This window comes from Paenibacillus sp. J53TS2, from assembly GCF_018403305.1.
GTDB classification, from domain to species: Bacteria; Bacillota; Bacilli; order Paenibacillales; family Paenibacillaceae; genus Fontibacillus; species Fontibacillus rhizolycopersici.
Genome location: NZ_BOSK01000011.1, coordinates 1 through 57,671, shown reverse-complemented (window position 1 = coordinate 57,671; position 57,671 = coordinate 1). Strand labels below are relative to the sequence as shown.

The following is a 57,671-nucleotide window of genomic DNA, read 5'->3' as shown; positions in this document are numbered from 1 at the left end:
TCGCTGCCGATGATCACGCCGATCTTCCCGGTACCGCCGGTCGTCTCCACGACAAGACGGCCCAGACGTTCGCCGGCGGCCAAATTGTCGGTGCCGACATAAGCCAGCCGCTTGCTATCCGGTGCGTCGGTGTCGATCGTCACGACGGGAATCCCGCGTCGGACCGCCTTGTCGATCACCGGAGTGAACCGCTCTTCGTTCAGTCCCTGCACGATAATCGCGTCGACGCGGGCGGCGATCGCTTTTTCCAATAGGTTCAGTTGCTCTTCCATGTTGTTGCGCACCGGCCCCGTAAACTCGATGTCGATGCCGTATTTCTCCGCCGCCTCCGCCGCGCCTTTCTCCACCATTTCCCAATAAGGATGGTAACGCTCCTGCTCGATCAATACGATATGATAACGCGACTCGCCGCTCGCGGGCTGCCCTTGCAGCTCCTTGACGATGCTGCCGATTTTCCCGGAATAGCGGGCAAAGCCGATAAACAAATAGACCAAAACGACGATGCAGATCATCATGCCGGCCAGCCATTTCTTGTCCTTGATCATCCTGTTCACCTCTTCGATTATCCTATCTCAAGGGTGTAAACGGTTGCAATGAGAAATTTAGGCAGGTTCCAGGATATGGCAAAATTTATGATATGCTCTTGGGGCCGCTTTGCACGATTATCCCTTTCGTTCAGGGGCGTCCATCGTTCAGGTGCGTGCATGGCATGGCGCGAAGTTTGATGGTACGAAGATGGCAGAGTGCGAAGTATGCATGGCGCGAAAATTGCATGGTACGAAGATGGCTGGTTGCGAAGTTTGCATAGTGTGGTGATGGGATGGTGCAGGATGTCAAGGAATCAGGCCCCCCCAAGCTAGCCTGCTTCGTTCCAACCTGAGCGAAGGGGATAATGGTGCAAAGCGCCGCAAAAGGACCATCACCAGCCCCCTCGCTTTGCCTCAGGCCGAACGATCAAAAGCAAAAACCCAACCCGGAATCATCCGGCTTGGGTCCTCGGGAATCGGGTCGCTGCTTGATCTTGATCGGACGAAGCACCGACACCTTAAGCTTCATCCGCCGCGTACCGCAGCCCGAACTGGCGTCTGGCTTCCTCCATCAGTTCGGCGACAGCCAGCGAACGCGTATGCGTATTGATCTGGCTCTCCCGCTGTCCGTTTTTAACCAGGTCGATAAACTCCATAGCCTCGTAATACATCGACTCCTGCGGCTGGGAGCGCGTCAACTCCTCCGTCGTCCCGTCGCGGTACAGGATTTTTGCCTCATAAGGCTGGTTGATCCGATCGATCACGATCGTCCCGTTCTCCCCCTGGATTTCCGTCGGCAAATAGGAATCGGTAATTTTCGAATACATGATCACGCCGTCCATATCCGGGTACCGCACGATCAGGCTGCCCTCTCCATCAACGCCCGAGGACAACATCACGGCGGAGGCTTGCACGGATTCCGGTTTACCGAAGAGCGTCACCATCGGGTAGATGCAGTAGATGCCGAGATCCATCAAGGCACCGTTAGAAAACGCGGGGTTAAAAGCGTTCAATACCTTGCCTTGCTTAAACGCGTCAAACCGCGAAGAATACTGGCAGTAACTTGAAAAATAACGCCGTACCCGGCCGATTTTGTACAAATTGTCATGGACCGCCCGGAAATTCGGCATCAGCGTGGATTTGAGCGCCTCCATCAGCAGCACGTCGTTGCGGCGCGCCGCTTCGATCATCCGCCGGATTTCCGCTGCGTTCGAGGCCATCGGCTTCTCGCATAACACATGCTTGCCGTGATCCATCAGCAGGATCGCCTGCTCGGCGTGTAATGAATTCGGGCTGGCGATGTAGGCGGCATCAATGTCGGAGCTGGATGCCAGGGCCTCCAAGTCGGTATATACCTGAGGATCGCCGAACTTGGCGGCAAATTCCTTGCCCTTCTGCTCGGTCCGGGAGTAAACCGCCGTTAAGGCAAATTGCTCCGTTTCCAAAGCCGCCTGAATAAAACGCTCCGTAATCCAGTTCGTTCCAATCGTGGCGAAACGTATCAAAGTGATTTCCTCCCTTTGTTATGGTCGCTTTACCCGTATTCTCTCATTCCCTGTCACCCTTGTCCACTTTCGAACGCTAAAACAAATTCGTTCCGATTAGGAACAACTTACTTGCACTAGGCGCGAAAACTAATCTACAATAGATGTAACGAAATGAAACGTCATGAATTCCATTCATTATACCTGGAAACCTTAAGTTTCGAGGCCTGAGAGAGGTGAGACTGTGATCTACGACAGCAAGTTTTTTTCCAAAAATGAAATCAAGTACATGGTCAGCGGGGACTCCATCTCCAAAGGCGTCATTTATGACGAACAACGCCATAAATACGTCATACTGGAGAACAATTACGTTTCGCTCTTACAGCAGAAACTGAAGGGCGCGGTACACAATACCGCCCGTTTCGGCAACACGTTAATGAAGGGGCTCACGAACCTCAAGAAGGACGTAGAGAAGGATAAGCCCCACATCGTGCTGATCGAATACGGCGGCAACGACTGCGATTTCAACTGGAACGAGATTGCTGAACGTCCAGACGGAGAACACAGCCCGAAAACCGACTTTAATCTGTTCGAAAAAATGCTGACGGAAGCGATCCAATTCGTTAAGAGCCAGCAGATCGTCCCGGTCCTGATGAGCTTGCCGCCGCTGAACGCCGACAAGTATTTTCAATGGGTCAGCCGTAACGACCCGGAGGCGGAGAAGAACATCCTGAAATGGCTTGGAAGTGTCACGAAGATTTATTGGTGGCAGGAACGCTACAATTCGACGATCCTGAAGGTCTCGGAGATGACCAAAACCAAATTCATCGACGTGCGCGGCGCGTTTCTGGAGCATCCCGATTATACGAAATTTCTTTGCTCGGACGGCATTCACCCGAACGAAGACGGCCACCGGATCATCTGCGACAAGGTACTTGAGTTCATTCGCAATAACTACCGCTTCCTGCTGCGCGACGGCAACGGCGGATTGGCGCTGGAATAGACGATACCCTGCATGAAACGAAGAGACCTGAGGACTTCAGGTCTCTTTTTTGCTGCGCTGCAAATCGCTCCACACCTTCTTGTTGCTGTATCGCTTGTCGGTGCTGATGTCCGGCCCGAACCAGTCCGGGGCCACAAAAGCCCGTGCTTCCTCTTCCGATCCGAATTCGACTTCCAGCACGATAAAATCGATCTGGTCGTAGACGTCGATTTCCACCGTAAGCTTGTCCCATTCGGCCGTCACCCGCCGTTTGGTCAGAGGAACCGCCTGATGAACCCCGGTGATCTGGGCGTACATTCCCTCCGAAATGGATACCTCCACTTCTTCCCGGGACAAGCCGAACCCTCGTTTGAACGTATGCGTATATTGAATCTCTCCGGTACGCAAATCCTCGATTCTGCGAACCCGCAGCTCCTGATCCTCATGAAGGGCCAAATAAGTCTGGTCGATCGCATGTTCCGACCGGACAATAAGCTCTCCCTTCCGAATCAAATGCTCCGGATACGCCGGCAGCAGAAACTTGCGTTCAATTTCCAGCGCCAACGGAACAACCCCCTCGCTTTTCTTTTCAGTAAAACTTTCAGTTGTCATTCATACTGGATTCAGTCGTCCCAGCTACAATGAGCTACATCATCCATTATACGAGTACATACCTAGGGGGACAATCACGTGAAAATCGATCACACCGCGGACCAGTTGTCGCGGATGGCGCAAAAGCTGCAGGACATGACCTCCGGCTTCACGGTGTAGTCCTTACTTTATCACGAAAGCGGAAAGCCGCCCAAGGAGTCGCAGACTCCTGGACGGCTTTTTCTTACAAACCAAGCATAAACTGGACGATCTTATCGGGCATGCCCGGCAATCCTTCGTGACCGAAGTCCGGGAAGATCTCCAGCTTCTTCGGCGAGGAAATCGCGTTGTAGGCTGCAAATTGGGTGGATGGCGGACAAATCTCATCCATCAATCCAACCCCCATCAGCACTTCGGCTTGAATGCGGCTCGCCAGATGATGCACGTCGATATATCCCAGCTTGGCGAACAGCTCTTCCTCCCGCTCATGCTGCGGATCAAAGCGGCGGAAATACAGCCGCAGCTCCTCGTAAGCGTTCCGGGCTAAGTCCATCTCCCACACCCGACGGTAGTCGGACAGGAATGGATAGACTGGGGCCGCCCGGCGAACACGCGGCTCGAGCGCGGCGCAGGCCAACGTGATCCCGCCGCCTTGCGACCAACCGGTCACGCCAACGCGGTTCTCGTCCACCTCCGACAGGTCCATGACGATGCCCGTCAGTTGCACGGCATCCAGGAAAATATGGCGGAACAGCATGTTTTGCGGATCGCCGTCCACCCCGCGGATGATATGCCCTTGCAGCGTATTTCCGATCGTCCCGCCGACGTCTTCCGACTTACCTCCCTGTCCGCGGCAATCCATGGCGAACACGTGGAAGCCCAGCGAAGCATATCCCAGCTTCTCGCTCCAGTCGCCGGAATTCGCGGAATAGCCGTGAAACAGGACTACGGCCGGGGCGGGGCCTTCGAATTTCGCCGGACGCACATATTGGGCGTGAATGCGCGCTCCCTTGACTCCGGTAAAATAAAGATGATAACATTCCACGCCCGGCAGCTGATAATCGGCCTTTTCGATACGTACCTGCGGATCAACGGCACGCATCTCGCGCAGCGCGACTTCCCAGTAAGCATCGAAATCCGGAAGCTTCGGATTGATTCCCCTGTACTTGCGTAATTCGTCCAAAGGCATGTCGATAACCGGCATTGATCTCTTCCTCTCCACAATAGGGTTTGATTTCACCGTCCGGCTTGACTGCAACCGCAGTCGCCGGGCCATCGCTCACAGTATAGCTTGACAACGCTTTCTGTACAAGAGGAACGGAGGATTATGACCGGCTTGCGCCCGCATGTTAGACTATTTTTATAGATAAATAAAATTACGAACGGATAGGAGCTTTTCAAATGAACAACAACTACAAAATCGCCTTTTTCGATATCGACGGCACCCTGGTGAACGAGGACAAGCAGGTGCCTGAGGATACGATCAAGGCCATCGCCGAATTGAAAGCGAACGGCATCGAGCCGGTCATTGCGACCGGGCGGGCGCCGTACTTTTTTGAACCGATCGCGAAGCTGCTGCACATCGAATCCTTCGTCAGTCTGAACGGCGCTTACGTCGTATACCGGGGGGAGCCGCTGTACCAGCGCACTCTGCCCCCGCAAAGTCTCCGTAAGCTGGTTGAACTAGCTGGACGCCATCAGCATCCGCTCGTGTTTCAGGGACATGAACGTTACTACGCCAATACCGATGCTCACCCGTTTATCGTCGAGTCCATCGATTCCTTAAAGGTAGAGCATCCGGGATTCGATCCCGAATTCTGGAGCAAGGCCCCGGTGTTTCAAGCGTTCTTGCACTGTGAAGAGCAGGATGAGTCTCTGTATGAGGGGCAGTTCGACGATCTGCGCCTGATCCGCTGGCACCCGAAAGCCATGGACGTGACGATCCGCGGCGGGTCTAAAGCCGTTGGTATCGCGGCTATGCTGGAGCGCCTTGGCATCCCCCTTTCCGAGGCCGTAGCTTTCGGCGACGGTTTGAACGACAAGGAAATGCTGCAGGAGGTTGGACTTGGCATCGCCATGGGCAATTCCCATCCGGACTTGCTGCCTTTCGCCAATTACGTCACCGCCTCCGTGGATGAAGGCGGGATTCGCCAAGGGCTGCGCCACGCAGGGTTGATTTCCTAAGGATCTCGCAAAAAATTGAAGATCAAGTGAAACATCTCTAACACTTCCTGCGTCAAAGGGTTAAATCAAACCGTATCCGGGAGGAGGGAATTGACACTTAAGCCTCGCCTCGTCGGGCGCTGCTGAACAGTGAAGCAACCCGGCGGATATGTTGCGTTTAACTAACTATGGTTCCAGGAGGGAATTGCGAATGAAAACGAAAAAAACGTTATCCAAATTTCCGAAGCTGACGCTGCTGATGGTGATTGTATTCACCCTGATGTTCGGCGGCACCGCCTCGGCCTTTAATGATATTAAGGGCGACAAGGAGCAGAAAGCGATCGAACGCCTCGAGAAACGGGGGATCATTAAAGGAGATTTCCACGGCCGCTACTATCCGGCCCAGAAACTGACCGGCGCTTCCGCCGTCTCCCTGATCGTTCAAACGCTGGACTTGAACTTCGATACCATCCGGTTCATCAAAATGCCAAAAGCCAGCGATTATTACACCAAGGTTAACGATAACGCCTGGTATGCCGAAGCTTTCGTCATCGCGAACTACTATGGGCTGGACATTCCCAAGGACATCAATCCGGCCGCTAAAGTGACGAAGGAGCAGTTCAGCCACTGGCTGTTCAAAGGACTGAGCACCAAGGGCGATTACATGTGGACGATGCAATATTTGAACATCAATGATGAGAAACAAATCAACAAAGATTATATGAACAGCATCCAGTCTCTTCTTCAGGCCAAAATCGTCACGTTGGATAAAAAGGGGAATTTCGGACCGAAGCAACCGGTCTCCCGCAGCGAAGCCGCCGGCATGCTTGACCGGACCTTGCAGTTTATTGAGGACCGTCAACCCGTTGAAAACCCGGTTCCCGGAAGCCTATACGACTTCGGGATGAATACAGACAAAATCTCGAACGACATCACGAAAGTGTCGATTACCGCGATGGCGCCGCACCCAGGGTACGGCCTGGAAGTTTCGAGTATCACATTCAAAGACGGGAAAGCCATTATCGACTATCGCGTTGTGGCACCTCAACCCGGACAATTTTACCCGCAGGTTATTTCTGAAGTGACGGCCGTTACGTATATCCCGGCGGGCTACCAACCGGTGCTCGGCGCACAATCGAAATAATTCGCTTTAAACGAGAAAAGAATGGACCCAAGGACCGGCAACTGCCGGACTCTCGCGGTCCATTCTTTTTTTGTGTTCATCCTTGGGGTTCTGGTGTTCCAAACGTCCGAATCCAGCGATATCGGTTCACCTTTACAACGGCTACGAAGCATTTCAGAATTTGGTCGGATTTGAGGCAAATAAACGTCAATAACGGCGAAAGCCCAAACACGGCGGCGCACAGGAAAGCCGAGGGCAGCACGATCAACCACATGAAAATGAAGTCGTTGTACAACACAAATCTCGTATCTCCCCCGCTTCGCACGATTCCCGTCAGCGCCGGCATTTGGTAGGCTGTGCCTACCGCCGTGATCGAAAGTACCGTCATAAATTGGAGAGCCAGTGCCTTGGATTCAGGGGATATGGCATAGAAGTCCAGCACCACATCCTTGATCAAAAAGAGAACCACGCCCGTCCCCAAACCAATGATCAAGTAAAGCACCTGCAGCGTCTGGGCGTAAGGCTTGATTTTCTCCGGATGTCCGGCACCAATCGTTTTTCCGATAATGACGGCCGTCGCACTGGCGGAAGCATACGTCACGACCGAGACGATTTGAAAGACCGTCGTTGCGATGCTGTTTGCGGCAATCGCCGCTTCCCCCATATGTCCCAAAATTCCGGACTGCACCGCCATAGCCAGTCCCCAGAGCGCATTGGACATCAGGATCGGCGAGCCGACGCTGACGTATTGTTTAAACGTTACCCGATCAAAGTGGAAGAAATCCCGCAGCGCAAAATTGATTTTCCGATCCACTCGTTTCAGATACACCAATACGATCGCTAGCTCGATGATTCGGGCCGTTAACGTCGCCGCCGCGGAGCCGCGGACGCCCCATGCGGGGAAGCCGAAATGCCCGTAAATCAGCAAATAGTTCAGGCAGACGTTGATGATTAACGTCGACAGAGAGAGAATAAATCCGACTCTGACCGTTTCTACGCTGCGTAAAGAAGCCAACAGTAGATTGGTCGCCGCAAAAAAGAGATATGAGAAGCCGATGATTCGTAAATACTTGGCCCCTTCGGCGATGACGCTGTCCTCGTTCGTGAACAAGGACAGACACCCATGAGGGAACAAGAACACGGCCAGCCAAAGTACCAAGGCAAGAGCTAGTGCGAGGCGCATTCCGATGCTGGCAACCCTCTTGATGGTTGTCATGTCCCGTGCCCCCCAGGCTCGCGACGACAGAATTACCACGCCCTCGCCTACGCCCATGACGACCATCTGCAACAGGAATTGGAGCTGATTCGCAAGGGCTACCCCGGATAAAGCCGATTCGCTGTATCCGCCAAGCATGATATTATCCGATAAGTTCACGCCAAAGGAAATGACATTTTGCAGCGCAATGATCCAGGTGAGTCTGAAAAAACTGCGGTAAAATGCTTGATCCTGCACCATAAACTTCATTCAGGTTACCAGCCCAATGATTTGAAACGGATCTCTCGTTCCCAAAGGTCCTGTAATTGTCTCAGCGCCGCTTCAGGCAGCTCCGCATCACTGGCAGCCACATTCTCACGAAGCTGAGCGCTATTCCGAACGCCGGGAATGACCGTCGCGACTTCCGGGTATGCCAAAATAAAACGCAGCGCTGCCATCGTCATCGACGTTTGCTCATCCTCCAAAAAGCGAATCTGCTCCACCAATTTCGCGCGGGTCTGAATGACCTCCGGGGACCAGCGGCTGCGAACACCCGAGAACGAGCTGGTACCCTGATATTTACCCGACAACCAGCCGGAATCAAGCGGTACCTTGATGATCAATGCAACCTCCTTCTCCTTCGCCAACTGGAACGCCTGCGCCGTTTCCTGATAAAAGATGTTAAACATCACTTCCATAACACCCGGACGGGCGTGCTCCAGCACTTCAAGCATCTCACGGCTAGAATCGACCGACACGCCGTACGCCAGGATTTTGCCTTCTGCCTTAAGATCCTCCAGCACCTGATAGTGGCCATATTTGCCGTCCAGGTGGTCGAACGGGGGGTTGTGGATCAATACGGAGTCGACATAATCGGTCTGCAGCCGCATTAAGCTGCGTTCGATCGAATTTCGAATTTGGGCCGCCGAATAATCCGTCCCTTCCGGGGAATGGCCAAATTTCGTATTGATGACCGCTTTCTCGCGTTTTCTTTCCAGGGCTTTGCCGAGCAACACCTCGCTTTTGCCTTGACCATAATTGGGAGCGGTATCAAAAAAGTTGACTCCGAGGTCCAGCGCTTCATGCACCAGACGGACAGCCACCTCGTCCTCCATCGACGCCCAATCCTGCTTATTGCCGAGCTGCCAAGCGCCAAAGCCGATTTCCGACACCTGCTTGCCGGTCGTCCCATACCTTCTGTACTTCATCCTCTCACGCTCCTGCGATGTTTGGATTTAAATTTATCAGATCTCATGCCCAATTCTAGACCGATTGGGCAATGCGTGCAAGAGAATATCGACGTAACGGTATGGCGCATGTCGCTCGTCTCATACGCAAAAGACCGTCCGGGAATAAACGGACGGTCTCTCGCCTTACGGGGAATGAATCTGCGGATTAGTGGCAGCGTACCTGAATGTCCAGCGGATAGCGCCCGGCGTTCCGGCCGTACAGCGCCAGCCCGCCTTCCCCGGCACGCAGCTCCAGCCGGAAATGGCGGCTGCGATCCAGCTTGGCGGCGATGCGCCCAGGTACCTTGATGCGGCAGAGATACCCGTACGAACCGGCCTCGTCCAAGCGGTTGTCCACCGGCTGGTAATGCCAAGACAATATACCGCGGGCATCCGCCGGATCGTCGGGGAGGTGCACGCTTCCGACAGGCTCGCCGTCGATGCAAACCGTCACCTTGGATTCATGGCGGATTTCATCCGTCATGTAGTAGGTGTTCGGGTTGTATTCGACGTCGGCGGAAGCCCCGTGCATGTAGCCGATCCCGTGATCTTGCGTTTTGACGCCTTCGAGGTTGCGGGCGAGCACCCTTTTGGCGCCGGCTTCGAAGGCGATTTCGATGTCGCCGATCAGCGCATGCTCCTCCCGGTCCGGCAACCGAACCTCATACGTGAAGGCGCCCGCGCCCGCGCCGCTCGCCTTCGCTCCTAGAATTGACTCCCATTGCAGCGCAAACGTCTGTTGCGCAAAACCGCCCACCGGAACGCTTACTGTATGCACACCGACGGGGTCAGAAGCGGTGGCACCGCCGCGCACGTCGAACGCGACGAAGTTGCGCGACACCGTCTCGCCTCCCTCGGCGACCAGCCGCAAGGCTAGCACCGCAACAGCGTCCTGCTTAGGCATCGCGATCTCGAGCGGAGCCAGCTCCGCCGCGCCGTAATCCTCCCAGGCGATCGCACGCTCGCCGCGGTCCGCCACGACGCGGATGCCAAGGTCGTCGTACCACAGCTCCCAAACAAGTTGGAGCGTGCGGCCGTGGTACCGGTCTGAGAAGCTGGAGCCAAGTAGGGGCACGGACACCTTCGCCCCGGCGTCGACCGTTTGCGATGGAGGCGCATCGATGACAATCCAATCCGGCGAATGCAGGTCGGTAAGCGACATACCCGGCACGAAACCGCCGTAACCGAAGTCTTTTTCCGTTCCGTCCAGCCGGTAATACCCGTTGAATTCGTTTGTCACGTCCCGAAACTCCGTGAATACGAAACCGCACATTTTATCATGACGGCGGAATTCGTTCAGCATGTAATGGTAATGCCAGGCCAGGTCGCTATCCCCCGCGCTGTGCTCGATGCCCCATACATTGCCGCATTCGCTGTTCATCAGGGGCGCGTCCGTCTGCGTTCGCCCGCCGATATAGTTAAACGACGACCCCGGATACGTGTTGGCCACCACATTGCCGATATGTTCACGCACCTTCTCGTACCCGTTCACGTAAAAATGCCACGTGTTCAAGTCCGTTTCGACATGGTCCCAGTTGCAGGCGGAATTATCCTCCACGAGGCGCGTCGGATCCGTCTCTTTGGCCCAGCGGTAAATCCCTTGAACCCACTGCTGGGTCTCGGGCAAATAATTCATGTTGCCCCATTCATCCCCGGTCAAGCTGCCGGCCGCTTTCCCCGATTTTAACCCCCACGTTTCGTTGAACATGATCCAGGCAAAAATCGACGGGTGATTGTAGTCCCGCTCGATGACCTCGCGCGCTTCGCTTTCGTAGGATGTCCGAGCTTTCGCGTCCGGCGCGCCCCAGAAGCAGGGCATATCCTGCATGATGAGCAGCCCCAGCTTATCCGCCCAATACAACTTGCGGGGTTCTTCCGGTTTGATGTGAATCCGGGCAAAGTTAAGCCCGAGTCGCTTCATCAGGTAAATTTCGTCCCTCATGTCCTCGTCGGTCGGATAGGTGAAATACCCGGTCGGGTGAAACGATTGGTCCAGCGCGCCATTCAGGTAAATCGGCTTTCCGTTCAACGTGATCCAGCGGTAATCCCGCTGCCCGAATCGGGCGGTGCCGATTTCTCGAATGCCGAAATATGTGGCGATCGTGTCTTCCTCGGAGGCAACCGTCAGCCGCAGTTCCCCCTCATACAAGTGCGGCGTTTCCGGACTCCACAGCCGGGGCTCCGCCACCTTAAACGAGAGGTGGACCTTATTCTCGCCTGCGACCAGCGTCAATTCTTCCGTATGCTCTACGGTCCCGTCCTGAAACCGCAGGGCGAGCTTAGCCGCCGAAGCTTCCTTGGCTATGATGCGGGCCGTCACTTCAACCTGGCCGTCGAGACACGTGTGGAACTTCGCATTCTGCACGTAGGTTTGCGGCCGCGCTTCCAGCCAGACCGGCTGCCAAATGCCGCGAATCTCGCCGTACCCCTGCTTGCCGCGTGCCTGATCGTCTCCGTCTGCATCCTCCGCGCGAACCAGGATCGTATTCTCCCCCTCCGCGTTCCAACAGTCCGTCACTTCAAACTCGAAATTGCCATATCCGCCTCGGTGCGATCCGGCATGGAAACCGTTAACCCAAACGTCGCACTGATAATCCACGGCGCCAAAATGGAGGAAAATCCGCGACCTAGACGCTTCCGGCCGCCAGATGACGGTTCGCCGGTACCAGCCGACGCCGGCTTCGTTGTTACCAATGCCGGACAACGGGCTAGACCAGGAAAACGGCACCTCGATCCGTTCCGAAAAATCCTTTGCTTCTCCATCCTCCCGGGACGTGCCGGGCCCTACGGCGATCGGCTCGAACTGGAACGACCAGGTCCCGTTCAGATTAAGCCAATCCGCACGCTGCCAATCCGGCCGGGGATGCTCCGGGCGTGGAATTGCGGTCGCTCCGGTCGTTAACGATGGTTTCGTCATCAAGTTTGCACACCTTTCCTTTTCAACTGGAACATGATTATTCGGATCATTTCGCCCCCATGATAGCACATATATTATATAATCACAATGTATATTATAAATTTACAATATAACGTTTTTGAGGTACACTGGCTACAGGTTTGATGCCGATACGTGTTTTGACTTTTTGACTACCGTTCGAAGAAAGGAATATTTAGATGAGTGAACCGTACCGTCAGGACACCCAACGCTATCCGGCCTCCCGGATTCTCGACGTGGCCAAAGCATTGTCCGGGGACGTCCGCGTCCGCATCCTCGAAGCGTTGGGCAGGCAACCGATGAGCATCAGCCAGTTGGCTGAATCGCTTGGCGTCGCCCAGCCGACCATTTCCATCAACGTACAGATCCTGGAGCAGGCTGAACTGATTGTCTCTTCCCCCGGGGCCAACCGGGAGAAAATCTGCTCGGTTACCTGCCGCTCCATTCTCCTGGAACTCCCGACCCAGCCGGGAGAAGGGCTCCATCATGTAGAAGAAATTCATATGCCCATCGGCATGTATTCCATCTGCTCGGTAAGCCCGCCATGCGGCATGGTCGGGCGCGATGCAGGCCTGATCGGCTCTCAGGATGATCCGAGGGCGTTTTACATGCCGGAGCGGACCGAGGCCGCGCTGTTATGGTTCGCCGAGGCGGGGTACGTCGAATACTACTTTGCCAATCCGCTGCCGCCAAGCGTAGAGCTGGAGGAGCTCTGCATCCGGGCGGAGGTTTGTTCCGAGGCCCCGGGGTTCCGGGAAGATTGGCCTTCCGACATTACGGTCAGCGTGAACGGCATGCCGGTTGGCACCTGGACCAGTCCCGGCGATTTTGGCGAGCGCCAGGGCAAGCTGACATCCGAGAAGTGGAAAGGCGGCACCCAGTACGGACAGCTTACCGAATGGCGAGTGACCCCGGAAGGCAGCTTCGTCAACGGCGTTTCCGCCGGGCCTACCGCGATCTCCGGACTGGGCTTGGCGTTCAACGAGCCGATCCGCGTCCGCTTCGAGGTTCGCGAGGATGCCGCCAACCCACGCGGGCTTAACCTTTTCGGCAGCGGCTTTGGCGATTACCCGCAGGACATCGTGTTATCATTCACTCGCCGAACCTGATCATTTCCCATCGCAAAACCCCTGCACTGATTGTTAGAGCAGGGGTTTTGTGTTAGGTAATATAACATACTCGGGGTATGTCGCGAAAAACCGAGGAAATTCCTCTTTACGCAACCCAAAACTTGGATTATGATACCAAAGTCATGGTACCTATTATCACATGAATTGTGGAGCGTCGGGGTAAACGCGCGGCACTCTTGAACCGATCAAACAAACGACTTCGTAATTGATCGTCCCCATCCAGGCGGCCACTTCATCGATTGAAATCGACGCCTCCGCTCCATTTTCGCCGAAGATCACGACCTCGTCGCCCGCTCGGACGTTTTCCGCTTCGGTCACGTCCAGCATCGCCTGATCCATGCAGATCCGGCCGATGATCGGGACCCGCTGCCGGCGCACCAACGCGCAACCGCGATTGGACAGCGCCCGCGACAGGCCGTCGGCATACCCCACCGGAATGGTGGCGATGATTCGTTCCTTTGCCGCCCGGTACGTCCGGCCGTAGCCGACGGTGCGGCCCGGTTCGATCCGCTGGAGCGAGGCGATTTTCGACTTCAGCTGCATCGCCTGCCGCAGCGGATATTCCGGCAGCTGCAGCAGCGCGGAAGGATATAACCCGTACAACGCGATCCCCACCCGGATCATGTCGAGATGCATCCACGGAAAGCGCATGGCCGCGGCGCTATTGCAGCAATGCTTGATCGGGATGTGCAGGCCGACGGCTTCCAAAGCGTCGATGCAGGCTTCGAACCGTGCGAATTGTTCCATGGTAAACGCCGGATCGGGACCGTCCGCATCGGCAAAATGCGTAAACAAACCTTCCAGCACGACAAAGGGCGAGGCGGCCGCGGCTTGTGCGGCCATCCCGATCACCGCTTCGGCGGAAGGCAAGCCGATCCGGGTCATCCCGGTATCGTATTTCAAATGTATGCGGGCCTCGCACCCTTGTTTTCTCGCGCAAGCGATCGCTTCCCGCAGCACATCCTCGGTATACACCGTGAGGGTAACCCCGTGCCGGACGGCCATTTCCACCCCATGCGGTGGCGTGTAGCCGAGCACGAGAATAGGCTGTGATATACCGGCGGCCCGAAGCTGCAGCGCTTCGTCGACGAGGGCAACGCCCAGGTATTCGGCGCCTGCGCGGATCGCGGCTTGCGCCGCCTGTACGGCTCCATGCCCATACCCGTTTGCCTTGACCACGGCCATCACCCTGCAGCCCTCGGCTGCCTGTTTACGAAACAGGCCCGCGTTATGGGCAATCGCATCCAGCGATACTTCCGCCCAGGTATCGCGGTAACCGGTGGATGAGAAGATCCTCGTTTGCGTTGTCGTCATCGCGTTTAACCTCTTTTCGTTATCGATTGATAATTTTGAAAATATCCATGTATCGGAGGTGCCCCCCCATGCGAGAAGATCAGGACGACCCATTCGAACCTTACTCCGACAATCTGGAACTGCTCGCGGAAAAAATCAGCGAAGCGCTGGGCCGTCCGGTCACGATCGAAGACGCGAACCACCGCCTGGTCGCCTACAGCTCGCACGTGCCGGAAACCGACGCGGCGAGGCTGGCCACCATCGTCGGCCGCCGCGTGCCCGATCAGGTCATCGGCAGCTTGTGGCGGGACGGCGTCATTCCCCGCCTGCTGGACAGCGAAACGCCGATCCGCATCGCCGCGATTAGCGAGGTGGGGCTGAGCGAACGGGTCGCGACCGCCATCCGCTCGGGCACTCGGGTTGTCGGGTTCATATGGGTGCTGGAGACCGAAAAGCCCTTTTCGGACCGGGAAATGGCCTTGTTAATGAAAGCGGCCCGAGCCGCCCGCACGAAAATGGCGCAATGGCAGCTCCAGCGCCATAAAGAAGACGAGGCGCATCGGGATTTTTTCTGGCAGCTGCTGACCGGGCACCTAACCAATGAAGCCCTCATCCGGGATAAGGCCCACCGGATCGGAATCGCTCTCCCCCTGCAATTCCATGTGGTCATCCTGCAGTTTGCCGCCGAAGTTAAGGAACCCTGGCAGCAACAGGCGCTGGAGAAATTCGCCTCCATCTGCAGCAACAGCCGGGTCGTGCTGCGAGCCGTCGATAAAAATCAAGTGATCCTGCTGTGCGCCCCGATCGTGGCGGGCTCCATGGAGGGAATCGCAGGCCAACTCCAACTTCTCCAGCGGAACTTGCGTTCCTTTTTCAAAGCGGATTATGACGGACTGGCCAGCGGTTGTCTCTATAGCGAATATGGACGGCTGGAGGACAGCTACCGCGAGGCGTTGCTCCTGCTTCAGGTGAAACGGCGGTTCCCCTCGGAAACGGGCGACTTGGCAATGTACGGCGATCTCGGTTACTATCGCTATCTGCCGCTTATCTGGCAGGAAACGCGGAAGCGAAGCAACGTTAACGCCCCGCTGGCCAGGTTGCGTACGTACGATTCGGAGCATCACAGCGAGCTGCTGCATACGCTGGAAGTTTTTTTGACGTATGACAGCAATGCCAAGACGGCCGCCGATGCGCTGCACATTCATGCGAATACGTTGAATTACCGGCTGAAACGAATCGCCGAAATCGGCCGGATTGACCTGGCCAGCATGGAGCAAAAAGTAACGTTGTACCTGGACCTGAAAGCCGAGCGTTTCGGCGACAGCCGCGATTTGTGAAATTTCACAAACACGGCGGTTTTTTTTCTTCGATCTCCACAAACAAAACCTGCCGTTCCTGTCCTATACTGATGTCAAATCCATTGACAGGTTTAGCCGATTTCTGGACAAAATAGGCTTTATGCCGGAATCGTCGTCAGCAAAATTGACGGAGGAGGAAACATCATGATCGTTGGAGTGCCGAAAGAAATCAAAAACAATGAAAACCGGGTGGCCCTGACCCCTTCGGGCGTCTACTCGCTGGTGAACGCGGGACATCAGGTGTTGATCGAGACGAACGCCGGGGCCGGCAGCGGCTTTGAAGATACGGAATACGCGGCCGCCGGGGCCAAGGTGATCGTGGGCGCGGCGGATGCTTGGTCCGCCGACCTGGTGATGAAGGTAAAGGAACCGCAGCCGTCGGAGTATGGCTTTTTCCGACAGGGCTTGATCCTGTTTACGTATTTGCATTTGGCTCCGGAGCCGGAGCTGACCCAGGCGCTAAAGGACCATGGCGTCACGGCCATCGCTTACGAAACGGTCGAAGTGAACAAAACGCTGCCGCTGTTAACGCCGATGAGCGAAGTCGCCGGGCGGATGTCGGTGCAAATCGGGGCGCAGTTTCTGGAGAAGCCGCAGGGGGGCAAAGGCATCCTGCTGGGCGGTGTGCCTGGCGTCAAGCGCGGCAAGGTGACGATCATCGGCGGAGGCGTCGTCGGGACGAATGCGGCCCGGGTAGCCATCGGCCTGGGCGCCGACGTGACGATCATCGATCTGAACGCGGATCGTCTGCGGCAGTTGGAAGACATCTTCGGCGCAAGCGTACAGACGTTGATGTCCAATCCGCAGCACATCGCCGAGGCGGTTGGCGAATCCGACCTGGTGATCGGTGCGGTGTTGATCCCCGGCGCCAAAGCGCCGAAGCTAGTCACGGAAAGCATGGTGAAGGCAATGCGTCCCGGCTCGGTCGTGGTGGACGTAGCCATCGACCAAGGCGGCATTTTCGAGACGGTCGACCGGATCACCACCCACTCCGATCCGACTTACGTGAAGCATGGCGTCGTCCACTACGCCGTGGCGAACATGCCGGGCGCGGTGCCGCGCACCTCGACGCTGGCGCTGGCCAATGCCACGCTGCCTTACGCGCTGGAGATCGCCTCGAAGGGTCTTTACGCGGCGCTTAGCGAACGAGCCGCGCTGCGCAAAGGGGTCAACGTCGCCGGCGGCGCGATTACGTACGCCTCCGTCGCACGAGACCTGCACTTCGAGTACGTCCCCGTCGAGCAGGTGCTGGAGCTGGCCGGGAACCCCGCCAACTAGGCGACCTTCGCAGCAGTTGCTTGATCCAAGAGATCCGTTCCTTTGCGGCGGGTCTCTTTTTGTGTCGGCAGCGCGTCTATAAAGAATGAAGTGCAGGAACACCGCTGCCCCGCTCGACCAGCGACATCTCGATGATCCGGTCGAGCAGTTCGCCGTAACTCATACCGGCGGTTGCGGCGCTGCGGGGAAGCAAGCTGTTCGCCGTCATCCCCGGCAGCGTATTCACCTCAAGCACGTAAGGGATGCCGTCTTGGAGGATCATATCGACTCGGGCATACACACGGCATTGCAGCACCCGATAGCAGGCCAGCGCCGACTCCCGGACCCGCGTTTCTACGTCGGACGGCAAGGTTATCGGCCGCTCCTCCGCCCCGCCGTCGCTGTATTTGGCTTCGTAGTCGAACCACTCCGCCCCATTGGCCTGGATGCCCAACACCGGAAGCAGCTCCCCATCCAGGATTGGACAGGTGATCTCTTGGCCGTTTACCAGGGACTCGACGATCACGGACGCGTCCCAACGGAACGCCTCCGTAAGCGCGCCGGGCAACAACTCCGGCCGGTCGACGCGCTGTACGCCAATGCTGGAGCCTCCCGCATTCGGCTTGACGAAGAGGGGATACGCGAGTCCCGCCACCTCGTTTTCCCACGATCCGTCGGCCAATCTAGCCCGGTCCAGATAGGCCCAGTCCGCCGTAATCACGCCTTCGGCCCTTAGCAGCCGCTTCGTCAGGTTCTTATCCATGCACAAGCTGCTGGATAATACGCCGCTGCCGGAGTAGGGAATCCCTAGCGTCTCCAGCACGCCCTGCACCGTACCATCCTCGCCAAACGCACCATGCAGCGCAAGCAAAGCGAAGTCGATACCCCGCACCCGGTCGATTAATTCCTCCCGTCTCGTCACGTCAATCGGCACCACATCATACTTGTTTGGATTCAGCCGCCCCACGATTTCCTTCCCCGTCATCAGCGAAACCTCGCGTTCCGAGGAGACGCCGCCCATAATTACCCCTACTTTCATCCGATTCCTCTCCTTCAACCGTTGTTTAAGTCCAAGCCGCAAACAAGCGATCCGCAGCTAATTCTGATCCCCTAGCAGCTTCGCGGCCATTTCGCCGATCAAGCGAATTCCCCTCTCGATGTCCTCCTCTGACACGCGCGAGAAACCGATCCGCATCGTGTTCCTTCCCCTGCCGTCCACGTAAAACATATCTCCGGGCGTAAACAACACGCCCTGATTCGCGCAAAGCTCCAGCAACTCCCACGTATCGAACCCGTCCGGAAACTCCAGGAACAAATGCAAGCCCCCGCTGCCTGACAGCCGGGAATACGGCACCTCCCGTTCGCAGCAGGCTTTCGTCCATTCGTATTTTCGCCGGTATTCGGTCCGGGCCCGTTTCAAATATTTCTCCAGGTTGCCGTTCAGCAAATATTGATACAGCAGTGATTGGTCCAGCGTCGAAGTATGAATGCTGCGCGCCCGCTTGACGCTCTCCAGCACCTCGATCAGCTCCCGGTCCGCCAGCACCCAACCGACGCGAATGCCCGGAAACAACACCTTGGAGAAGCTCCCCAGGTACACCACCCCGTTCCCCTGCCCTGCCATCGCGATCAAAGGGGCAACATGGGAACCAGAGTACCTCAACTCCTCATTAAAGCCGTCCTCAATGATCGGTACGCGGTAGCGGCCAAGCAGCTCCAGCAGGGCCAGCCGTTTCTCGGCGGACGTCACGATGCCGGTCGGATTGTGGTAGGACGGCACCAGAAACGCGCCGTCGAACGCATGCTTGTTGAGCTCCCGTTCCAGTGCAGCCAAGTCCAGGCCGTCCGGTTCCATCGGAATCCCGGAGATCTCGAACCCGTGCCGCCGCAAATTTTTGATTGCAGTCTGGTGCGTCGGATTTTCGCATAGCATGCGCCCGCCCGATCCGTCGTCCCTTCCGATTGCCGACAGGACGATGTCCAGCCCTTCGGTAAATCCACTGGTGATCAGCATATCCTTGCCCGTTAGATCCACGCCTTTGTGTTCCATATATTTAAGCAAATATTCAATGAGCGGTTTATATCCTTTGGCGTAACCATAGTTCAACAGGACCCGGCCTTCCACGGCCATCCGATCCAAAAAAGCGCGTTTTACATTCTCCAGATCAAACAGCTGTTCGTCAGGGGCGATGCTCGTAAACAATATCTTGCCTTTACCCGCCCGCAGGCCGGGCCTGCTGCGTTTCATATGGTCGAGCTCCACGGACAGCCGGGCTTGCCGGTTCATTCGTTCATGCCAATCCATTCGCCAGGCCGGGATGGCATGTGCCCCTGGTGTGGACACCTCGGCCACGAAGCTCCCCTTTCCCGTAACCGCGTATGCGAGTCCTTCGTCGGTTAATGCCTCGTAAGCGGCAATGATGCTGCCCCGGCTAACCCCTAGCAGCTCGGCCAGCTCCCGTGTCGACGGAAGCCGTTGACCCGCCTGCAAAGCCCCTTGCATCATCAGACGTTTGATATAATTTTTCACCTGCACATACACCGGCGCCTCGGCCACGAGTTTGAAATCATTAAACACTACTTATCGCCCCCACCCTCATGATGGCACATTCCAAGCCAAAAACAAAAGAACCACCCTCTCGCCTTTTTCGCAAGAAGGTGGTTCCCATCCTCTCGGGCCCCTGCCCGCTTACAGCATCACTTTACAAATGTCGTTCGTAAACTCAACCGGGTCGCTGACCGGCAATCCTTCGATCAAGAGCGCTTGATTGTACAACAGGTTCGTGTACAAAGCCAGCTTCTCCTTATCGCTGTCGTAAGCTTTCTTCAGTGACTGGAACACGTCATGGTTCACGTTGAGCTCCAGCACCTTGTCCGCCTTAACCGACTGTCCGTCCGCGCCAGGCATCGCATTCAGCACCTTTTCCATCTCGATCGTCAGCTCGCCTTCCGTCGATAGGCAGACCGGATGCGATTTCAGGCGTTTGGATGCTTTGACTTCCTTCACCTTGCCCGCCAGCAATTCCTTCATGGCCGCGAACAATTCCTTGTTCTCGTCCGCATCGGTTTTGTCTTCGGAAGCCTCGGCTTCGATCCCCAAGTCGCCGCTCGACACCGACTTGAATTCCTTGTCCTTGTATTTCATGATCATCTTGATCGCAAATTCGTCGATATCGTCGGTGAAATACAGAATCTCGTACCCTTTATCAAGCACCAGCTCGGTTTGCGGCAGCTTCTCCAGACGTTCCACCGATTCGCCGGCGGCATAGTAAATATACTTTTGGTCCTCCGGCATGCGGGAGACGTATTCATCTAGCGTGACGAGCTTCTTCTCCTTGGACGAAGTGAACAGCAGCAGATCCTGAAGCACGTCCTTGTTCATCCCATAGTCGTTGTACACGCCAAACTTCAGTTGACGGCCAAATGAAGCGTAAAACTTCTCGTATTTGTCGCGCCCATCCTTGAGCAGCGTCTGCAATTGGCTCTTGATCTTGCTCTGAATATTTTTCGCGATCGCCTTCAACTGACGGTCATGCTGCAGCATTTCCCGCGAAATGTTAAGCGAGAGATCCTCGGAATCCACCATCCCTTTGACGAAGCTGAAATAGTCCGGCAGCAGGTCGGCGCATTTGTTCATGATCAGCACGCCGTTTGAATACAGCTCCAGCCCTTTTTCGTATTCCTTGGTGTAATAGTCAAACGGCGTCGTCTCCGGAATGTACAAAATCGCATTGTACACGACCGCGCCATCCGCCTTGATATGGATATGCGATACCGGTTTGTCGAATCCGTAACGTTTTTCCATATAAAAGTTCTCATAATCCTCGTCCGTCAGCTCGGATTTGTTCTTGCGCCAGATCGGCACCATGCTGTTCACGGTCTGCTCTTCCGTATACGACTCGTATTCGCCTTCGCTGCCTTCCTTCGGCCGGCTGCTCGTGACGTCCATTTTGATCGGGTAACGGATGAAATCGGAATATTTCTTCACGATCGACTTCAGCCGGTATTCCTCGAGGTATTCGTCGTATTGATCGTCTTCGGTGTTCTCTTTGATCTGCAAAATAATGTCTGTGCCGACCTCCGCCTTCTCGCACGACTCAATCGTATATCCGTCAGCCCCCCGGGACTCCCACTTATAGGCTTCATCCGAGCCCAGCGCCCGGCTGATGACGGTAACCACGTCCGCGACCATGAACGCGGAATAGAAGCCAACGCCAAACTGCCCGATGATGTTGTGGCCATCCTTCAGCTCATTCTCGTTCTTGAATGCAAACGAGCCGCTGTTGGCGATAATGCCGAGGTTGTTCTCCATCTCGTCCTTCGTCATCCCAATACCGGTATCGGAAATAACCAAGGTACGGGTTGCTTTGTCCGCCTGGATCTTGATAAAGTAATCGTCCTTGTTAAACACCAACTGGTCATCGGTTAACGCCCGGTAATAAATTTTATCGATGGCATCGCTGGCGTTTGAAACCAGCTCGCGCAGGAAAATCTCCCGCTGCGTATAAATCGAGTTGATCATCATTTCCAGCAATCTTTTCGATTCGGCTTTAAACTGCTTTTTCGCCATGAAACAAATCTCCTTTCGCTGCATGGGGTAACTTGTCTAACAATATATTAGCACTCTGGGGGACAGAGTGCTAATTCCTATTTTTTAGTTTATCGATCCAGAATTCGAGTGTCAATATGTTCTAGGGAAAGAGGGGGGTATACCCGGTTTGCTCCACTAAAGACTGACCTTGTGGCGACAAAATCCAATCGATCAGCTTCTCCACATTCGGATTGTCGCTGCCTGCCGTTACCGCGTAGAACTCCGCTGCTAACGGGTATTCTCCGCTGGCGATCGTCGCCCGCTCCGGCTTCACGCCGTCAATACTCAGCAGGCGGATATTCCCGTTTCGCACCATCTCGGTAGCATAAAACAGAAAGGTGTAGCCGAGCGCGTTTTTGTAATTGCGGTAATCCGCGGTCCGCGAAATGATGCCGCCCATCCCGGATTCGACATCCTCCTTGGGAGGTTTGGCCAGCTCCCGGCCGTCCATCACCCGGACCAGCATCGATTGACTTCCGCTATCCTCCGGCCGCTGAAACGCTCGGATGCTCCCCCCGCCACCCCCCACATCGCTCCAGCGGGTGATTTCTCCCGAGTAGATCCCGCGAATCTGCTCCGTCGTCAATCCGGACACCGGATTGGAGGCGTTGACAAAAAAAACGAACGCTTCACGGCCAATAGGGGTGAACTTCAATTCCTTGCCTTGCTTGCGGGCGGCAGCCTTTTGACCTTCTGACGGCGCAGCGACAAAGATGATATCCGCTTGGCCTTCGATGAGATTCTTATAAGCTACGGGCGTTGTATTCACCATGACTTCACTTTGATAAAGATCGTATTCTTGGCGCGGATACACCGCCTGCGCAAACGCGGCATACAGCGGATAAAGTGCCGTTGCCCCGTCCATCCGCGGCAGATCCTTCGTCAATGTCAAATCCGACGGTTCCGGCAGCAATGCCAGCTTGCCTGTATCCCCGAACGGGCGGTACGGCTCCATGTTCACTTCCTGGTCGCTGACGACCGGAATCCGGTGATGATACGCCTCGCGGATCTCGTAACCCGCCGTCGTCAAGCCTCCCAAGACGACGATTGCAAGCATCGATATATACAACTTGCGCCGGTGACGTGCTGGCAAGAACAAGAAGAAGGCCAGAAATAGGACCCCTACAGCTGTCGCGATCAGCACCAGTGGCGCGTAGAATATCGCGCCGCCCGAAATAGAAACGATTAATCCGGCAAAAAATCCGAGAAATACAAACACCCCGGATAATAATACGAACAACACGATTTTCACCACAAGTTCTCCGCCTTGCCTGCTCATGCTTCAACCGCCTCCCTTGCTTCTTCCACGTCTCGGGTATAAATCGGCAATTGGATCGTAAACTTCGTCCCCGCGCCGGGTTCGCTTTGTACGCTCACCGTTCCCCCGAAGGAGAGAATGGCTTGGTAGGAGAAGGTCATGCCGAGTCCCGTTCCGGAGGATTTGGTGGAAAAATAGACCGAACCCAGCCGTTTGGCCTGCTCCTCGGTCATGCCGATTCCGTTATCCTGGATGGTTAACGTGACCTTGCGAGCTGCGATCTGCAGCCGCAAAGTAACCCTGCCGCGGGCATGCGGCACTTCGGCGCACGCTTCAACGGCATTTTTGATAAAATTTACGAGCACTTGCTTCATTTTATCGGGATTGGCGAGAATCCACACCGGCTCCGGAGGATGGCTGATTTCGAGCAGCACGTTGTGCATGTTAGCATACGGGCTCATGACATCCTTCGTGATCCGCAGCAACTCCTCAAGGTTGGTAGGCTCCTGCTTATCGCCAATCGGCTTGGAAATGGCTAGATACTCGGACAGAATGTATTCCGTCCGGGCAATTTCACTCATGCAGATTTCAATGTAGCGCTCAATCCGCCCGCGGTCCGTTACGCCATCGCGAATCAGCGTAAGAAATCCCTTCACCGCCGTCAGTGGATTCCGTACTTCATGGACCAGCGAAGCCGCAACGTGGCTGATCGCCCGTACCCGCTCATTTTGCGCATAGCTAATGAACAACTCCTTATCGGTGACCGCTTTTCTGAACAGAGTAATCAGCAGCCAGCAGCCAACCAGGTTCTGCATCGGAATGACTAATAAGTGAAAGCTCAAGTTACGGATGACCGATTGCGGATTCTCCAGATAAACGAACAACAGAGGCGTTACGGAGAAGAACACACCAGCCAGTAATAAAACCAGTGATTTCCGTTCGGACTTCCGGTAAATACGGTAAAGCAGGTAAGAACCCGGGAACGTCACCAACATGATCACCATCGCAATAAACGTACCGTCGCCCCCGATATATAAACGGAACAGAACAAATTCCGCCAAGAGAGCGAACCCCGTCTGCAAGCCTCCAAAGATCAAACCAAAAAACATGATAGTATACCTAATGTCGTAAAAATAGCCGCTGACCACGCTAGCCCCGAAAGTCATGGAAATGAACAAACAAATCATGCTAGTGATCGCAATAAATTTTTGCGTGTAATTCTTGGACTGATCACGATAATACACGCTATACATGACAAACGGCATATGGGCAAAGAAGAGCTGAAGAATAATATCTTTCAGAATGGTCATGCGCGCTCCCCCTTCATCGGCTGATTGGGTTTCACCCTGTTATGTATATCCCTTTTATTCCATATTTCACCCCATAAACCCTTTTTCTCCGGCAACAAAACATGGATCGCGGATGTGTCTTTGGCATGCCTGCCTGTTTAGGCGCATAGGCTGTACAAGCAGGACTAGCCTGCCATTCCATCTTCCTGAAGGATGATTTAAGTGTCGACAAATCGCGCCCCGGTCCGGGCTTACTTTCTACGCCGTTTATGGCAAAAGAGTTCCCATATCTTTGCAGGCTCCTTAATTCAAGGCTTCGCCATGGGAGTATTCCTGTTTCCCCATTCGATCCCCTCCGGCGGTGGCGCAGGGATTGCCGTGCTGCTCAACCACTGGTTCGGGATGCCAATGAGCCTTGGCTTATGGCTGACCAATATCTCCTTTCTTCTCTTCGCCGTCCATTACTTGGGGCGGATCAGCGCAATCGGGACCATCATGGTCATCACGGTGACCTCGGTATCCGTTAATTATTTTGACGTTTACTTCCATACCCCCTTTGCCAACGTATGGATTAACTTGTTCATTGGTTCTCTCTTTCTAGGTATCGGCATTTCCATCCTGTTTCGAGAACGGGTGACGAACGGCGGAATCGGCTTCGTCGCGCTCGCCATTGCCAAGCGGAAGAGGATCAACCCTGGATCTGCGTTGTTTTGGATGAACGGCGGCATTTTTCTTCTCACGGCTATCGTTATCGATTGGAAAATCATCATTCAAGCCTTACTCTGCCAATGGTTGTCCACTCGAATCGTCAAATGGCTGCATACCCCTTCGGTCATCGGGAAGCGCCCCTTATATTTCATGGCCTGGCGCAGGAAATGAGGTCGAGGACTCTGCCACTCCTCCGCCTCCCGGTCCTCCGCTCCTACCTTTGCTCCCCCTTTGCAGGATTATCCCTATCGATCAGGGCGCCAAGGATGGCGGGGATTAGAAAAAAAGAAAAGAAGAGGGATTTCCCCCCTGATTTTTAACTTGAAATAAGAACACATGTTTGGTATAATTTAACTAATGGCGGGAACGTATGTACGCATAAATTAATGGAGGGGGACGTCAATATGGAGGTTAATACAGGAATCATTGTTCAACCATTACACCGTTATAATCGTGAGCAGGACTGTATGGAGGCGCTGATCGCGATGAAGTGGCCGAACGGCTTTGTCTGCCCGAGATGTGCCTACACGCGTTGCAGCCAATTGACCTCCCGGCGTATCCCCCTATTCGAGTGCGGAAAGTGCGCGCATCAAACTTCGGCTTTGGTTGGCACCATTTTTGAAGGAACGCGCCTTCCACTGTTGAAGTGGTTTCACGCCCTGGAATTGTTCCTGCTCCCGGATGGGATCTCTGCAATGCGGTTGCACCGGGTCATTCGGGTTACTTACAAGACCGCTTGGTTGATGCTGCACAAAATACGCCATGCCGTTGGCGAATTCGACGCCCGCGAGATATTGAGCGGGGATGTGAAGGTGAATAGCGATACATATGGTTACGATCCATCCCGGTGTAAGCTTTCCCAACCCCATGCCTCGGCTGTTATAGCTGGCTGTACGGTGACGGAGTCGGGGGAGCCGGAACAGGTCAAAATCCAGCTAATCCCTCATAAGCGTGGAAGGGAAAATAGGGCAACCCGTCATGAACTCACCGCTTTCATCAATGATCATGTGGATGCCCGTATATCCGAAGTGCATTCGTTTCCTCTGGCCTTTCAACTGTATTCACCCTTGCGGAAAGTAGTCAGAGAAGCATGGGTGTCTTTGAAGAGTACATATATAGCCTTGGGACCAAAGCATTTGCAGGCGTATTTGAACGAGTATACCTTACGCCGCCGACTGTACTTGCTCGGTGCGAGAGAGGCGATGCACGAGAAATTGCTATGCCTGTGTGTGGCAATTCCGGCAATTCCTTATTCTCAACTGATCATGCATCATCCGAGCCGCCCTCTTTCCGCTGTAGCCTGATATGTAGCAACTTGACAACAGCGGGGATGGCTAATTGCCTTTCAACTTCCTTATCAGCTACCTAATTTCTGAAGTTATCATCCAGCGGCGGCGGCTTCTTTGCTCCCTGTCAGTTAGCTCGATTACTCTGAGCCTGATCGTACGGGATAATCATGCAAAGGGGTGCACAGAGGGGATTGGGAAGGGGGCACATAGGATCTATCTTCTATTTTTCTATCACCTTCCCTTGGTCCTTCATCGCTCGCCGGATAAAAAGGAGCGGCAGCAGGCCCATTGCAATAACGACAACGAGGAACAACGATAAACTTGTCTCCAGCCCTTCTGTTCCTCGCCGATAGATTCCGAATAGCAGCGCAACGCCGGAGATTCGCCCGGCGCTTAGTGCCATTTCTCGCCAAACCATCAGCTCGATACGAAGACGACCACCCTGGTCCCATCGGCTCACCGCATTAAAGGTTAGCGTATTAAACGGCGTGTCGAAGAACGGCCGGGCGACCGCGCTGATCACGCCGTACAATACCAGCGTCCAGGCCGCCAGATGCGCGGTGATCCCGAGCAGGGACACCCCCATCAACAGAGCGCCGAGGACGAGGTAACGCCAACGGTAACGATCGTGGCCGAAGCGGCCGATCAGGTAGAAGCTGGCGACGGAGAGCAACGTCGTGGCGAAAGCAAACCGGCCGGTGGCGTTCTCGCTGCCGGTCGCGAGGAACACCCAGAGCCAAATCGCGATCGTCAGTACACCGTCGCGAAAGGCTACGCCAACAAAGGCGCAGCTCAGGTGGCGCCACTCTCGATGTCGCAGCACCCCAAACAGGCTGCGCCATTCAAAAACGCCGGCAGCGGCCTGTTTCGGCAGCAACAGCGCCGCCCCCAGCGACAGCGCAAAGCACAGCAGGCTTGCAAGGAATACGGCGGCGTAGCCAGCCATCGACGGCAGGGATTCGACCAGCGCGCCGGCGATCAGCGGCCCGGCCATGCCCGTCAGCGCGCCAGCCGCGCCGTTGATGCCGTTGAACCAGTTGCGGTTACCCGCTTCGGTCACGTCGATGGATAAGACGTTCATCGACATCCAGTAGAAGCCCTGGCCGATCCCGTACATCAGCCCGAGCGGCAACAGGAACTGCGGCGATTCGCTTCCCGACAAGAGAACGACGACGTAGAACAGCATTTGCACCACGCTGCCGATCCACAGCGGTTTCGTGCGGTCCACGCGCTTGCTGAGCCAGCCGGCTGCTACGAATGCCGGCAGCCAAACCAAATACGAAGCCAGGTTGAACAGCAGCGTTTGCGACATATCATTCGTCAATTTGTACCAGTATACATTGATAAAGATGTTGGACAAGGCGTTCCCTAACGCGTTCAGCGCGTTGACCGATAACAGCGCCTTGGCAGGACGGTCCAACATTGTCGTATTGCCGGATACGTGATGGGGATCCGTGATCGCCGGCTTCATACGGACTCGCCTACGGTTCCCTGCGCGATATAGACCGGATTGGTCAGGCAAGTCATGACCTCAAGGTCCCACTCGAGCAAGTATCGCCGCGCTTCCACACGGTAAAACAACCGATCCGCCGGCATTCGGCAAACGAGGTTTCGCTCGCCCCCCTCCACGGTCCATTCCTGCTCCAGGCCGTGGTTCGACCATAGGCTAACGCGATCTCCCTGTGCACCGCGAATCGTGATCAACAGCTCTACATCGACCCGTCCGGGCGCTGCCTCCAGTTCATCGCCTACGCCGACCCCGTCGGCCGTCAACGTGATGAAGGCATCGTCGGGCCCCATAGACAGCACCACCGCACCACGCCTTACGGCGTCAAGCACTGCCGCAACCGTCTCCTCAGCGACGTATACATGCGCCGTTGGCACTCCGTGCCGGACGAACGGATCGTCTCGGTGCGTATCGCTGCCGCCGACAGCCACGATGCGCCGGCCTTCGGCAAGGCGCTGCTGCCACCAGGCCACCGCCGTTTCGTTGAGCTCCCGCCACGGCCCGTTCCACACCTCAATCGCATCGAAAGGTACATTGAAGCCAAGCTCCCATGGGCAGTCCGGGCAGAACGGGTGATTCAGCGAGACTAGCGCGCCTTTCTCTTGTGCTTGCCGGAGCTCCTTGGCCGCTGCTTCCGGAGTCAACACGCGGAAATCTGTCAGCGCGTCCGGATGCCCGAGCAGGTTCGCATGGCCTTTATAGCTAGTCATCTCCACGCCGGGGATCAGCAGCAACGTTTCCTCCTGCGCCACTGAAAAGCGATTTTGCGAAGCGGTGTTGTGATCGGTGAGCGCGAGGAAATCGAGTCCTTTCTCCCGGCAGGAGGCCAGTGCCTCGCTGACTGTATAGCTTCCGTCACTGTGAACGGTATGGGCGTGCAAGTCGCCTTTAAGCCAATGCGGATGCTTTAAAGTAATCGTGATCTCAACCTCTACCAGTATCCCTTCGTCAGGGACCCGATAGGCACCTAGCAGCACCGCCCATTCTCCTGGATGGATGGGTCCGGCCAAATAACCGGGGGTTGCTTTTTCTAAACCTATCTGAAAACCGTTCCGCGCCCCGCCGCTCCAACCGATGATCCGGTCCGGTGAACGCAAGCCGAGGTCAACCACGGAACGATCGTTTTTTTCGTAGCGATATTGAACTTCGATGGACTCCGCCTCTTCCGGAACGGAAAAGGCGACCTCCGGATAACTCCGTTCTTGCTCTTGAACAAGCTGAATTTGAACTTGGTGCTCCAACCGATTCTTTGCCATAACCTAGCAGCATCCTTTCTATTCCTTGCTAGCTCCCAACATGATGCCCTTCATGAAAAACCGCTGCACAAACGGGTATACCGCAATCAGCGGGAGAATCGCGATCACGATGCCGGCCATCTTTACGTTGGTCGTCACCAGATAATTGCTCGACACGCTGCTCGTATCGATGATGATCGACTTCAGCGCGACCTGCAGCGTATACTTCATGCTGTCGTTAATGAAAATGAGCGGTGCCGTAAACATGTTCCAGCGTCCGACAAACTCGAACAGCGACACGGTGGCAAGTCCAGGCGCGGCCAAACGCAAATAGATTCTAGCGAAAATCCAGAAGTCTCCTGCCCCATCGATTCGGCCGGCTTCGGCAATCTCGTAAGGGATGCCCATGAAGAAGTTCCGCATCAGCAGGATCGAAAACCCAGACACCAACCCGGACAACACCAGTACCGTCAGCGTATTAATTAAATGAAAATCCTTATTTACCACGTACAGCGGAATCAGCACCGCTTCCTGCGGAATCATCATCGTTAGCAGAATAAACGTGATCATCCCCTTCTTTCCCGGCACATGCGGATGGATTAATACATACCCTGCCAGCGAAGACAGCAGTACGTGCAGGATCGTTCCGACTACGGTAACGATCGCGCTGTTCAGGAACGGCCGCCATAGGTCAAGGCTCTCCCAAATCGTCCGGTAGCCCTCCGCGCTGAACTCCGCCGGAAACAGTACGATATCCGGCTGCATCGAGGCAAGCCCCGACGAAAACGACAAAGCTAGCACGTTGAGAAAAGGAACGACCATCACAAGCATCATCAGCAGCAGAAAAAGCAGATTTATCGCGTCAAACCATTTATTTTTCCAACCCAAACGTTCGAAGCGTTCGCTCCCCATCGTTATCCCACCTCGTCAAATCGGGTTAATTTGCGCACGACCAACGTCAGCGCCAGGGTGAACAGCAGTACCAGAAAGCTGGCGGCTGCGGCTACGCCGACCTGCATGTTCATGATCCCTTTTTCAAACGTATACACCATCAATACATCGACATCCGGAGCGGTAGATGGATTGCGCAGCACAAATACCTGATCAAAGATCCGCAACACGCCCATCGTATTCAGCAGCAAAACAACCTTCATCGTTCCCAGTAACTGGGGTAGCGTTACGTAACGAACCTGCTGCCAGCGGGATGCCCCATCCATGCGCGCCGCTTCGTAGAGAGACGGATTAATCGTCACGATCCCGGCCATGAACAAGATACAGTTATAGCCCATGTCCTTCCAGGTCGCCACGAGGATCATCACCAAGCGGGCCCAAAATGACTCAGCCAGAAAATGAATCGGCGGCATGCCTGCCCAGCGCTGCAGCAATAGATTAACCAGCCCGGTATCGGGAGACAGCAGGAAAATCCAGATTCCCCCGACGATCACCCAGGACAGTAAATGAGGAATGTAGAGCACCATTTGGGCTGTTTTTTTGAAACGGGCATGCAGCACTTCGTTTAAGGACAACGCTAGCACCAGAGGAGCGACAAAACCGAAAGCCAGGATGCCTCCCCCGATCACCAGGGTGTTCGTCAGCGACTTCCAGAAGAACGGGTCATGCCAGACCTGCGAATAATTCGCAAGCCCGGCATATGGACCGTCCCCCATGAGTCGATAATCCTGAAGGCTGACCTGCAGCCCTTTAACGAGCGGATAATAACCATAGATGAGAAAATAGATGGCTACCGGGATCATCATGAGATATAAAGCTGCATGTTTTCGAAGAGCTTTCATGGTTATCGTCACATCCTATCTTTGGCCTATTCGTCGATGAGATTAGCTGCTTTCAGTTCCTTCTGCATTTTGCTCACCGCATCAGCCGCCGTCATTTCTCCGGACATGGCCTTCAGGGCGTAATTCTGCACGATTTTCTCTGCGTCGGCCCACTCCGGCAAGGACAGCTCCAAAGTGGCGTACTGCTTGACCAGATCCTGCGCTTCTTGAACCCCCGGCAGCTTGCCGAACGGCGGCTTCACGGTTTCGTTGTACCAGAACGGTACGCCGTGGTCCATGTTATGCTCTTTGCCAGTCGCAGTCAGTGTGTACTGGTCGCCGTCCTTCGTGTAATCATCGCCTTCGATCCCCAGGCTGCCTAACGTAATTCCCGCTTCGGTGTGCCAAAACTCTAAGAACTTCTTCGCCGCATCCGGGTGCTCGGCATTCACTGGCATCATCCAGTAGTCCGGATCCCCGCGGCGCATCAGCAGGCTGCCATCCGGTCCTGTTGCACTGGCCAAAGCTTTGGCCTCAAACGTGGTGTTCGGGTCGGCTTCCTTCCGCGTGCTGTTGAACATCCCGACCCAGGCATCCCAATACGTGACCATGCCGACGCGGTCGGTCAGGAACAGGTTGCGCATCTTGCCCGTATCGTTCGTGACGAAGTTCGGGTCCATGATGCCTTCCTTAGTCAGCTTGGCAAACCATTCGTACATGGGGATTGCCGCATCCGACGCATACGGAATCGTCCGTTTTCCGTCCTTCAGCACGTAACGATATTTCAACCCGGCCGCGCTCATGAAGCCTTGAATATCATACAGGCCGGAGGTGCTAAGCCCGTATGTATCGGCTTTGCCGTTACCGTCCGGGTCCTGCTCCTTGAACGCCTTCAGCACGTTATAATAGTCGTCAAGCGTTTTGGGCTCCTGCAGGTTCAGCTTGTCCAGCCAGTCCTTGCGGACGATCGGCATCGTACCGCCTTGAAACTTGGAGAATACGGCGTAGATGTTACCGTCTTGACCTTTCAGTTGATCCCATTCCGCGGATGGAACGACGCTTGGATCTGACAATTGGCTCGAACCTTGCACGAAATCCGTTAAGTTAGTCAGCGCGCCTTGTTCGACGAAGCTGTTCAGCTTGCCGAGGTCGCTGCCTTCGATGAGGTCGTATTTCTCACCGGAACCTAGCGCTGTCAGCACCTTTTGGTCATAGTCGCTGGCCGGGCGCTCAATTGTCACGTCGATACCCGTTAACCGTTTGATTTCCTGCTCAAATTTGGCGTTCTCCTCCGGCGTTTTTCCGCCTACGTTGGCGGACAAGATGCGCAGCTTCATGTCCCCTGCCGGCGTTTCCGATGGCGCTCCGGTTGAAGCGCTGTTTTGCGTTTCGTTCGTCCCGCCATTCGCCGAGGTACCGTTATTAGGTGTATTTCCGCCGCAGGCCGACAACAGCATCGAACCAATCGCCAGCAGCGCCATGAGATGAGTCGCTTTCCTTTTCACTGGATGATTTCCTCCTTGGTTTCTCTTCTAGATTCCTATCCTATCCTAGGGTTGATGCGCAGGAGCCACGTACCACGATCTCTGCCGGAATTAGCGTTCGTTTGGCGAGACGCTTGCCGGTTTCGAGCTGCTCCAGCAAAAGCAGCATGGACTCCTGTCCCAGTTGGTCGGCATGAAGCCGAACCCCGGTGAGGGGCGGTGAAAATTCCTGCGCCAAAGGGCTGTCGTAAGCGAAGGACAACACGGACAGTTGCTCCGGTATGCTTAGGCCAAGCCGCTCCGCGGCCTGGTACACGCCTAGCGCCATCGAGTCGGTGTCGGCAAGAACCGCTGTGATGCCGGGATCCGCACGCAGTTGGGCCAACACCGTATCGCAGCCAAACGTCATCGACGAGGTGATGCCGTCTGGCTTGTGTACGATCATATCCCTCGGAGGCGTTAAGCCTGCCTGCTCAAACGCATTCAGGTAGCCTTGTCCGCGGTCAACCGCCACGGTACGGTTCGCCGGAGCATTCAGAAACAGGATGCGACGGTGCCCAAGCGACATCAGGTACTGTGTCGCTTTCGCAGCGATACCGACATTATCGTTGTCGACATAACAGACACGGGACTCGTCCTCCTCCGACGGACGACCGATGACAACGATGGGAAGGTCCCGCTGTAAGCAATCCTCAATTCGGGAATCGCCGATCACCGCATCAAGGATAATCTCGCCGTCCACCGGATCGGAGGCGATGTGTTCCACCTGATTTTTGTAGGTGGAAGACACGTTGTTGATTAACAGGCGATACCCTTGCTCATAACATACGGGCAGCACCCCGTTGAGCAGCGAATACTGAAACTGGTTCAGCTTCGCCTTCTGCTCGCCTCGCATATTCAGGCCGACGATGCGCGTCGTTTTGTTCACCAGACTACGGGCCCAGTAGTTTGGCCGGTAATTCAGCTCTTTTGCCACCCGGAGAACCTCTGCCGTCACTTCCTTGCTGATCGGGCGTTTTTTGCTGAACACACTGGATACCGTGCTCTTTGATACCCCCGCCGCCTTTGCCACATCATCAATCGTTGCCAAGGTCACTCGATCCTCTCTACAATTCGTACTAGTACGAACCTAGATTAAACCGGTTTTGTTAAAACCGTTTCGTCTTCCCGTCTGAAGTTTGTAAAATTGCAGCGCTGCGGACCGCAAAACCGGTTTAACTGAAATGGATAAATTGCGCAAAAAAAAAAAAAACGGCCAATCGGCCGTTTTTCATCGATAGAATATGAATGTGTCTCGCAATCTCTAACTCTAATTATGGGTGACAACGGCGCCGGATCCGCCGTACATTTCGATGGGCTCGGCAAACTCCAGCTTCAGGACAGTGACCTGCGCATGGCAATCCTCCTGCGTCATATATATCCACGTCGTACCCGGAATGTTAAACCAAGGCACACCGCCATGGATGTCATAGTTCAGCTCCTTGCCCGTATGGAGGACGGTGATTTTGCGGATTGGATTGCATAATCCCTTTAAGCAGACGCTTTCCTTCGGATCATCGTAAACGAATAGATACAACGTCCTCCGGTCTTTGCTGAGCGTGCTTCCGCCTAACCAATACCGGGTCATGATCCCTTCGGCGGTTCCATACACCGCTTCTTCGTGCGTTCGAATCCAATCGCCCAATCCAAGCAGGATATCGACTTGTCTCGAATCGATCGTCCCGTCCTCGCGGGGACCGATATTGAGCAGCATGTTGCCGCCCATGGAAATACAGTCGCAGAACATCCGGATCATTTGGTTTAATGATTTATAGTTGTGGTCATTCGGTTGATAACCCCAAGACGTATTGATCGTCGTGCAGAACTCCCAAGGTCCTTCGGGTCTTGTGATCGGCAGCCCTTGCTCCGGCGTTTTGTAGTCTCCATGGCCGGCTAGGCGCGAATTGAAGATGAGATCCGGGTTAAAGGAGCGAAGATAAGTTTTAAACTCCGGCAATCCCCACTGCTCCGCGCTGCGTTCCCAGTCTCCGTCGAACCAGAGTAAATCAACTGCGCCGTACCTCGTTAAAATCTCCTTCAGCTGATTCCGATTGAACTCTAGGAAGCTCTGCCATCTCTCCTCGTCCTGGATGCCGTCCAGCGGCTCCGAGAAACGGTTAACCTGGTTCAAATCCTCAGGCACGACTCCGCTTGGATACACGCTAGGGTAGTCCGGATGCGACCAGTCGATCAGCGAATAGTACATGCCAAGCCGAATTCCCCGTTTCTTGATCGCTTCGGCATACTCCTTAACGATGTCGCGTTCGGCCGGCGTTCGCTTCACCACGCTCAAGCCGCTGTATTGAGTATCAAACAGCGCTACGCCATCATGATGTTTCGTCGTTAACACCGCGTATTTGGCCCCGGACCGCTCGATCAATTCGGCCCACTGGTCCGCATCGAACCGGGACGCCGTAAAACCGTCCAGCTGCTTCATGTATTCCTCATACGAGATCACGCCATTATGGAAAGACCAGGATTCCGAAACGCCATCGACCGCGTAGATTCCGTAATGAATAAAAATTCCCAGCTTGGCATCTTCAAACCATGGCCGCATCGTCATGCCCCCTAATGTTATTTTTCTCTCTAACGATAGGCTTTGGGGGTTTGAACGGTAAATATGTTGTTTTTACGATAGGTATGTCGTTTTTGGAAAGTGCTTACTGGTTTACCTTTGCAAAGAATGCCTTGAGCTCGCTTTTAACCTCCGCATCCATATGATGCCAGCGTATGCCCCGAATGGCTCCTTCCAACGCATAAAGCATGTTCAGGCATGCCGTAGGATCTTGAAGCTTAATTCTTACAAAGGCTTCTTTGCTGCCCATCGCATAAAGCTGATCCGGCGTGTTCAGTCCGGCTTGCCGCAAATTACGCGCAATTACCGTACTGATATTAGGGAGGTCCTGAAGTTGAAGTTGCCGTTTTAAAGTACCCATTCCCATCCCTACCCTTCCCGTAGTTGCTCCTGCCAAGCCGGCAGCCGCGCCATCAGGCTTCGAGCGGTGGACCTGGCCGCCTGAGCGTCCAGCCCTTGAGTACGAACCATAAAGTCGGTCATAGATTTCAACTTCTCCTCCAACGACTGCATCGTACCATCTGGTCTCGCGCAGTGTACGCAGTAATCCTTATTCGTGTCGCTTAAGGCGAACTCGGACGGCTCTTGCATGGGCATGCCGCAGGCAATACAACTTTTCATCTTAAACACTCCTTTTTAGTTCGACTAGGTACCCTTATCCCCGAGGCGCAAGCAAACTTAGATAATGCTCCAGCAGTTCCTCCCCGTAACGTTCCAATACAGAGCCCTCCGGTGCAAATAGATCGTCGTTCGCCAAATAGTAATGGAGCAAACCGATCCAGGTATTGAACAGCAAATGAAGCGGCATGGTCCGGATCAAACCAGCCCGCATCTCCCGTTCGGCAGCGGCGCAGAGATGATGGGATACAACCGACTGGATCGCAGTCAAGATATGCCGCGATTCGTCCGGCAACATCCGGCTTTCCCTGACCAGCCGGGCATAAAAAGCCTCTCCTTCCCGCAGCCCCGCCAAATGAGCCTGCAGCACCTCGCGCAGGCTACTTCCCTGGGATGCCAGCTCATGCATCCGGGCGATCATCTGTGCGCTAAACGCCTCGATCACTGCATTCAAGAGCGCCTCCTGCGTGGCGAAATGGGCAAATATCGTGCCGTGCGACACTCCCGCCTCCCGAGCTACATCCGCGGTACGAGTGGCTAATAGTCCTTCCCGGGCATACAGCGACAACGCCGTATCGATTAACCGCTGACGGGTCTGTTCCTTTTGCTGCTGGCGCTGCGATTTAACCTTCTCCCCGCTCCCCTTGAATTCCAAGGCAATCCCCCTCTCCATTCCGTCCGTTGTTGAAGGCCCGTATACTCTATTCATGAAGTATTTCTCCGTTTACAAATTATTGAGTTGAAACTCATTGAGTTTAAACTCAATATAAATCCATTGAGTTGAATTGTCAACTTTTGGTTTTTGCTTCTCCAGAACACAAAAAGAGTGTTCCCATAAGGAACACCCCCACCTGTCTTCTGCAGGTTAAATATCGAACACGCTGCGAACGGTGAGTCGCTCTCGCAGCTCGGCTAGCTCCGCCGGGCGACTCATTGCCGATTTGAGGACGGTAACCGTCTTCTGTGCCCCGGCCGACAAATCGAAATAGTTATCGCTGAAAATCGCGTCCAGCTCCGTAACATCCAGCTCTACGAACCGAGCATACGCTTCTGAGGTTAGCGTTATCGTAAAGCGATCTTCTGCCTCCGTGATCACGGCTTGGATGCCCGGGTCAACGAACCCGAAGTGCTTTGGTTTCACGAACAGGACCGTGCTGCCGCTTACGATCTCGCCGTCTTCGACCCAAGCATATTCGAGGTAGGTCTCCCGCAGCTTCGCTTTGGTGTCCAGCTCTCCGGCAAAATCAAGCTGTTCCAGCTCCTTGCTGGTAAACGGTGGGATTTCCGCCATCCGCTCTCCTTGCCGGAGCACTTCGGAACGCGCATTCCACAGCGTCCAGACCAGTTGGCCTTTCGCGGTCCGCTTGCTTTCGTTGGATACGTGCAGCGCAACCCGCGTTCCTTCCTCGCAGGCGGATGCCAACACGGGGGCGAAGAAGCGCTTGGCCTCGTACTGCAACGCCTTCCATCGCCCGTAGTAGTCGATGCTCGACCAGGAGGCCACCGGCCAGATATCGTTGAGCTGCCAGTACAGCGCTCCCATACAGCGGCCCCGGTAACGTCGCCAATGCTCGACCCCGCAGCGCATCCCTTCAGCTTGGATCAGCTGGGAGGCATACAGCAAGGAGGAGAAATCCTTCGGATAACGGTACGTTTCCCCGATGTAGTAGAGAATTTTTTCGTTCCCTGTCCCGTTTTTCTGGTGGGATTCCATCACATACGAGAAGATGTTCCGGTCTTCAGGCAGCGTAAACGTCTCCACCGTCTTAAGCGACGGGAATGACTGCAGGCCGAACTCCGACATGTAACGCGGGTATAGCGTGCGGTAGGCGGTGAAAGGCTTTTTGCCGTGCCACACATCCCAATAATGCATGTCTCCGTAATTCTCGTCATTTGGCTTATCGAAGCTCCCCTTCGAGGACGGCGAAGCCCGCCAGTAGAACGTGTTCGGATCAATTTCCTTCGCGATCTCCGGCAGTAACACCTCATACATCTTGATGTAGTCCGCTTGCAGCTGCAGCGAGGTTTGCTCCGCCCAATTCCACTCGTCCCAAGCCAGCTCCTGTTCGTTATTCCCGCACCACAGCCCCAGCGAGGCGTGATGGCGCAGCCGCTTCATGTTGTCGATCGTCTCCTGCGTAATGTTCTCCTTGAATTCTTCGGTCAGCTCATAAACGCCGCACGCATACATGTGGTCCTGCCAAACGACAATCCCAAATTCATCGCATAGGTCGTAAAAATAATCCTCCGGATAATGCCCTCCGCCCCAAACGCGAATCGCATTAAAGTTGGCTTCGGCACAGCTGCGAATCAGCTGCTCCGTGCGCTCTCGGCTACGGCGCGGGAAGATGTTGTCCTCCGGAATATAATCCGCCCCCATGGAAAAGAACGGGATCCCGTTCACGACAAACTGGAACGATTCGCCCCATTCGTCTTCTTCCTGCAGCACCGTCAGGGTGCGCAGTCCAATGCGCAGCTCGCGCCGGTCCAGTTCTCGCCCCTGCTCACTCACTACGACCTCGACCTCATATAGTGGTTGCTCACCGAGCCCATTTGGCCACCACAATTCCGGATTTGGAATCTCCACCGGGATGTGTTGCTCCTGGAGAGTACCGTCCGGCCCCACCGTTAACGGCTCGTTTCGTTCCAGGACGCCGGTTTCAACCACGTTACCCGATGGGCTGGTCACACGTACCGTGATGCCCCGATTCCCTTCCGCCCAGCTGTCCGTCCGTACGCGCACGTCCAAACTGACCTTACCGGGTTCATGGGTTTGCGTGACGTACACGTCCTCGATCCGGGCGCGATCGTAACCCCGGACGGTCATCTTCCTCCAAATCCCGAGGTCGGGCAGCTGCGGTCCCCAATCCCAGCCGAACATCGAGTGCGCCTTGCGTAGATGCGATATGCCCGGTACAGCATCGGCGCAACCGATCAGCGGACGTTCCGCCTGTTTGCGCAGCACATATTCGACCGGCGATCGCAAGATCACGTAAATGTGATTTTCCCCAAGGGTCAGCAGCGACTTCATGTCTACCTCGTAAGTGCGATGCATGTTGTCGGCGTTTAGAATCGCTGTCCCGTTCAGGTACACCTCGGCCAGCGTGTCCAGCCCTTCGCAAAGCAGCACTACCCGGTCATGGTCCAGCGCAGACTCGTCCACAAGGAACGTCCGTTCATATTCGTAATCATATTTGGATAACTCAAGCACTTCGTACTCCTGATCACGGTAATACGGATCCAGCATTTGCCCGGCATTCAATAAATCGTAATAAACCGAACCCGGCACCGTCCCTGGGCTCCATTCGGTCTGGTCCAGCCGTTTCATCCGCCAAGCTCCGCCCAAATCGACAAGCAGCATCGTTTTGCCTCCTCATGTACTTTTTTATCCTGACTATGGTTTGATTGTACTAAAGAGGCTGGCTATTTTCTTGTATTGTGTTCACCCAAGTCATGTGCTATTTTAACATCAACTTATCATGGCGAGGTGTCATCCATGTTGAAATATACCGAGGAAAACTACATCGATCCGGAGGTGCCGGTCAACCCCTTTTGGGTGGAAAGCTTGTCCCAAGTATCGCCGGAGCATACTCATGATTTTTTCGAATTTTTCGTGATCGAGGACGGGAGTTGCCGCCATGTCGTTAATGGAGAGACCCAATGGCTGCGAGCAGGCTGCCTCGTATTTATAAGACCGGAAGATGTACATAAATATGAGCGGAACGGGGAGGAGGATTGCCGGTTTTACAATGTCCCCTGCCGCCATCGTTTGGTCAGCGAAGCGCTGGCCTATTTAGGGGAAGCGGAGATGACCGAACAGCTGCTGCAGTCGCCCACCCCCCGGGTCGCCATGCTGTCGCAAACGGAGGTCGGCGAATTCGTCGCCTTGTTCGAACGCATCAAGCTGTTGTCCAGCATCGATAAGCAGAAAGCTCGCATCGCTCTCAAAAGCGGGCTGATCGACCTTCTGACCCGCTACTTCTTCAACCCGGACCCGGTAAAGCAGGCGGAATTCCCACTGTGGCTGGAGTACGCCCTCGGCAAAATGCAGCTAAAAGACAACCTCCACCGCGGGTTACCCGCCCTGTATGAATTGTCGGGAAGGAGCGTTGGCCACGTGAACCGCGCCTTCCGGCAGTATTTGCAGCAGACCCCAACAGAATATCTCAATCAGCTCAAGCTGAATATCGCTCGCAATCTGTTGCTAACCACAGAGCTGCGCGTTGTGGAAATCGCTCTGGAGTGCGGGTTCGAGAATGTCAGCCATTTTTATCATCAGTTCAAAAAATGGTACCGCCAAGCTCCGCTGGACCTGCGCCGGAGTCGCCAAGCCGCCCCTAGGCCGACAGCCGGTCCCGGGGCAACGCGACAGCCGGAATAATTCCGGCTTTGCGCCGCTACTTTTTGTCCACCTGCATCAATGTGACTTGTTTGACGGAGAACGTCCCTGCCAGCTTGTCCTCGGGGATCACGTTCAGCTTCAAGAGTCCGGCTACCTTTTGCGCGTCCGCTTTGGAAATCAACCGCCATACTTCGGGATCCGGTAGCGCTTCGTAGAGTTTATGATCATCGTACTCCTTTCGTTCCTGATGGATCGTTCTGACCCGATAGCCTTCCACGTCCAGTTCCGAGATACCTTGCTCCCGAAAATGATCCAAAATATCCCCGCGCAAAGCGGCGAGCTCCTGCTCCGTTTCTTTCTGCAGCTGCTTCAGTTCATAATAGCGATGCACTTTCTGATCCATTTAACCACGCTCCTTCAGTGAGTTCGAAACCTACCTGATGTATATGAAAACCGCCGTCGGCATCATGCGCGCCAACGGCGGTTCGAAAGAAACTTATTTCGTAAAGTCCTTGAAGATCCGGTAAACGACGACGGCTGCTTCAGCTCGGGTCGTCGGCAATTCGGCTTCGAAGCGGTTCCCCGCTTTGCCTTTCATGATGCCAAGGCCCGTGACTTTGGCTACCGCCTCGGCGGACCAGGCCGGAATGTGGGCTTGATCGGCAAAGCCGGCAAGCTCCCCGGCTGCCCCCACAGATTGGCCCAATGCCTCCAGCGCCTTGGACAAGACCACTGCCATTTCGCCGCGGGTAATCGGGCGATCCGGCGCGAAGATACCGCTGGCGTAACCGCTGATCAGACCTCGGGAAGTCGCAATTTTCACGGCCTCCTCGTACCAGCTTCCGGCAGGAACGTCACTGAAGGAAACCGCGCTAGCCGCATTGGGATCAGCCTTCAGTTCCAGCGCCCGTACCAGCATGGATACGAATTCAGCGCGGGTCACTTGCGTTTCGGGATGGAAGCTGCCGGCCAGCGAACCGGCGAGAATGTCTTTCGAGGCCAGGATTTCGATGGCATCCACTGCCCATGCGTACTTCTCGGAAGTCACATCGATAAAGCTAACGTTTTTGGCCAGATAGATGTACCGGCTAAAGCCATACAGGCTGGCGACCACCTTACCGTCTTTCAATCGCCCAAAGAACGGGGTCAATTCTCCTTTGTCCCCCAGCTTGAACAAGCTGATTTTTTCCCCGTTAATGGTCCCGGGGTTCAATTCTGTGAGCGGGATCGCTGCTTCGGCTGGTTTGCTGAGCGTGACAGGTTCCAACGGTTTCCCGTCTTTCGTTAAAACATGAATGTCATAGTAGATGCCAAACGATTGAATGCCCTCCGCTAGCTTCAAGCCTTCCAGCAGCTTCTTCGTCTCCTCATCAGTCGCCGGCGTGACTTGGACGTAAGCGGCCTCCGGTGAAGTAATTGCGCCTGCAGGAATCGTCAGCGTAAACCCGTTCGGCAGTTTCACGACCGTAGGCTCGCCCGCCTTGATGGCTACGGCATCCTTAGGGATAACCGGTGAAGCTGGTGGAGCTGGCGTCGTTGTTGGCGTAGAAGTGGAACCGTCGCTGCTCGATCCTCCACCACCGCTGCCACCGCCATTACCTCCTCCGCCTCCGTTGTTAGGCGGGTCTGCCGCAGTGACCGTGACGGTCACGTGTTCCGCCAAACCTTGGTAGGTCACCTCGATGGAGGTTGAGCCGGCTTTCACAGCCGTGACTAAACCTGTACTTGAAACGGTAGCAATCTGCGGATTTTTCGATTCGTAAACCGCATCCGTCACGGTGGATTCTGTGCCTTCCACATCCTTATACGTAACCGTTAACTGACCACTGGTTCCGGCTTTCAAGGACAGGGAAGCTGGCATGACGGTCAACGACGGTTCTCCTGGTTCTTCATTGCTGGTGACGGTCACGGAGACGAATTTGGTGAGGCCTTCATGTTCAACCTCGATCGTCGTCGTTCCGGCCACCAGGCCCGTCACGTTCCCCGCATTCACTTCTGCGATCGTCGGTTCCGCTACACGATAAGCGGCGGCAGCCGTTACATCGCTTTCTGTTCCGTCTACCGCTTTATAGGTAACGGCGAGCGCTTGGCTCTCGCCTACTTGAAGTGTCAGCGTTCCTGGGCTCACTAGAAGTTCCGCCTGCTCTTCCCCACCTTCAGGGATGACGGTCACGGTTACGGTTCTTGAGAAACCTCCGTACACAACCTCAATCGTTGTCGTACCTTCCGCTACCCCGGTCACGTTGCCGTTGGTAACTGTTGCGATCAAAGGATCCGCTACGCGATATTCCGCTGTTTCCGTTACATCGCTTTCCGTTCCGTCTATCGCTTTATAGGTGACCGCGAGCGCTTGGCTCTCACCCGCTTGTAGCGTCAGACTTTCCGGGTTCACCCGAAGATCCGCCTGCTCTTCGCCACCTTCAGGGGTGACCGTGACGGCAACGGTTTTCGTCAGGCCTTCGTGCTCGACCTCAATCGTCGTCGTGCCTGCGGCAAGGCCCGTCACGTTCCCAGCATTCACTTCCGCTACAGTCGGATCCGCTACGCGATATCCCGCTGTTTGCGTAACATCGCTTTCTGTTCCGTCTACTGTCTTATAGGTGACGGCGAGCGCTTGGCTCTCGCCGGCTTGAAGTGTCAGCGTTTCCGGGCTCACTCGAAGCTCTGGCTGCTCTTCGCCGCCTTCGGCGGTCACCGTGACAGTAACGGCTTTCGTCAGGCCTTCATGCTCGACCTCAATTGTCGTCGTGCCTGCCGTAAGGCCCGTCACGATTCCAGCATTCACTTCCGCAATCGCCGGCTCAGTTACATGATAAACCGCTGCTGCCGTTACATCGCTTTCCGTTCCGTCCGCCGCTTTATACGTTACGGCCAGCGCCTGGCTCTCGCCCGCTTGAAGCGTCAGATTCTCAGGATTTATGAGCAATGCCGGTTCCACAGCGTGGTTATATCTAACGACATATGCCGGATCCCAATACCCATTCCCGGCCAAGTCATAGACGTAAACCTCGTAATAGTTGTCTCCAGGTACAACCGGAACATCAATTTTGAAGTTCCCTTGATTATCGATAGTTCCTATGCTCGTTTCGATATCGCCGTCGGCATTTTCAAACATTGCCTCAACGCCAATCACAACGTCCATATCCAGTCCGCCGGCGGTGACCAGATAATTGATCAGCATATCCTCCGTAACCTCGCCGTAAATGACCCCGGTCTGACCAGAGCTCTTCACTTTCAATGCCGGCTCGTTAAGCTTGGATACCGGTGCTGAGGTGTCGACGTAGAAGACGTATCTTGAGTCTTCCGAAGGAACCGACTCAAATTTGGACAGTCCGGTATAAGGGACCAATAAGTATTCGCTATCGGGAAGCGCGATTTCCTCATCGAATTCTCCGTAGATAATTCCGTCCCATCCGCGCAAAGTATAGCTTCCCGGATCAATGCCCGTATCTTCTTCAGCTACCACGCCCAGCCAATTCCCGTTCATATCATGCACTTCCAACGAGAAATACTCGGCATATTCGTTCACCGTAAACGAGATATCTGTGGTATCAAACAGCTCATCGTCGTTCGGCGAAATTGGGTTGTTCGACAGTTCTACGTCCGTCACAACATCCTGCTGCGGTGTATCGCCGACATAAACCGCTACCGGCAGTTTGATCTCATGTCCGGTCGTCGTTTCCGTCAAGATGACTTCGCCTTCGTATCGCTGGTTTGCCGCTTCTTCCGACACCGCAACCTCGACGTCGAAGCCGGTTTCCCCGCCCGCGCTTACCGCTGCTTTAGAAGCAGACAGTGTCAGGTCTATCGGTGAATTCCCATACCACTGCGAGCTAATTGCGTAATTCGAGGACTCGCCAGCAATATCTTTGACGATCACATGTTGTTCGGCAGAGAAGCCGTTACCGACGTACCCAAACGACAAGCTGCCCGTATAAAAAGTTTCCGGGGCCTCTCCATCAACGTAAGGCGTCGAATCCTCCACCATCGCTACCGCTTTGGCTTCGAGCACCTGATCCAGCGCGATCCGTCCGGCTCCCTGATCCATATGCGTATAGCGGTCACCGTTTCGATCGTTTAACTTCACTGTATTATTCATGAATAACGACTTGATTTCATAAGGCGTCAGGTTTGGATATTTCTGCGCTGCAAGTGCCGCCGCGCCCGTAACATGCGGTGCGGCCATGCTGGTGCCGTTTTGGGCGGCATACCAATCCTCATATTCCGGTACGCTGGAGCGGATGCTCATCCCCGGCGCGGAAATGTCTGGTTTGATGTCATATCCCGGTTTGGCCGGTCCACGCGAGCTGAATCCTGCCATAATATCTTCTTCTATCGTCGAACTGAACTCGGCGGACAACTCCTGCGCTTGCAGAGCGGTCCGAATTCGTTCTCCATAAGCCCCGGAAAGGGCGTACACCGGGATGTTAATCTCCACGTTCCCCAACGTCCCGCTTTCCAATGCTTCTGGCGCATTGTTAAACACAATTGCAGCCACGGCGCCTGAAGCTTGGGCGTTCAGGGCTTTATCCGCAAAGGAGATTTCGCCGCGTTTGATGAAGGCAATTTTACCGGTTAAATCCTTACCCGCATAATCTCCCGGCTTGCCTAACCCGACATCGACCAGCGGGTAAGAATCCGTCAAATTCTCGATTCCCTCCGACTTATCGAACGTCTCCATAAAGAAGCCTTCCTCGCCCATCGCCGCAATCTGCATGATCGGCGTGACGAGCGGCGGCTTGGAGGCGCCGACGGTAATTGCTAACTCCGAAGTGCCCGGATCACTAACGGTAGCAGACCCAGGTCCGGAGTTGCCGCTGGAGACGACGGCCACAACGCCCGCTTTCATCGCATTGTTGACCGCAATCGAATCGGCGGAGCGCTGGTTATTGGTCTCCGAACCCAGCGACAAGTTGATGACGTCCATGCCGTCCTCCACGGCCCGCTCGATTCCGGCGATCACGTCCTCCGTCGAACCGCTGCCGTAAGGCCCCAACACCTTATAAGCGTAAACCTCCGCTTCCGGCGCAACCCCTTTAACACCAGCCAGTTCGTCCTTACCGATGCCGCGTCCGGCTACGATGCCCGACACATGGCTGCCGTGCGAGGTATAGTAAGCTCTACCGTCTGAGTTGAATTCGGGTTGTCCCGAACTCAAGAAATCATCGTAAGTCGTTTCATAGGGATCATTATCCTCGTTGACGAAGTCATATCCCCAATATCCGTCAGGAATGGCTTCCGCCAAATCGGGATGGTCCTTGGCTGCGCCGGTATCGATCACGCCGACCTTAATGCCTTGGCCTTCGGTCCCTTCCTCCCAGAACGACCCGCTGCCGATGAATGACACGCTGTCCAACGGTGCGGCCGGAACCTCTTCTGCCTCGGTTGCATAAACCGTCTCATTCGGGTATACCGCCTTGACGCCCGGAAGCTTCAGCAGGCTTTCCACCTCGTTAGCGGGAATCGTCAACGAATACCCATTGAAAATATGTTCGTATTCGCGGTGAATGTTCGCCTTCAGCTTACTAACCGCCTGCGTCTTGAACGTTTGCTGTTGCAAATCGATCGCTTTTCTGTGAGAGCTCAGCGACTGGCTCGAACGCGCTTTGCTCTGCGAAACTTCAAACACCTTCAAAGGCGCTTCCTGTAACTCGACGATCACCGTCGTTGGTTCGCTGCCGTCCGTAAGCGGCACGAAGTTTTGCGGCTGAGCCGTAGACGCCACGGCATCCCGGCGCTCCAGAGTTAATCCGTTGTCCACAGCGGAGGACTGCCCGGAAACTTGCCGTTTCTCTCTACCGCTGAGCTGAACCTTCGCGGCTTGATCCCGCAGCACTTCCTGGGTCACGGCATCCTGATTCAGCCGGGGAATGCCTTCCCTCCTTCCGTCGGCTCCCGCCAAAGCGCCGCCTTCCGCTCCCGCCATCGGTAGCAGCAGCGTAAACGCCAGGATGAAGCTTAAGATTCCTGCGACGACTCTCTTGCTCAAACTCTCATCTCCCTCACCATTCATAGTTTTCAAGGAGCCTATACAAGCTGATACCTTTATATCTATTGGTGAGGTTTCAATATATTCCCATTCTCAAGGTAAGAAAGCATAATAAGGATAAAAAAATACGCCCACCCATTTAAGGTAAGCGCATCCATATCAAGTAGATTCGGTCAATCTGCCAGTGCGGCAAACAGCTGCTTCTTCAGTTCCCGATTTTTCTCCACGAAGAGATCATTATGCGAAGAGACCATCCCGTAAGCCTCCGCCTCGGGGGTGATATACTGTTTGGCCCGGTTTACGGCATTGGCTGCATCCTGGAAAGCCCCGGCGATCAAATGCAGCTTGCCCTCATAAGCCAAGATATCCCCGGCTGCAAAAATCCCCTCCACCGAAGTTTCGCTCAGAGGAGTTCCGGCGACCCCGTATTCGTTAGCCATGTTCATCTGAATTTCGCTATTGTCCAGCAACGCTTTATCCCGTTCATATCCATGACTCACGACGACCTCATCGATTTCCAGTTCGACGATGGAGCCATCCTCATGATTTTGAATCCAGACGCTGTGGATCGTCTCCCCGCCCTTAGCCCCGGTCAATTTCACAATCGACGTGTTCAGCAGGCAAGCCACATTATTCCTCAACAGCTTCGATATCTCTGCCTCGTGGCCTTTCAGCGCTTCCTTACGATAAGTCAAATACACTTTCTTCGCAATCGGAGCCAGCTCGTTCGCCCAATCGATTGCCGTGTTCCCTCCGCCTGAAATCAGCACGGTTTTCCCTTTGAACCGGCCCAGCGATTTCACCGTATAATGGAGGTTCGTCACTTCAAACCGTTCGGCCCCTTCGATTTCGAGCTTCGTGGGTTTCAGGATCCCGCCTCCAATGGCAAGGATGATCGTCTTGGAATAATGTACGGTGCCCGATGCGGTGTGCAGTGAGAACGTACGATCTGCGTTTTGAGAAATCGACGTCACCTTCTCCCCAAGCACGACTTCCGGCTGGAACGTCAATCCCTGCTGGATCAACTGTTGAATCAGCTGTTCCCCGGTAACCGGCGTCAGGCCGCCGATGTCCCAGATCATTTTCTCCGGATATACATTCACCTTGCCGCCGAGAAAAGGCTGATATTCGATCAGCTTCGTTCTCATCTCGCGCAAGCCGCTGTAGAAGGCGGAATATAAACCTGCAGGTCCTCCTCCGATAATCGTGACATCAAACACGGTTTGTTCCATCGTCGCAACCTCTCCTTTTGCTCACATAAGGAAGTGAAATTTCACTAGGATGGAACCATCGTATCATATCTAATTGAGAATGAAAATCATTATTATTGGAAAAATGCACCTGGAACCGTCGATTCGATCTTAACTAAAAAGCGAATCCTTCTCCGGCTGCGACTGGCTGCCGCGGATAAAATATTCATAGCGGCCAAAGTTCCGCAGCGCTTTGTCATCCCGTTGCCATACCCATTCCATCAGCTCCGATTGGCAGCGGTGAGCGCGGAAGGCAGCCAGCTTAGCCTTCAAATGCTCTTGTACATCCACGCGGGCGATGTCGCCTGCGGTATAGCCGTACTTGTCCGGCTGCAGCATCATGTCGCCGAAGGAAACAAAATACAGCGCACCTTGCTTGTACCGACGAAACGCTGCCGTCGTCGCTTTACCGATCGCGCAGTGGTCCGGGTGTCCACCCAATGTCTCGTGGAACGTAAGTACCACGTCGGGCCGGAGATCCCTCATCAGTTCCTCGATCCGTCCGATGAGCAGTTCCTCGTTGATGAACTCGACCGTTTTATCGCGGATATCGAGAAATTTCAATTCGTATACGCCCAAATGGTCGCACGCCTGACGCAGCTCGATTTCGCGAGCTGCCGCCAACGTCTCCCGGTTTAAATAGGGCGGATTCCCCATCCGCCGCCCCATTTCGCCGCGGGTTGCACTCACCACCGTGACCTCCACACCTTCGGCGGCGTATTTGGCTAACGTACCTCCGCAAATAAACGACTCGTCGTCAGGATGGGCAAACACCGCCAGCAGCTTGCGTCCCATAGTATGTTGTGTATTCATTCCGGAAACGGCTCCCTTCCCAAATGCAGTGCAACGTCCATACGTCCCTTGTCGTCAAAGCCCTCTAGCAGGAGACGTCCTTGATCGTCAAGCTCTAAATGGGTCAGCCCTTCGATGCGCAGCCAACCCTGGCCGTCAAATCGCAATGCCGCCCGGTAAGGTCCTTCCCCGGCAATAAAGGCATCGGTCAGGTTCACCTTGAAATTACGGACAAACAGATACGATGTAGCTTCACTATGCAGATACACGTCCGATCCGACAAAAGCATTCAGCAGATCTTCCGCATGTTTCTTCTCAATGAGATTCATGTGGGCACGCAGTCCTTTTCGTTGTAATTTTGGCTATCGAAATCACAGTAACTATTATACGCTCAGGGTCTGGTTGCACAAGTGACTTTTCCCCGGTTGACAACCCCCTTTAAATTGATTATTATTAAATTGTAAACAATATAATTTTATGAAATTTAAAATACAAACTAAAGGATGTGTGTCGGAATGAGAGTAGACATGACGAATGATACGAAAGTGAAGCTGCAACAAACTCTGGGCGACCGGCCTGGATACTTCAAGCTGATCGGTGAATCGGAAGGGTGCAGCGCAGCCGGCGTTTATTCGCTGCATCTGATCAGCGAGCCGCTCCCCACCGACATCGCGTTTGAATCGGGCGGCTTCACCTTCTTGGTGGATCGCCAGCAGGAAATTTTGTTCGATGACGTGATGCGGTTGCTTGCCCATGACCCCTTCCCAACTTATCGTTTAAGCAGCGATTCGATGTTATACAGCAACAATGTCGTGCTGAAAGACAAACGCGTCGCCGCTCCTAGCGAAACCGTTCGCTAACTCTAAGATGTTCCTATTCCTTTCCGCTTTCGGCTGCCGGGATTCATGACCCGGCGGCCTTTTGGCTATTCTCCCCGGGCTCTTTCTTCCGCTCTTGAAACCATCGTCCTTCTATGTCACAATGATGGGGGCATCCAGGCACCCATAACGTCCAGTCCGTATGGATTGTTGCTTCTATCCGATTACATAGCTGCCCGGGTGACCCGTTCATCTATACCTATTCAACTGAGGAGGATCCGACTAATGAAGACCATCAAGCTGGGAACAAGCACGCTGGAAGTCCCCGTCATCGCCGTCGGCTGCATGCGCATCAACTCGCTGGACAAAGCCGGTGCGGAACGTTTCGTACAAACCGCGTTGGAAGAAGGCGCTAATTTCTTCGACCATGCGGATATATATGGAGGCGGCTCCTGCGAGGAGATTTTCGCCGATGCGATCCACATGAACCCGGAGATTCGGGAGAAAATCATCCTGCAATCGAAATGCGGCATCCGCCAAGGCTCCTTCGACTTCTCGAAAGAGCACATTTTGTCCTCGGTGGACGGCATTTTAAAACGCCTGAACACCGAATATCTTGACGTGCTGCTGCTGCATCGTCCGGATGCCCTCGTAGAGCCCGAGGAAGTTGCCGAAGCGTTCGACCAATTGCATACCGCGGGCAAAGTACGTCATTTTGGCGTATCCAACCAGAACCCGATGCAAATCCAACTGCTGCAAAAATACGTTAAACAGCCGATCGTCGCGAATCAGCTTCAGCTGAGCATCACGAACACCACGATGATTTCGGCCGGCATTAACGTAAACATGGAAAATGAAGCCGCCGTCAACCGCGACGGCAGCGTGCTGGACTTCTGCCGTTTGAACGACATCACGATCCAACCTTGGTCGCCGTTCCAATACGGATTCTTCGAGGGAGTCTTCCTCGGCAACGAGAAGTTCCCTGAGCTGAATCAGAAGATTGACGAAATCGCCGCGAAATACGGCGTTACGAACACAACCATTGCCATCGCGTGGCTGCTGCGCCACCCGGCCCAAATGCAGCCGGTGATTGGGACGATGAACATCGATCGTTTGAAGGACTGCATCCAAGCCGGCGAGATCCGCTTGACCCGCGAAGAGTGGTACGAAATTTACCGCGCTGCGGGCAACATTTTGCCATAAGCCAAGTCGTCCCTACGCGAAACAACCTAAGCCCTGTTTCTTACGGACTTAGGTTGTTTTTTTGCCAAAATTCCCGAAAGGAGGCGTTCCTATGCCATCCGGAAGCACACCAATTCGGTTGAGTCGGTTTCTGGTGTTGACCCTGGCCGTCACCGCCGGCATCGCCGTGGCGAATCTTTATTATATCCAGCCGCTGCTGGCGGAAATCGCCGCCGCGTTTCACGTCACGCAAGCCCAGGTGGGTTATGCCGCCACCTTGACCCAAGTCGGATATGCGCTGGGGATGCTGATGATCCTGCCGCTGGCCGATATCCGCGAGAAGAAATCGTTGATCCTGTTCATGCTCCTCTGCTCCGCCGGCGCCTTGTTATTTCTGGCGTTTGCCTGGAACAGCACCGTGCTAAGCATTGCTTCCTTCGCCGTTGGCTTCACTTCCATTGTGCCTCAACTGATCGTACCGCTCGCTGCGCAGCTGGCCGACCCGAAGGAACGCGGCCGAATCATCGGCACCGTCATGAGCGGACTCTTAATCGGGATTCTCGTCTCCCGGACCTTCAGCGGACTCGTAGGCGAATACCTTGGCTGGCCGTCCGTCTATTTCATCGCCTCCGGTCTCATGATCCTTCTGGCTGGCTTCCTGACGTTTCGTCTACCCAAATCCCCGTCCACGGCATCGGCAGGTTACGGGGCTTTGTTCCGCTCGATGGCCTCGCTTATCAAAGATCTACCCCTACTCCGAGAGGCGTCGCTGAACGGCGGCATGATGTTCGCCGCGTTTAGCGTGTTCTGGACGACGCTGTCGTTCCTGCTGGCCGAACCCCGCTTTGGGCTAGGCCCTGACGCGGCCGGTCTGTTCGGGCTCATCGGCGTCGTCGGGGCTCTGGCCGCTCCGGTTGCCGGGCGGATGGCCGACCGGCGCAGCCCGCGCTTCACCATTGGCATCGGCATGGGCGCGGTCATCCTCGCCTACGTCTGCCTGCTGGGCTTCGGCTACGTCCTGGCGGGGCTGGTTGTCGGCGTGATCCTGCTTGATCTCGGTGTCCAATCAACGCAGATCTCCAACCAGGCCCGCATCCACGCCATCAGCGACGAAGCCCGCAACCGCATCAATACGATTTACATGGTTTCGTATTTCGTCGGCGGTGCCCTCGGCTCCTGGGTCGGCTCGTTCAGCTATGTGCATTTCGGCTGGACCGGCGTGTGCATCGCCGGCCTGCTAACGCAGCTCATCGCCGTTTATGCGCAGGTGCGCGGGCGCCGGCGCGAGCTGGGTAGTAGATCGGAAGCACCGGCATAACGGAATCTAGGAACCTTATTGCCCCATTTTCCGGTGATATTTCGTCCTAAGGGAACGCAAAGACCCTATTTCGCTCTAAATCACGTCCATGCAGGTGATTTGGAGGAAATAAGGTCTTCCACTTCCGTTAGGACTCCCATCATGCGAAATGGGGCTAAATAAGGTCGCTGAGTTCCGTTACTAGTCCCAGCCTACTCCCTTCTCTGTAGCGCCTCAATTGCTGCCGCGGTGAAACTGGCCAGCTTGTCCGGCAAACGATTCAATGGGAACCACTCCATCGCGCCGATGGCTCCCCCTTCCTCCATATTCCGAAGCTCGCCACCGACAACCACCGCTTCGAATATCACCGAAACCCAGTGCTCCATCTTTTCCGGCCGAATCGTCTCCGCCGTACACAATAGCCCCGTTACCTCGATATCGAGGTTTACCTCTTCCTTGATTTCCCGCACGACACCATGCTCCATCGTTTCGTACAAATCGATTTTTCCACCGGGGATGCTCCAAGTGTCCTTTTCCGGTTCCCGATTGCGCAGCACCATCAGGATCTCCCCCTGGTCGTTCCGAATCACTGCACCTACCCCCAACCGTGGGACGGCAGTTTCCATTGTTTTCATGCGTTTCTCCACCTCTCAACAGTACACACCCAAGTAGATTACCGGGTTCTATTATAAAGTAAAAACCTTTTGCTTATTTTGTGAATTATTTCACTTTAATGTGCGAGGAATCGCGCTATTCTGATACTGACCACGGTCACTGACTTCGGTCATCGAACGCGGACAAATCAAGATTGAAGGGGAGTTTGGGCTATGAAATCTTGGATTAAGTCGGTAACAGCGGGCTTATTAGGCCTAGCGCTGGTCCTCGGCGGCGCACAAATCGGTAGCAAAGCTGTCAGCGATGTCAATGCCGCAGCGGCACAAGGTGCAAGCAGCAAGACGGGCACCGCAACGGAAAAAGGCTTTGGCGGAGATGTCAAAGTGGCCTTAACCGTCGACGGCAAGAAAATCACCAATGTAACGATTCAAGCGGACAAGGAAACGCCGGAAGTCGGAGGCGCGGCCGCGAAGAAGCTGCAGGAGCAAATAGTAGCTAAGCAAAACGTTGAACTGGACGCTATCGCCGGTGCATCCCACACCTCGGCCGCCGTAATGGCCGCCGCTAAAGCGGCGCTGGCGCAAACCGGCCTGAAGCCTTCTGATTTGCAAACGGTTACGACGGGCGGCAAGGTACATACCGCTACGGCGGACGTCGTCGTCGTTGGCGGCGGCACATCGGGAACGGCCGCTGCACTGGCCGCAGTTCAAAACGGCGCGAAGGTGATCGTGCTGGAGAAAACCTCCGCGATGGGCGGTCTCTTAAACTACGCGATGGGCATCGCCGGTACGGAAACCTCCCTGCAAAAGAAAGCCGGAGAAACCGTAACGACCGAATACCTATTTAACTATCTGGAGAAATACAACCATTACCGCAGCAATGCCCCGCTGCTCAAGGCCGTTCTCAACAAATCGGGCAGTACGATTGATTGGCTGCAGGCCAACGGCATCGGATTGCGGCTGAGCCTTGGGGTCAACCAGAAGCTGCACGTCGATTCGCCAAAGACGTATCACCTGTGGACGAACGCGAAAGCAGACTTTGCCAAGCTGCATGAACGGATGCAAAAAGAACTCGGTGTCGACGTCCGCTTCAACACGACCGGACAGTCGTTGATCACCGATGCGAAAGGCCGCGTCACCGGCGTCACCGCCACCATGGAGGACGGCAGCACCCTGAAGGTGACGGCGAAGAACGTCATCCTGGCCAGCGGCGGATTCGGGGCCAATGAAGAGATGTTCAAAGAGAAAACGAAGGTGAATTATTATAACTATTACGGGTGGGGGAACAAAGGCGAAGGCGTGAAAATGGCCTGGGCGATCGGTGCTGACGAAATCGGCAGCGGCGTGATCCAAATCCACCTGGGCGACCTGTCGGGGACCAAAGGGATCTTCGAAAACTACAACGGCCGTCCGACCTTTACCGTTAAAGACCTTCCGCTGTTCTGGGTGAACAAAGAAGGCACCCGGTTCGTGGACGAAGGGGTCGTGTATGACAACGTGCTGTGGGGGAATGCCGCTTACTCCGTGGGCGGCGAATATTTTGCCGTGATTGACCAAGCTACCGTGGACAAGCTGACCAAAGAGGGTAGCAGTTTGTGCGGCGCTTATCAAGTCAATGGGGACGGCTTATTTGCCCAAGGGCGCAACGACGTTACCAAGCTGAAGACTGCACCAATTAAAGATTTGCAATCTGATCTTGAAACATTCGCCAAAGACGGCGTTGTCGCCATCGGCAAAACGCTAGACGATTTGGCTGCCAAAACCGGCATGAACGCAGCGAAACTGAAATCGTCGGCACAAACCTACAACCAAGCCGTAGCAGCAAAAAAGGATACATTGTATTACAAGGACCCGGCTTACCTTCAATATAAGATTGAAAAAGGTCCGTTCTACGCCATCCGCGTCAGCGGTTCGACCTATGGGTCAATCGGCGGCGTACGCGTTAATGAAGACCTGCAGGCTTTGACCGCAGAAGGTAAAGTCATTCCTGGCCTTTATGCGGTTGGCAACGATGCTGGTGGTTTGTATGACAACAGCTACCCGGATGTGGAAGGCTTAACGATGGCCTTTGCCGTCAACTCCGGCCGAATTGCCGGTGAACATGCGGCCTCCCACAAATAGCAAGGATACAAGCAAAACAACCCGTTCCTCCGCGATACTGCGGGGAAACGGGTTGTTGTTATTTCATGAACGGATCGCATTCATCATAAATTCGAAATAATCTATGCCTTCCTGCATCAAGTCGTAACATTCGCTGTCGGCGATCCAATAGCGGACTAAACCGAGATTGCCGTCCGACCAGTAATGGCCGATTTTCTCCGGATTCAGCTCCTTGCGGAAAGCCTCCTGCTCTTGCCCCAGGCGGATATAACGCTCAATAAAGCTGTTATGCAAGTCGGACACGTCTCCGCTGGAGAACTGAATCGTATGGATGATTTTGAAGATCTCCCGCGACATTGCCGGCCCGCATTCCATGACCGTTTGGAAATACATCCGGGTATACTCCCGAAGTTGCGGCTCTGCCGGCTGCGTAACATCAACTTCCAGACCGTGGAACAAACGGACGTTAATGTCCTTCAGAATTTCGATTGCAATCTCGCTCTTGGAGCTGAAATGGGTATAGAATGAACCCTTGGCCACCTCGCTCTTCTGGCAAATCTGCGAGATCGTGACCTCGTCGTATCCATAGGCCGTAATCAACTCAATCGAATTCCGCAAAATTTTCTCTTTGGTGAGCAGCGATTGCTGCTCCCTTTTTTTCAATCCCATGAGCTTGCCCCTCATTATCGATGATCATCCTACCCGCAACTTATCGTTCTACAACTCTTGTACCAGTGTAACGGATGTTTTGCTTGGGAGGCAAGTTCAGCACACTTCAGGCAGCGGTTTCGAATTAGAACTTAAATTGTCCCACCAAACCATTCAAATCGTCGGCGATTTCCTTCATCTCCCCGGTCGAAGCGGACACCTGCTCCATGCTAGCCAGCTGCTGCTCAGTGGAAGCGGAGATTTCCTCGGTAGCCGCAGTGGATTCCTGCGCGATGGAAGAGATGCTTTCGATGGTGCCGATCACTTCGTTTTTGTCGTGATTGACTTGAGTGATGCCGTCTATCAGTTCCTGCATCCCTGCGATCATATGATGAATCGTCTGGTCGATTTGCCGGAACGCCTTCCCGGTTTCCTGCGACACCTCACTTGTGCGGGTAATCACCTCGGCACCTTGCTGCATAAACTCTCGGGTTTTCGCAACCGCGGCGGCCACTTCCCGAACCATCTCCTCGATCCCTTGCACCGAACCCGTCGTTTGTTCGGCCAGCTTGCGGATCTGCTCCGCCACGACCGCGAACCCACGTCCTTGTTCTCCGGCTCTGGCGCTTTCAATCATAGCGTTCAGCGCCAACAGATTGGTTTGCTCGGAGATCGCCTTGATCACGGTCGTGACCTGAGTGATCGCTTCCGATTTATCGCTGAGATCGTTGACCTGCTCTTCGATATTGATGGTTACTTCCGCGTTTTCGCGGATCGCCTTCTGCAAATGCTTCATGCTGGTCATGGTTGTTTGGTTCGCTTCTTGGGTTTCCTCGATGCTGGTCTTCATCTCATCTGCCCGCCCGGTGAGCGAAATGATCTCCTCCGCCAATCGATTTAACCGCTCCAACCCTTCCTGTGCGTTTAACGCCAGGTCTCCCGACCCCGCCGCCAGCGCATCCGTCGCGGTCGAAATTTCTTTTGCCGCCTGCGAGCTCTCCCCGATCATAACCGAAAGCTGCTGCGAACCGGACGTGACCTGACCCGCGCGAAGCTGGATGTTCTCCATCATCCCGCCCAGCTTGCTGCGCATATGCGCCAAATCTGCCGCCATTCTCCCGATCTCATCCTCACTATCATGTACGAACTCCTCCGAGAAATCCCCGGCGGCATAGCTTTTGATACGCTTGGACATCATCGTGATCGGCCGGATCATCCGGCGTCCCATGAACAAGCCCAAGGCAACCGCTAACAGTAGAATTGCAAGTGAAATAAAGATCGTCTCTTTCAGTGCTTCCCGGATCTGACCATACATGCTTTCCAGCGAGATCCCCACATTTAGTGCGCCGGAGAGCTCCTTGCTGTATGTAAAATCTGTCGAGATGTTATAAACCTTCTCCCCGCCGGCCGTTTCCAAGATACTGCCTTGGGTCTCCTGATTGGAAACCACGGTGGTTAAATCCGTGTTCGTTGATGTTGCCGAGGCCGAAGCCGTAGCGTCCGTCGCCTCAGCATCGTTCCCTTCCTGGGTCCGGCTATTGTCGGACACGATTAAATTCCCCTTCGCATCGGAGAGGGAGATATACACGATGTTGCCTTTTCCCTCCTCTTTGATCGTCTGGAATACCTTCTGAAGTTGGCCCATGTCCAGCAGCTCGTTGCTAACGATCTCGCGTTTGATATTCGTTACGAGGGTGGTCCCGTCACTTCTCATTTGGCTGGTCATCGATCTTTGCACCTCATAATAAGACACCAAAGTGAAGGAAACGGCGCATACTACCATTAGCAACACGATCATTCCCACCAATTTGCCGATTAGCGAACGAAATCTGAATCTCTTGAACCATCGGAATGGATTTCCTAGCCTGAACATTATAATTCCACCTTTGATATTATTTTCACATAGAGGACGACTTCAACAACGCTTGCATAATTGTCAATTAATACAAATGAGGTTATCTTCCTAATTTTAACCAAAATGAATAATATCACAGTGACTATTTTAATAGTTCATATGGCACGGAATAGAGGACCTAAGTCCTGCGTGTAAAAATTACAAATCCTAGGGAACCCGGCTAACCCAATGGCCGTCACCAATTATTCACCACCCTGACCTTTTTTTTCGGGGATCACGAGCTTATTGCATATTTGTCCCGGTTTCGCAGACAATAACCAGCGAATACCAAATGAAAGGAGCAGATCACATGTCCCAAATCAACCAACAGGAGCTGCAGAGCCTGCGGCACCTGATCGGCGCACATGAAACGGCACATCAAAAAATGCTCACCTACGCGCAGCAGTCCGTCGATCCGCAGGTCAAAGCCTACTTTCAAAAATCGGCCCAAGACGCGATGAACACCAAGCAACAGCTGATGTCATTTTTGAATTAGGGAGGAACATTAGACAATGATGCAAGATAAAGAAATGGTGAACGACGCGTTGTCCATGGTCAAGAGCAGCTTGACTACTTACAGCAGCGTCATTTCGGAGTGCGCCAATCTCCAGCTGAGATCCACCGTTCAACAAATCCGGGACAATTGCGAAAAATCCCAATACGAGCTGTTCCAACTGGCCGAGTCCAAAGGTTTCTACCAGCCGGCGATGATGGCGGACACTCAGGAAGTACAGCAAGTGAAGTCGCAGCTTGGCAGCTGAAGAGGAGTCCCCCTGCAGAAGCACGACAAGTAGCAAAAAGCTTCCTCGCATCTTTTTGATGCAGGAAGCTTTTTTACGGTTTTTATCTCCTTAGGGCGAAAGGAGGGGACAAGCCACAGATGTATGCGAAAAATCGAATACGTTTCAGTAATTTCGGCGATATTAGCCAATTGTATATGAAATTTCATACTTATTAGCACATCCGAAAGACATAAGCCTAGAATCCGGCCAGGCCCCCGAATATTGGACACTTTAGGATCAAACCTTAGTTCGGCTCAACTATACGGCGATTCTAAACGCGTTTACTTCGTTTCTCTCCAGTTTCACTGCAAATTCAGCGGGAGAGTAGCCA

The 57,671-nt window shown here is 54.5% G+C and carries 47 protein-coding genes (1 of these 47 running past the window's edge); 15 read left to right on the top strand and 32 right to left on the bottom strand.

Going from position 1 to position 57,671, the window contains the following annotated elements:
• Positions 1-545: the 5' portion of a sugar-binding protein gene (locus KJS42_RS19820; protein WP_244868558.1), read on the bottom strand. The gene continues 439 nt to the left of window position 1, outside the view; only the first 545 of its 984 coding nucleotides appear in the window; its start codon is at positions 543-545; its stop codon lies beyond the left edge, outside the window.
• A gap of 500 nt (positions 546-1,045) precedes the next feature.
• The gene (locus tag KJS42_RS19815; RefSeq protein WP_280516418.1) at positions 1,046-2,029 is read right to left on the bottom strand and encodes a Gfo/Idh/MocA family protein; all 984 of its coding nucleotides are present in this window, start codon (positions 2,027-2,029) and stop codon (positions 1,046-1,048) included.
• A gap of 226 nt (positions 2,030-2,255) precedes the next feature.
• On the opposite strand from KJS42_RS19815, the gene KJS42_RS19810 reads away from it, so the two are divergent.
• On the top strand, positions 2,256-3,014 hold the full coding sequence (locus KJS42_RS19810; protein ID WP_244868557.1) for an SGNH/GDSL hydrolase family protein: 759 nt from the start codon (positions 2,256-2,258) through the stop codon (positions 3,012-3,014).
• A gap of 36 nt (positions 3,015-3,050) precedes the next feature.
• Here KJS42_RS19810 and KJS42_RS19805 read toward each other — a convergent pair whose 3' ends face one another.
• Together KJS42_RS19805 and KJS42_RS19800 are read right to left on the bottom strand one after the other, a co-directional pair.
• Positions 3,051-3,557 carry a CYTH domain-containing protein gene (locus KJS42_RS19805; RefSeq protein ID WP_155608604.1) on the bottom strand — a complete coding sequence of 169 codons (507 nt, stop codon included), beginning with the start codon at positions 3,555-3,557 and terminating at the stop codon, positions 3,051-3,053.
• Between the two features lie 271 nt (positions 3,558-3,828).
• Positions 3,829-4,788: an alpha/beta fold hydrolase gene (locus KJS42_RS19800; protein ID WP_155608297.1), complete on the bottom strand. Its 960-nt coding sequence runs from the start codon at positions 4,786-4,788 to the stop codon at positions 3,829-3,831.
• 197 nt (positions 4,789-4,985) lie between these two features.
• On the opposite strand from KJS42_RS19800, the gene KJS42_RS19795 reads away from it, so the two are divergent.
• Both KJS42_RS19795 and KJS42_RS19790 read left to right on the top strand, forming a co-directional pair.
• Positions 4,986-5,768 (top strand): Cof-type HAD-IIB family hydrolase, encoded by a 783-nt coding sequence (locus KJS42_RS19795; protein WP_213623899.1) that lies wholly within the window; start codon positions 4,986-4,988, stop codon positions 5,766-5,768.
• Positions 5,769-5,958: 190 nt separating this feature from the next.
• Positions 5,959-6,891 carry an S-layer homology domain-containing protein gene (locus tag KJS42_RS19790; protein WP_193415652.1) on the top strand — a complete coding sequence of 311 codons (933 nt, stop codon included), beginning with the start codon at positions 5,959-5,961 and terminating at the stop codon, positions 6,889-6,891.
• 76 nt (positions 6,892-6,967) lie between these two features.
• Here the strand turns inward: KJS42_RS19790 and KJS42_RS19785 are convergent, their stop codons facing one another.
• From KJS42_RS19785 to KJS42_RS19775, 3 genes are all read right to left on the bottom strand, one after another.
• Positions 6,968-8,335 carry an MATE family efflux transporter gene (locus KJS42_RS19785; protein ID WP_213623898.1) on the bottom strand — a complete coding sequence of 456 codons (1,368 nt, stop codon included), beginning with the start codon at positions 8,333-8,335 and terminating at the stop codon, positions 6,968-6,970.
• 5 nt (positions 8,336-8,340) lie between these two features.
• The gene (locus KJS42_RS19780) at positions 8,341-9,273 is read right to left on the bottom strand and encodes an aldo/keto reductase (protein WP_213623897.1); all 933 of its coding nucleotides are present in this window, start codon (positions 9,271-9,273) and stop codon (positions 8,341-8,343) included.
• Between the two features lie 187 nt (positions 9,274-9,460).
• Positions 9,461-12,211: a glycoside hydrolase family 2 protein gene (locus KJS42_RS19775; protein WP_213623896.1), complete on the bottom strand. Its 2,751-nt coding sequence runs from the start codon at positions 12,209-12,211 to the stop codon at positions 9,461-9,463.
• Between the two features lie 197 nt (positions 12,212-12,408).
• On the opposite strand from KJS42_RS19775, the gene KJS42_RS19770 reads away from it, so the two are divergent.
• Positions 12,409-13,338, top strand: coding sequence for an ArsR/SmtB family transcription factor (locus KJS42_RS19770; protein ID WP_155608303.1), 930 nt, complete (start codon positions 12,409-12,411; stop codon positions 13,336-13,338).
• Between the two features lie 156 nt (positions 13,339-13,494).
• Here KJS42_RS19770 and alr read toward each other — a convergent pair whose 3' ends face one another.
• Complete coding sequence (gene alr / locus KJS42_RS19765) at positions 13,495-14,673, bottom strand: alanine racemase (protein ID WP_193415656.1); 1,179 nt, start codon at positions 14,671-14,673, stop codon at positions 13,495-13,497.
• A 68-nt stretch (positions 14,674-14,741) separates the two neighbouring features.
• Between alr and KJS42_RS19760 the strand changes: the two genes are divergently transcribed.
• Both KJS42_RS19760 and ald read left to right on the top strand, forming a co-directional pair.
• Positions 14,742-15,989: a PucR family transcriptional regulator gene (locus KJS42_RS19760; RefSeq protein ID WP_213623895.1), complete on the top strand. Its 1,248-nt coding sequence runs from the start codon at positions 14,742-14,744 to the stop codon at positions 15,987-15,989.
• Between the two features lie 165 nt (positions 15,990-16,154).
• Complete coding sequence (ald, locus tag KJS42_RS19755; protein WP_193415658.1) at positions 16,155-17,288, top strand: alanine dehydrogenase; 1,134 nt, start codon at positions 16,155-16,157, stop codon at positions 17,286-17,288.
• Between the two features lie 76 nt (positions 17,289-17,364).
• Here the strand turns inward: ald and KJS42_RS19750 are convergent, their stop codons facing one another.
• The 5 genes from KJS42_RS19750 to KJS42_RS19730 all read right to left on the bottom strand — a co-directional run bounded on the left by KJS42_RS19750 (position 17,365) and on the right by KJS42_RS19730 (position 24,426).
• Positions 17,365-18,306 carry a D-alanine--D-alanine ligase gene (locus KJS42_RS19750; protein WP_213623894.1) on the bottom strand — a complete coding sequence of 314 codons (942 nt, stop codon included), beginning with the start codon at positions 18,304-18,306 and terminating at the stop codon, positions 17,365-17,367.
• A 57-nt stretch (positions 18,307-18,363) separates the two neighbouring features.
• Positions 18,364-19,845, bottom strand: coding sequence for an aminotransferase-like domain-containing protein (locus KJS42_RS19745; protein WP_213623893.1), 1,482 nt, complete (start codon positions 19,843-19,845; stop codon positions 18,364-18,366).
• A gap of 111 nt (positions 19,846-19,956) precedes the next feature.
• Positions 19,957-21,837: a molecular chaperone HtpG gene (gene htpG, locus KJS42_RS19740; protein WP_213623892.1), complete on the bottom strand. Its 1,881-nt coding sequence runs from the start codon at positions 21,835-21,837 to the stop codon at positions 19,957-19,959.
• 121 nt (positions 21,838-21,958) lie between these two features.
• Positions 21,959-23,137 carry a PstS family phosphate ABC transporter substrate-binding protein gene (locus KJS42_RS19735; RefSeq protein WP_213623891.1) on the bottom strand — a complete coding sequence of 393 codons (1,179 nt, stop codon included), beginning with the start codon at positions 23,135-23,137 and terminating at the stop codon, positions 21,959-21,961.
• Positions 23,134-24,426, bottom strand: a complete 1,293-nt coding sequence (locus KJS42_RS19730; protein ID WP_213623890.1) for a sensor histidine kinase — start codon at positions 24,424-24,426, stop codon at positions 23,134-23,136. The genes KJS42_RS19735 and KJS42_RS19730 overlap by 4 nt, the downstream gene beginning before the upstream one ends.
• Positions 24,427-24,627: 201 nt before the next feature.
• Here KJS42_RS19730 and KJS42_RS19725 point away from each other — a divergent pair, with 201 nt between their 5' ends.
• Both KJS42_RS19725 and KJS42_RS19720 read left to right on the top strand, forming a co-directional pair.
• Entirely contained in the window at positions 24,628-25,284 is a 657-nt protein-coding gene (locus tag KJS42_RS19725) for a YitT family protein (protein ID WP_244868556.1), read from the top strand.
• 233 nt (positions 25,285-25,517) lie between these two features.
• Positions 25,518-26,417 (top strand): transposase, encoded by a 900-nt coding sequence (locus tag KJS42_RS19720; RefSeq protein WP_193415664.1) that lies wholly within the window; start codon positions 25,518-25,520, stop codon positions 26,415-26,417.
• A gap of 205 nt (positions 26,418-26,622) precedes the next feature.
• Here the strand turns inward: KJS42_RS19720 and KJS42_RS19715 are convergent, their stop codons facing one another.
• The 11 genes from KJS42_RS19715 to KJS42_RS19665 form a co-directional block, all read right to left on the bottom strand.
• Entirely contained in the window at positions 26,623-27,873 is a 1,251-nt protein-coding gene (locus KJS42_RS19715; RefSeq protein ID WP_193415665.1) for an MFS transporter, read from the bottom strand.
• Positions 27,870-29,165: a CehA/McbA family metallohydrolase gene (locus KJS42_RS19710; protein WP_213623889.1), complete on the bottom strand. Its 1,296-nt coding sequence runs from the start codon at positions 29,163-29,165 to the stop codon at positions 27,870-27,872. The genes KJS42_RS19715 and KJS42_RS19710 overlap by 4 nt, the downstream gene beginning before the upstream one ends.
• Before the next feature lie 18 nt (positions 29,166-29,183).
• Complete coding sequence (locus KJS42_RS19705; RefSeq protein WP_155608314.1) at positions 29,184-30,056, bottom strand: carbohydrate ABC transporter permease; 873 nt, start codon at positions 30,054-30,056, stop codon at positions 29,184-29,186.
• A 2-nt stretch (positions 30,057-30,058) separates the two neighbouring features.
• Positions 30,059-30,937, bottom strand: coding sequence for an ABC transporter permease subunit (locus KJS42_RS19700; RefSeq protein ID WP_213623888.1), 879 nt, complete (start codon positions 30,935-30,937; stop codon positions 30,059-30,061).
• 26 nt (positions 30,938-30,963) lie between these two features.
• Positions 30,964-32,421, bottom strand: a complete 1,458-nt coding sequence (locus KJS42_RS19695; protein ID WP_244868555.1) for an extracellular solute-binding protein — start codon at positions 32,419-32,421, stop codon at positions 30,964-30,966.
• Between the two features lie 40 nt (positions 32,422-32,461).
• The gene (locus tag KJS42_RS19690; RefSeq protein ID WP_193415668.1) at positions 32,462-33,490 is read right to left on the bottom strand and encodes a LacI family DNA-binding transcriptional regulator; all 1,029 of its coding nucleotides are present in this window, start codon (positions 33,488-33,490) and stop codon (positions 32,462-32,464) included.
• Positions 33,491-33,709: 219 nt separating this feature from the next.
• On the bottom strand, positions 33,710-34,996 hold the full coding sequence (locus KJS42_RS19685; protein WP_213623887.1) for an alpha-L-fucosidase: 1,287 nt from the start codon (positions 34,994-34,996) through the stop codon (positions 33,710-33,712).
• Between the two features lie 103 nt (positions 34,997-35,099).
• Complete coding sequence (locus KJS42_RS19680) at positions 35,100-35,381, bottom strand: TfoX/Sxy family protein (RefSeq protein ID WP_244868554.1); 282 nt, start codon at positions 35,379-35,381, stop codon at positions 35,100-35,102.
• 2 nt (positions 35,382-35,383) lie between these two features.
• Positions 35,384-35,635 carry a zinc ribbon domain-containing protein gene (locus KJS42_RS19675; protein WP_213623886.1) on the bottom strand — a complete coding sequence of 84 codons (252 nt, stop codon included), beginning with the start codon at positions 35,633-35,635 and terminating at the stop codon, positions 35,384-35,386.
• 34 nt (positions 35,636-35,669) lie between these two features.
• Positions 35,670-36,341 carry a TetR/AcrR family transcriptional regulator gene (locus tag KJS42_RS19670; protein ID WP_213623885.1) on the bottom strand — a complete coding sequence of 224 codons (672 nt, stop codon included), beginning with the start codon at positions 36,339-36,341 and terminating at the stop codon, positions 35,670-35,672.
• Between the two features lie 156 nt (positions 36,342-36,497).
• Positions 36,498-38,993, bottom strand: coding sequence for a beta-mannosidase (locus tag KJS42_RS19665; protein ID WP_213623884.1), 2,496 nt, complete (start codon positions 38,991-38,993; stop codon positions 36,498-36,500).
• Between the two features lie 135 nt (positions 38,994-39,128).
• Here KJS42_RS19665 and KJS42_RS19660 point away from each other — a divergent pair, with 135 nt between their 5' ends.
• Positions 39,129-40,013, top strand: a complete 885-nt coding sequence (locus KJS42_RS19660) for a helix-turn-helix domain-containing protein (protein ID WP_213623883.1) — start codon at positions 39,129-39,131, stop codon at positions 40,011-40,013.
• A gap of 16 nt (positions 40,014-40,029) precedes the next feature.
• Here the strand turns inward: KJS42_RS19660 and KJS42_RS19655 are convergent, their stop codons facing one another.
• From KJS42_RS19655 to KJS42_RS19635, 5 genes are all read right to left on the bottom strand, one after another.
• The gene (locus KJS42_RS19655) at positions 40,030-40,377 is read right to left on the bottom strand and encodes a hypothetical protein (protein ID WP_213623882.1); all 348 of its coding nucleotides are present in this window, start codon (positions 40,375-40,377) and stop codon (positions 40,030-40,032) included.
• 93 nt (positions 40,378-40,470) lie between these two features.
• Entirely contained in the window at positions 40,471-45,963 is a 5,493-nt protein-coding gene (locus KJS42_RS19650) for a S8 family serine peptidase (RefSeq protein ID WP_213623881.1), read from the bottom strand.
• 173 nt (positions 45,964-46,136) lie between these two features.
• Entirely contained in the window at positions 46,137-47,195 is a 1,059-nt protein-coding gene (locus KJS42_RS19645) for an NAD(P)/FAD-dependent oxidoreductase (protein ID WP_193415674.1), read from the bottom strand.
• Positions 47,196-47,324: 129 nt separating this feature from the next.
• Positions 47,325-48,026 carry a PIG-L family deacetylase gene (locus tag KJS42_RS19640; protein ID WP_193415675.1) on the bottom strand — a complete coding sequence of 234 codons (702 nt, stop codon included), beginning with the start codon at positions 48,024-48,026 and terminating at the stop codon, positions 47,325-47,327.
• Entirely contained in the window at positions 48,023-48,334 is a 312-nt protein-coding gene (locus tag KJS42_RS19635) for a DUF1806 family protein (RefSeq protein WP_155608326.1), read from the bottom strand. The genes KJS42_RS19640 and KJS42_RS19635 overlap by 4 nt, the downstream gene beginning before the upstream one ends.
• 186 nt (positions 48,335-48,520) lie before the next feature.
• Here KJS42_RS19635 and KJS42_RS19630 point away from each other — a divergent pair, with 186 nt between their 5' ends.
• The 3 genes from KJS42_RS19630 (at position 48,521) to KJS42_RS19620 (ending at position 51,323) form a co-directional block, all read left to right on the top strand.
• A complete protein-coding gene (locus KJS42_RS19630) occupies positions 48,521-48,865 on the top strand; it encodes an iron-sulfur cluster biosynthesis family protein (RefSeq protein WP_167521286.1) in 345 nt (114 codons plus the stop codon).
• 243 nt (positions 48,866-49,108) lie between these two features.
• The gene (locus tag KJS42_RS19625; RefSeq protein ID WP_193415676.1) at positions 49,109-50,026 is read left to right on the top strand and encodes an aldo/keto reductase; all 918 of its coding nucleotides are present in this window, start codon (positions 49,109-49,111) and stop codon (positions 50,024-50,026) included.
• Between the two features lie 91 nt (positions 50,027-50,117).
• On the top strand, positions 50,118-51,323 hold the full coding sequence (locus tag KJS42_RS19620; RefSeq protein ID WP_213623880.1) for an MFS transporter: 1,206 nt from the start codon (positions 50,118-50,120) through the stop codon (positions 51,321-51,323).
• A 191-nt stretch (positions 51,324-51,514) separates the two neighbouring features.
• Here the strand turns inward: KJS42_RS19620 and KJS42_RS19615 are convergent, their stop codons facing one another.
• Positions 51,515-51,928, bottom strand: a complete 414-nt coding sequence (locus tag KJS42_RS19615) for an NUDIX domain-containing protein (RefSeq protein WP_155608354.1) — start codon at positions 51,926-51,928, stop codon at positions 51,515-51,517.
• A 201-nt stretch (positions 51,929-52,129) separates the two neighbouring features.
• On the opposite strand from KJS42_RS19615, the gene KJS42_RS19610 reads away from it, so the two are divergent.
• Positions 52,130-54,037 carry an FAD-dependent oxidoreductase gene (locus KJS42_RS19610; RefSeq protein WP_213623879.1) on the top strand — a complete coding sequence of 636 codons (1,908 nt, stop codon included), beginning with the start codon at positions 52,130-52,132 and terminating at the stop codon, positions 54,035-54,037.
• A 63-nt stretch (positions 54,038-54,100) separates the two neighbouring features.
• Here KJS42_RS19610 and KJS42_RS19605 read toward each other — a convergent pair whose 3' ends face one another.
• Entirely contained in the window at positions 54,101-54,685 is a 585-nt protein-coding gene (locus KJS42_RS19605; RefSeq protein WP_213623878.1) for a TetR/AcrR family transcriptional regulator, read from the bottom strand.
• Between the two features lie 124 nt (positions 54,686-54,809).
• Positions 54,810-56,462 (bottom strand): methyl-accepting chemotaxis protein, encoded by a 1,653-nt coding sequence (locus KJS42_RS19600; protein ID WP_239483506.1) that lies wholly within the window; start codon positions 56,460-56,462, stop codon positions 54,810-54,812.
• Between the two features lie 406 nt (positions 56,463-56,868).
• On the opposite strand from KJS42_RS19600, the gene KJS42_RS19595 reads away from it, so the two are divergent.
• A complete protein-coding gene (locus KJS42_RS19595; RefSeq protein WP_155608333.1) occupies positions 56,869-57,054 on the top strand; it encodes a hypothetical protein in 186 nt (61 codons plus the stop codon).
• 16 nt (positions 57,055-57,070) lie between these two features.
• On the top strand, positions 57,071-57,319 hold the full coding sequence (locus tag KJS42_RS19590) for a spore coat protein (protein ID WP_155608334.1): 249 nt from the start codon (positions 57,071-57,073) through the stop codon (positions 57,317-57,319).
• Positions 57,320-57,671: the final 352 nt, after the last annotated feature.

Coding starts and splice junctions, on each gene's coding strand:
- KJS42_RS19800 (WP_155608297.1), bottom strand. CDS start 4,788: ATGCCGGTTATCGACATGCCTTTGGACGAATTACGCAAGTACAGGGGA.
- KJS42_RS19795 (WP_213623899.1), top strand. CDS start 4,986: ATGAACAACAACTACAAAATCGCCTTTTTCGATATCGACGGCACCCTG.
- KJS42_RS19790 (WP_193415652.1), top strand. CDS start 5,959: ATGAAAACGAAAAAAACGTTATCCAAATTTCCGAAGCTGACGCTGCTG.
- KJS42_RS19785 (WP_213623898.1), bottom strand. CDS start 8,335: ATGAAGTTTATGGTGCAGGATCAAGCATTTTACCGCAGTTTTTTCAGA.
- KJS42_RS19780 (WP_213623897.1), bottom strand. CDS start 9,273: ATGAAGTACAGAAGGTATGGGACGACCGGCAAGCAGGTGTCGGAAATC.
- KJS42_RS19775 (WP_213623896.1), bottom strand. CDS start 12,211: ATGACGAAACCATCGTTAACGACCGGAGCGACCGCAATTCCACGCCCG.
- KJS42_RS19770 (WP_155608303.1), top strand. CDS start 12,409: ATGAGTGAACCGTACCGTCAGGACACCCAACGCTATCCGGCCTCCCGG.
- alr (WP_193415656.1), bottom strand. CDS start 14,673: ATGACGACAACGCAAACGAGGATCTTCTCATCCACCGGTTACCGCGAT.
- KJS42_RS19760 (WP_213623895.1), top strand. CDS start 14,742: ATGCGAGAAGATCAGGACGACCCATTCGAACCTTACTCCGACAATCTG.
- ald (WP_193415658.1), top strand. CDS start 16,155: ATGATCGTTGGAGTGCCGAAAGAAATCAAAAACAATGAAAACCGGGTG.
- KJS42_RS19750 (WP_213623894.1), bottom strand. CDS start 18,306: ATGAAAGTAGGGGTAATTATGGGCGGCGTCTCCTCGGAACGCGAGGTT.
- htpG (WP_213623892.1), bottom strand. CDS start 21,837: ATGGCGAAAAAGCAGTTTAAAGCCGAATCGAAAAGATTGCTGGAAATG.
- KJS42_RS19735 (WP_213623891.1), bottom strand. CDS start 23,137: ATGAGCAGGCAAGGCGGAGAACTTGTGGTGAAAATCGTGTTGTTCGTA.
- KJS42_RS19730 (WP_213623890.1), bottom strand. CDS start 24,426: ATGACCATTCTGAAAGATATTATTCTTCAGCTCTTCTTTGCCCATATG.
- KJS42_RS19720 (WP_193415664.1), top strand. CDS start 25,518: ATGGAGGTTAATACAGGAATCATTGTTCAACCATTACACCGTTATAAT.
- KJS42_RS19715 (WP_193415665.1), bottom strand. CDS start 27,873: ATGAAGCCGGCGATCACGGATCCCCATCACGTATCCGGCAATACGACA.
- KJS42_RS19710 (WP_213623889.1), bottom strand. CDS start 29,165: ATGGCAAAGAATCGGTTGGAGCACCAAGTTCAAATTCAGCTTGTTCAA.
- KJS42_RS19705 (WP_155608314.1), bottom strand. CDS start 30,056: ATGGGGAGCGAACGCTTCGAACGTTTGGGTTGGAAAAATAAATGGTTT.
- KJS42_RS19700 (WP_213623888.1), bottom strand. CDS start 30,937: ATGAAAGCTCTTCGAAAACATGCAGCTTTATATCTCATGATGATCCCG.
- KJS42_RS19685 (WP_213623887.1), bottom strand. CDS start 34,996: ATGCGGCCATGGTTTGAAGATGCCAAGCTGGGAATTTTTATTCATTAC.
- KJS42_RS19680 (WP_244868554.1), bottom strand. CDS start 35,381: ATGGGAATGGGTACTTTAAAACGGCAACTTCAACTTCAGGACCTCCCT.
- KJS42_RS19675 (WP_213623886.1), bottom strand. CDS start 35,635: ATGAAAAGTTGTATTGCCTGCGGCATGCCCATGCAAGAGCCGTCCGAG.
- KJS42_RS19670 (WP_213623885.1), bottom strand. CDS start 36,341: ATGAATAGAGTATACGGGCCTTCAACAACGGACGGAATGGAGAGGGGG.
- KJS42_RS19665 (WP_213623884.1), bottom strand. CDS start 38,993: ATGCTGCTTGTCGATTTGGGCGGAGCTTGGCGGATGAAACGGCTGGAC.
- KJS42_RS19660 (WP_213623883.1), top strand. CDS start 39,129: ATGTTGAAATATACCGAGGAAAACTACATCGATCCGGAGGTGCCGGTC.
- KJS42_RS19655 (WP_213623882.1), bottom strand. CDS start 40,377: ATGGATCAGAAAGTGCATCGCTATTATGAACTGAAGCAGCTGCAGAAA.
- KJS42_RS19645 (WP_193415674.1), bottom strand. CDS start 47,195: ATGGAACAAACCGTGTTTGATGTCACGATTATCGGAGGAGGACCTGCA.
- KJS42_RS19640 (WP_193415675.1), bottom strand. CDS start 48,026: ATGAATACACAACATACTATGGGACGCAAGCTGCTGGCGGTGTTTGCC.
- KJS42_RS19635 (WP_155608326.1), bottom strand. CDS start 48,334: ATGAATCTCATTGAGAAGAAACATGCGGAAGATCTGCTGAATGCTTTT.
- KJS42_RS19630 (WP_167521286.1), top strand. CDS start 48,521: ATGAGAGTAGACATGACGAATGATACGAAAGTGAAGCTGCAACAAACT.
- KJS42_RS19625 (WP_193415676.1), top strand. CDS start 49,109: ATGAAGACCATCAAGCTGGGAACAAGCACGCTGGAAGTCCCCGTCATC.
- KJS42_RS19620 (WP_213623880.1), top strand. CDS start 50,118: ATGCCATCCGGAAGCACACCAATTCGGTTGAGTCGGTTTCTGGTGTTG.
- KJS42_RS19615 (WP_155608354.1), bottom strand. CDS start 51,928: ATGGAAACTGCCGTCCCACGGTTGGGGGTAGGTGCAGTGATTCGGAAC.
- KJS42_RS19610 (WP_213623879.1), top strand. CDS start 52,130: ATGAAATCTTGGATTAAGTCGGTAACAGCGGGCTTATTAGGCCTAGCG.
- KJS42_RS19605 (WP_213623878.1), bottom strand. CDS start 54,685: ATGGGATTGAAAAAAAGGGAGCAGCAATCGCTGCTCACCAAAGAGAAA.
- KJS42_RS19600 (WP_239483506.1), bottom strand. CDS start 56,462: ATGATCGTGTTGCTAATGGTAGTATGCGCCGTTTCCTTCACTTTGGTG.
- KJS42_RS19595 (WP_155608333.1), top strand. CDS start 56,869: ATGTCCCAAATCAACCAACAGGAGCTGCAGAGCCTGCGGCACCTGATC.
- KJS42_RS19590 (WP_155608334.1), top strand. CDS start 57,071: ATGATGCAAGATAAAGAAATGGTGAACGACGCGTTGTCCATGGTCAAG.